50 protein-coding genes (2 of these 50 cut by a window edge) are annotated in these 57,084 nt (G+C 67.4%); 30 read left to right on the plus strand and 20 right to left on the minus strand.

Translation table 11 applies throughout. The features are described 5' to 3' along the window. Positions 1-499 carry the 5' portion of a hypothetical protein gene (locus HWX00_RS19930; RefSeq protein ID WP_226193936.1) on the minus strand. The gene continues 209 nt to the left of window position 1, outside the view, so the window shows 499 of its 708 coding nt (coding positions 1-499); it begins with the start codon at positions 497-499; its stop codon lies off the left edge, out of view. A gap of 248 nt (positions 500-747) precedes the next feature. Between HWX00_RS19930 and HWX00_RS19935 the strand changes: the two genes are divergently transcribed. The 6 genes from HWX00_RS19935 to pal all read left to right on the plus strand — a co-directional run bounded on the left by HWX00_RS19935 (position 748) and on the right by pal (position 5,235). Next, on the plus strand, positions 748-1,818 hold the full coding sequence (locus tag HWX00_RS19935; RefSeq protein WP_226193938.1) for an AraC family transcriptional regulator: 1,071 nt from the start codon (positions 748-750) through the stop codon (positions 1,816-1,818). A 97-nt stretch (positions 1,819-1,915) separates the two neighbouring features. Beyond that, positions 1,916-2,362, plus strand: coding sequence for a VOC family protein (locus tag HWX00_RS19940; protein WP_124669305.1), 447 nt, complete (start codon positions 1,916-1,918; stop codon positions 2,360-2,362). Positions 2,363-2,394: 32 nt separating this feature from the next. Further along, positions 2,395-2,721: a hypothetical protein gene (locus tag HWX00_RS36860; RefSeq protein ID WP_226193939.1), complete on the plus strand. Its 327-nt coding sequence runs from the start codon at positions 2,395-2,397 to the stop codon at positions 2,719-2,721. Positions 2,722-2,815: 94 nt separating this feature from the next. Next, positions 2,816-2,971 carry a hypothetical protein gene (locus HWX00_RS36865; RefSeq protein ID WP_226193941.1) on the plus strand — a complete coding sequence of 52 codons (156 nt, stop codon included), beginning with the start codon at positions 2,816-2,818 and terminating at the stop codon, positions 2,969-2,971. A 254-nt stretch (positions 2,972-3,225) separates the two neighbouring features. Beyond that, positions 3,226-4,422, plus strand: coding sequence for a porin (locus HWX00_RS19950; RefSeq protein ID WP_124609831.1), 1,197 nt, complete (start codon positions 3,226-3,228; stop codon positions 4,420-4,422). 321 nt (positions 4,423-4,743) lie between these two features. Beyond that, positions 4,744-5,235, plus strand: a complete 492-nt coding sequence (gene pal / locus HWX00_RS19955; RefSeq protein ID WP_034191351.1) for a peptidoglycan-associated lipoprotein Pal — start codon at positions 4,744-4,746, stop codon at positions 5,233-5,235. 147 nt (positions 5,236-5,382) lie between these two features. Here the strand turns inward: pal and HWX00_RS19960 are convergent, their stop codons facing one another. Next, a complete protein-coding gene (locus tag HWX00_RS19960; protein WP_226193947.1) occupies positions 5,383-5,994 on the minus strand; it encodes a hypothetical protein in 612 nt (203 codons plus the stop codon). A 65-nt stretch (positions 5,995-6,059) separates the two neighbouring features. Here HWX00_RS19960 and HWX00_RS19965 point away from each other — a divergent pair, with 65 nt between their 5' ends. Beyond that, positions 6,060-6,218: a hypothetical protein gene (locus tag HWX00_RS19965; protein WP_167361899.1), complete on the plus strand. Its 159-nt coding sequence runs from the start codon at positions 6,060-6,062 to the stop codon at positions 6,216-6,218. 85 nt (positions 6,219-6,303) lie between these two features. Here HWX00_RS19965 and HWX00_RS19970 read toward each other — a convergent pair whose 3' ends face one another. Genes HWX00_RS19970 through HWX00_RS19980 form a run of 3 tightly spaced genes read right to left on the minus strand, consistent with a single transcriptional unit; the run spans position 6,304 to position 11,140 of the window. Then, the gene (locus HWX00_RS19970) at positions 6,304-7,563 is read right to left on the minus strand and encodes a cytochrome c (protein WP_175868132.1); all 1,260 of its coding nucleotides are present in this window, start codon (positions 7,561-7,563) and stop codon (positions 6,304-6,306) included. Continuing rightward, a complete protein-coding gene (locus tag HWX00_RS19975; RefSeq protein WP_175027794.1) occupies positions 7,560-8,264 on the minus strand; it encodes a (2Fe-2S)-binding protein in 705 nt (234 codons plus the stop codon). Before HWX00_RS19975 ends, HWX00_RS19970 begins: the two co-directional genes overlap by 4 nt. Beyond that, positions 8,261-11,140: a xanthine dehydrogenase family protein molybdopterin-binding subunit gene (locus HWX00_RS19980; RefSeq protein ID WP_175027795.1), complete on the minus strand. Its 2,880-nt coding sequence runs from the start codon at positions 11,138-11,140 to the stop codon at positions 8,261-8,263. Before HWX00_RS19980 ends, HWX00_RS19975 begins: the two co-directional genes overlap by 4 nt. A gap of 470 nt (positions 11,141-11,610) precedes the next feature. Here HWX00_RS19980 and HWX00_RS19985 point away from each other — a divergent pair, with 470 nt between their 5' ends. Beyond that, complete coding sequence (locus tag HWX00_RS19985) at positions 11,611-13,158, plus strand: sensor domain-containing diguanylate cyclase (protein ID WP_175027796.1); 1,548 nt, start codon at positions 11,611-11,613, stop codon at positions 13,156-13,158. 247 nt (positions 13,159-13,405) lie between these two features. After that, positions 13,406-13,681 carry a hypothetical protein gene (locus HWX00_RS19990; RefSeq protein WP_034191344.1) on the plus strand — a complete coding sequence of 92 codons (276 nt, stop codon included), beginning with the start codon at positions 13,406-13,408 and terminating at the stop codon, positions 13,679-13,681. Between the two features lie 208 nt (positions 13,682-13,889). Here the strand turns inward: HWX00_RS19990 and HWX00_RS19995 are convergent, their stop codons facing one another. Together HWX00_RS19995 and HWX00_RS20000 are read right to left on the minus strand one after the other, a co-directional pair. Beyond that, on the minus strand, positions 13,890-14,945 hold the full coding sequence (locus tag HWX00_RS19995) for an aldo/keto reductase (protein ID WP_034191343.1): 1,056 nt from the start codon (positions 14,943-14,945) through the stop codon (positions 13,890-13,892). A gap of 80 nt (positions 14,946-15,025) precedes the next feature. Beyond that, the gene (locus HWX00_RS20000) at positions 15,026-15,607 is read right to left on the minus strand and encodes a flavodoxin family protein (RefSeq protein ID WP_034191342.1); all 582 of its coding nucleotides are present in this window, start codon (positions 15,605-15,607) and stop codon (positions 15,026-15,028) included. 118 nt (positions 15,608-15,725) lie between these two features. Here HWX00_RS20000 and HWX00_RS20005 point away from each other — a divergent pair, with 118 nt between their 5' ends. Continuing rightward, a complete protein-coding gene (locus HWX00_RS20005; RefSeq protein WP_034191341.1) occupies positions 15,726-16,631 on the plus strand; it encodes a LysR family transcriptional regulator in 906 nt (301 codons plus the stop codon). Between the two features lie 77 nt (positions 16,632-16,708). Next, positions 16,709-17,743, plus strand: a complete 1,035-nt coding sequence (locus tag HWX00_RS20010; protein ID WP_034191340.1) for a succinylglutamate desuccinylase/aspartoacylase family protein — start codon at positions 16,709-16,711, stop codon at positions 17,741-17,743. A gap of 117 nt (positions 17,744-17,860) precedes the next feature. Here the strand turns inward: HWX00_RS20010 and HWX00_RS20015 are convergent, their stop codons facing one another. The 3 genes from HWX00_RS20015 to HWX00_RS20025 form a co-directional block, all read right to left on the minus strand. After that, entirely contained in the window at positions 17,861-18,799 is a 939-nt protein-coding gene (locus HWX00_RS20015) for a PLP-dependent cysteine synthase family protein (protein WP_069704744.1), read from the minus strand. Positions 18,800-18,846: 47 nt separating this feature from the next. Continuing rightward, positions 18,847-19,254, minus strand: a complete 408-nt coding sequence (locus HWX00_RS20020; protein WP_175027797.1) for an MAPEG family protein — start codon at positions 19,252-19,254, stop codon at positions 18,847-18,849. Between the two features lie 333 nt (positions 19,255-19,587). Further along, on the minus strand, positions 19,588-20,559 hold the full coding sequence (locus tag HWX00_RS20025; protein WP_059556559.1) for a GlxA family transcriptional regulator: 972 nt from the start codon (positions 20,557-20,559) through the stop codon (positions 19,588-19,590). Between the two features lie 112 nt (positions 20,560-20,671). Here HWX00_RS20025 and HWX00_RS20030 point away from each other — a divergent pair, with 112 nt between their 5' ends. From HWX00_RS20030 to HWX00_RS20040, 3 genes are all read left to right on the plus strand, one after another. After that, on the plus strand, positions 20,672-21,388 hold the full coding sequence (locus HWX00_RS20030) for a GNAT family N-acetyltransferase (protein WP_175027798.1): 717 nt from the start codon (positions 20,672-20,674) through the stop codon (positions 21,386-21,388). A 25-nt stretch (positions 21,389-21,413) separates the two neighbouring features. Continuing rightward, positions 21,414-22,292, plus strand: a complete 879-nt coding sequence (locus HWX00_RS20035) for an SDR family oxidoreductase (RefSeq protein WP_124669972.1) — start codon at positions 21,414-21,416, stop codon at positions 22,290-22,292. 156 nt (positions 22,293-22,448) lie between these two features. Beyond that, positions 22,449-23,372, plus strand: coding sequence for a recombination-associated protein RdgC (locus HWX00_RS20040; protein WP_175027799.1), 924 nt, complete (start codon positions 22,449-22,451; stop codon positions 23,370-23,372). 96 nt (positions 23,373-23,468) lie between these two features. On the opposite strand, the gene HWX00_RS20045 is transcribed toward HWX00_RS20040, so the two are convergent. Continuing rightward, on the minus strand, positions 23,469-24,539 hold the full coding sequence (locus HWX00_RS20045) for a hypothetical protein (protein WP_175027800.1): 1,071 nt from the start codon (positions 24,537-24,539) through the stop codon (positions 23,469-23,471). Positions 24,540-24,795: 256 nt separating this feature from the next. Continuing rightward, positions 24,796-25,197: a hypothetical protein gene (locus HWX00_RS20050; RefSeq protein WP_049030614.1), complete on the minus strand. Its 402-nt coding sequence runs from the start codon at positions 25,195-25,197 to the stop codon at positions 24,796-24,798. 527 nt (positions 25,198-25,724) lie between these two features. Here HWX00_RS20050 and HWX00_RS20055 point away from each other — a divergent pair. The 6 genes from HWX00_RS20055 to HWX00_RS20080 are packed head-to-tail and all read left to right on the plus strand — an operon-like array spanning position 25,725 to position 32,578. After that, a complete protein-coding gene (locus tag HWX00_RS20055) occupies positions 25,725-26,285 on the plus strand; it encodes a GNAT family N-acetyltransferase (protein ID WP_175027801.1) in 561 nt (186 codons plus the stop codon). 58 nt (positions 26,286-26,343) lie between these two features. Next, positions 26,344-27,291 carry an ABC transporter substrate-binding protein gene (locus tag HWX00_RS20060; RefSeq protein ID WP_175027802.1) on the plus strand — a complete coding sequence of 316 codons (948 nt, stop codon included), beginning with the start codon at positions 26,344-26,346 and terminating at the stop codon, positions 27,289-27,291. A gap of 52 nt (positions 27,292-27,343) precedes the next feature. Next, entirely contained in the window at positions 27,344-28,393 is a 1,050-nt protein-coding gene (locus HWX00_RS20065) for an LLM class flavin-dependent oxidoreductase (RefSeq protein WP_034191330.1), read from the plus strand. 7 nt (positions 28,394-28,400) lie between these two features. Continuing rightward, positions 28,401-29,753, plus strand: coding sequence for an LLM class flavin-dependent oxidoreductase (locus HWX00_RS20070; RefSeq protein ID WP_034191329.1), 1,353 nt, complete (start codon positions 28,401-28,403; stop codon positions 29,751-29,753). Between the two features lie 59 nt (positions 29,754-29,812). Further along, positions 29,813-31,609, plus strand: coding sequence for an amino acid ABC transporter permease/ATP-binding protein (locus tag HWX00_RS37185; RefSeq protein ID WP_124609821.1), 1,797 nt, complete (start codon positions 29,813-29,815; stop codon positions 31,607-31,609). A gap of 36 nt (positions 31,610-31,645) precedes the next feature. After that, the gene (locus tag HWX00_RS20080; RefSeq protein WP_175027803.1) at positions 31,646-32,578 is read left to right on the plus strand and encodes an ABC transporter substrate-binding protein; all 933 of its coding nucleotides are present in this window, start codon (positions 31,646-31,648) and stop codon (positions 32,576-32,578) included. Positions 32,579-32,648: 70 nt separating this feature from the next. Here HWX00_RS20080 and HWX00_RS20085 read toward each other — a convergent pair whose 3' ends face one another. Both HWX00_RS20085 and HWX00_RS20090 read right to left on the minus strand, forming a co-directional pair. Then, entirely contained in the window at positions 32,649-33,743 is a 1,095-nt protein-coding gene (locus HWX00_RS20085) for an LLM class flavin-dependent oxidoreductase (RefSeq protein WP_059556562.1), read from the minus strand. 61 nt (positions 33,744-33,804) lie between these two features. Further along, a complete protein-coding gene (locus HWX00_RS20090) occupies positions 33,805-34,752 on the minus strand; it encodes an ABC transporter substrate-binding protein (protein ID WP_049035346.1) in 948 nt (315 codons plus the stop codon). A 354-nt stretch (positions 34,753-35,106) separates the two neighbouring features. On the opposite strand from HWX00_RS20090, the gene HWX00_RS20095 reads away from it, so the two are divergent. From HWX00_RS20095 to HWX00_RS20105, 3 genes are all read left to right on the plus strand, one after another. Beyond that, positions 35,107-36,024: an alpha/beta hydrolase family protein gene (locus tag HWX00_RS20095; protein WP_175027805.1), complete on the plus strand. Its 918-nt coding sequence runs from the start codon at positions 35,107-35,109 to the stop codon at positions 36,022-36,024. After that, complete coding sequence (locus HWX00_RS20100) at positions 36,021-36,452, plus strand: MarR family winged helix-turn-helix transcriptional regulator (RefSeq protein ID WP_034191324.1); 432 nt, start codon at positions 36,021-36,023, stop codon at positions 36,450-36,452. Before HWX00_RS20095 ends, HWX00_RS20100 begins: the two co-directional genes overlap by 4 nt. Before the next feature lie 455 nt (positions 36,453-36,907). Then, on the plus strand, positions 36,908-38,353 hold the full coding sequence (locus HWX00_RS20105; RefSeq protein ID WP_034191323.1) for a sialidase family protein: 1,446 nt from the start codon (positions 36,908-36,910) through the stop codon (positions 38,351-38,353). 69 nt (positions 38,354-38,422) lie between these two features. Here the strand turns inward: HWX00_RS20105 and adhP are convergent, their stop codons facing one another. Further along, positions 38,423-39,451 (minus strand): alcohol dehydrogenase AdhP, encoded by a 1,029-nt coding sequence (gene adhP / locus HWX00_RS20110; protein ID WP_059556564.1) that lies wholly within the window; start codon positions 39,449-39,451, stop codon positions 38,423-38,425. A gap of 401 nt (positions 39,452-39,852) precedes the next feature. Here adhP and HWX00_RS20115 point away from each other — a divergent pair, with 401 nt between their 5' ends. The 3 genes from HWX00_RS20115 (at position 39,853) to otsA (ending at position 45,836) form a co-directional block, all read left to right on the plus strand. Continuing rightward, on the plus strand, positions 39,853-41,931 hold the full coding sequence (locus tag HWX00_RS20115) for a TonB-dependent receptor (protein WP_226193952.1): 2,079 nt from the start codon (positions 39,853-39,855) through the stop codon (positions 41,929-41,931). 458 nt (positions 41,932-42,389) lie between these two features. Further along, positions 42,390-44,009, plus strand: coding sequence for a methyl-accepting chemotaxis protein (locus tag HWX00_RS20120; protein ID WP_082744613.1), 1,620 nt, complete (start codon positions 42,390-42,392; stop codon positions 44,007-44,009). A gap of 420 nt (positions 44,010-44,429) precedes the next feature. Beyond that, a complete protein-coding gene (gene otsA, locus HWX00_RS20125) occupies positions 44,430-45,836 on the plus strand; it encodes an alpha,alpha-trehalose-phosphate synthase (UDP-forming) (protein WP_034191319.1) in 1,407 nt (468 codons plus the stop codon). 104 nt (positions 45,837-45,940) lie between these two features. Here the strand turns inward: otsA and HWX00_RS20130 are convergent, their stop codons facing one another. Both HWX00_RS20130 and ftsH read right to left on the minus strand, forming a co-directional pair. Next, positions 45,941-46,318, minus strand: a complete 378-nt coding sequence (locus HWX00_RS20130; RefSeq protein ID WP_226193954.1) for an OsmC family protein — start codon at positions 46,316-46,318, stop codon at positions 45,941-45,943. Between the two features lie 85 nt (positions 46,319-46,403). Then, positions 46,404-48,377, minus strand: coding sequence for an ATP-dependent zinc metalloprotease FtsH (ftsH, locus tag HWX00_RS20135; RefSeq protein ID WP_175027806.1), 1,974 nt, complete (start codon positions 48,375-48,377; stop codon positions 46,404-46,406). 479 nt (positions 48,378-48,856) lie between these two features. Here ftsH and HWX00_RS20140 point away from each other — a divergent pair, with 479 nt between their 5' ends. Then, positions 48,857-50,521, plus strand: a complete 1,665-nt coding sequence (locus HWX00_RS20140; RefSeq protein WP_175027807.1) for an acid phosphatase — start codon at positions 48,857-48,859, stop codon at positions 50,519-50,521. Positions 50,522-50,808: 287 nt separating this feature from the next. Here HWX00_RS20140 and HWX00_RS20145 read toward each other — a convergent pair whose 3' ends face one another. The 3 genes from HWX00_RS20145 to HWX00_RS20155 form a co-directional block, all read right to left on the minus strand. Further along, positions 50,809-52,674 carry a phosphoenolpyruvate carboxykinase (GTP) gene (locus HWX00_RS20145; protein ID WP_175027808.1) on the minus strand — a complete coding sequence of 622 codons (1,866 nt, stop codon included), beginning with the start codon at positions 52,672-52,674 and terminating at the stop codon, positions 50,809-50,811. Between the two features lie 620 nt (positions 52,675-53,294). Further along, on the minus strand, positions 53,295-53,462 hold the full coding sequence (locus HWX00_RS37385; RefSeq protein ID WP_226193956.1) for a hypothetical protein: 168 nt from the start codon (positions 53,460-53,462) through the stop codon (positions 53,295-53,297). A gap of 155 nt (positions 53,463-53,617) precedes the next feature. Continuing rightward, a complete protein-coding gene (locus HWX00_RS20155; protein WP_034191313.1) occupies positions 53,618-55,204 on the minus strand; it encodes an isocitrate lyase in 1,587 nt (528 codons plus the stop codon). A gap of 404 nt (positions 55,205-55,608) precedes the next feature. Between HWX00_RS20155 and HWX00_RS20160 the strand changes: the two genes are divergently transcribed. The 3 genes in view from HWX00_RS20160 to HWX00_RS20170 are tightly spaced (at most 50 nt apart) and all read left to right on the plus strand, a layout consistent with a single transcriptional unit that may run on beyond the window. Then, on the plus strand, positions 55,609-56,130 hold the full coding sequence (locus HWX00_RS20160; RefSeq protein ID WP_049034883.1) for a YbaK/prolyl-tRNA synthetase associated domain-containing protein: 522 nt from the start codon (positions 55,609-55,611) through the stop codon (positions 56,128-56,130). Beyond that, the gene (locus tag HWX00_RS20165) at positions 56,127-56,765 is read left to right on the plus strand and encodes a helix-turn-helix transcriptional regulator (RefSeq protein WP_049034881.1); all 639 of its coding nucleotides are present in this window, start codon (positions 56,127-56,129) and stop codon (positions 56,763-56,765) included. The genes HWX00_RS20160 and HWX00_RS20165 overlap by 4 nt, the downstream gene beginning before the upstream one ends. Positions 56,766-56,815: 50 nt before the next feature. Further along, positions 56,816-57,084, plus strand: partial view of a threo-3-hydroxy-L-aspartate ammonia-lyase gene (locus HWX00_RS20170; protein WP_059556573.1) — the 5' end (the start) only. 706 nt of this gene lie beyond the right edge of the window; 269 of the gene's 975 nt are visible here — the first part of the coding sequence; its start codon is at positions 56,816-56,818; its stop codon lies beyond the right edge, outside the window.

The raw sequence follows: 57,084 nt of genomic DNA on the forward strand, positions 1-57,084 counted from the left end.
GCTCGGCATCCACTTTCTTCGTCATGGTCACCAGCCGTGCGAACTGCGGATCGCGAACATCCTGAAGCGGCGGGAAAGGCGGCGCAACCGGCATGAAGAGCACCGGACCGTCATATCTCGGCACCGGCAGTTTCGACGGCTTGCCGAAATCCGCGGCCATGCTGATCTCCCACATGCCGACGTTCATGCCGAGCGCATGCTCGTAGTGCCGGTTCACGTCCGCGATACCGAGCGGCCCGGACGGCGCGGGCAACGGCTGAAGAGCGGGCGGCAGCGTTTGCCGGGCGGCAGGATACATCGCGCGCACCCAGCTCACCGCGGCGACCGAGTATTGATAGAGCATCGCGTCGTACTTTTCCAGCACTTGCGCGCGACTATAGCCGCCGGGATTCTCGAACAACGGCTTGTACGCCGCGAGGCTATCGAGGTACCGCATGTTGTCGTTTCGCTGCTGGGCAACGAACTGCTGCTGAGGATCGGCCGGAGCGGACGAAGTCACGGCAGCGCATCCGGTGAGCAGGCTGGCGACGAATGCGACGCTCGCCGTCGTTCGTGGTGCCGACCGGGGTCGACGCAAGATATTGGGCATCGGGAACGCAGTGAAGAGTAGCGGAATTGTCGTGAACCGGCGATCTGCCGACGCCGGCCGGCAGTCGCCACGCTCGCCCTATTCTGCCCCGCCCCCTCGCCGTTCCCGGTGGATTTGCGTCTCGTCCTGGTGGATTCCAGCCTCGGGATCGCGGGCGCATGGGCATCCGCCGTTCGTCGAGCGGCACTGTCATTCCCGCGAACGGTCTGGCATCGAGCCCGAACCCGCGGCTTCCTCCGTCCGCAGGCGCCGTCGCATCCGCGGCGCGCCTCCCGCCGATGGCGTCAATCCATGCCTCCCGGCAACGCCGACAACGTCGGCGTCCATCCGCCATCCGCAGTAGAATCCGCGTGATCAGCACCGAACGGCTTGGCCGCGCATCCCGCGCGCCGTGCCGCCGACGATCACGGGAACCCATGATCCTCAGCCGCCGCCCCGGCGGATATCTGCGGCTCTTCATCGACTCGGTGTGGGCCTCGTATCCGCCGTTTCCGATCCGAAACGAACATTGCCGCGAGCGCGTGCTGCCGACCGGCGCGGTCCACCTCGCGATCCGGCTCGACGCGGATCCGTTGCGCCTCTTCGATCACGCCGCCGACCAGACCGGCCGAACGATCGGCGTCGCCGTGATCGGCGGCCCACGGGCGGCCCCGTATATCAAGGACGTCGCCGTTCCGGTACCGACCGTCGGCGCGCTGATTCGGCCGGGCGCGGTCCGGCTCGTCACCGGTGTACCGGCATCGGCTCTCTACGGCCTGCACCTGTCGCTCGACGATTTGTGGGGCGCCGCCGCTTTCGGCCTACGCGACCGGCTCGGCGAAATCGATTCCGCCGCTGCGCGGCTGGATCTCTGGGAAACGCTGTTGACGGCGCGGCTGCCGCGTGTGGCCGGCATCGACCCGGCCATCGCCGAATCGATCGCGCAATTGAATCGCGGCACGGAGGTACGTGCAATCGTGCAGCAGATCGGCTGCAGTCACCGTCACTTCGTCGCACGATTTCGCGACGCGGTCGGCATGCCGCCGAAACGCTACGGCCGCGTGCGCCGCTTCGGGCAGATACTCGACGGGCTGTCGGCCGAACCGGCCGCCTCGTGGGCCGATACCGCCGCGCTCGCAGGCTATGCCGATCAACCGCATTTCAATCGCGAGTTCCTCGAATTCACCGGCTTGTCGCCGGAACAGTACCGGCAACGCGCGAGCACGAACGGCTTTCACGTACCGCTCTGACGCGCTGCCGCCACGGCGGCGGTCAATTTTGTTCAAGACCGGACGCGAAATGCCCGATAGGATCGGGCCACACTCTCGCCGTTGATCGGAGGGCACCATGGCGATTCACGAAGTCTTTCCGTATCTGCGCGCCAAACGCGCGGAGGACGCCATCGCGTTCTATGCGAAGGCATTCGGCGCGCGCGAAAAATTCCGTCTGGTCGAACCGTCGGGACGCATCGGTCACGCGGAGTTGCAGTTCGGGCCGTGCACGCTGATGATCTCGGACGAGTTCCCGGAATACGATCTCTTCGCCCTCGACCCGGCGGGCAACGCGCCGATGGCGCTCCATCTTCATGTCGACGACGCCGACGCGACGATCGCCGCCGCCATCGCGGCCGGCGCCAGCCTGACACGCGCGATCCAGGATCAGTTCTACGGCGAGCGTTCCGGCCGGATCCGCGACCCGTTCGGTTACGACTGGTTGATCGGACAGACGATCGAAGCGGTCGAACCCGATGAAATGCAGCGGCGTTACACCGCGCTGCTGTCGGGCGATCAGTAGCAGGTTTGCGCCGCCCCCGCCCGACATTCGCGATGCACTGCCACCCCGGCGACATCAGCCGGTTTTTCCTGTGCGTGCCGACGTTGCACTTGAACCGCCCTGCGCCGGCCGAATCGTTCCTGGCTGCTGCCGTCGATGCCGGCTACGAACTCGGGCATGTGCTGCGCGACTACCCGCGGGTTCGCTATCGGCCGCTCGACTTCCACTCCCTGTGCCGGCAAAGCCTGTCCGTGCTCGACGACACGCTGCTGGCCGACCTGACGGGCGACATGCCGCTCGGATGGCGCGGCGCGCACTGGGCAGCCCTGCTGATCGCTATCGGGCGACGCGCGCTATCTGCCGCATCTGGACGAAGCTAGGCGCCATCGCGGTGTCGAATGGGCAGCCGAGCTTGCCGAGGCCGCGTCGTGCCCCGATGCGCGATCGTCGGCCTTCCGTTGCTGCCGATCGATCGTGCAGTTGCGCAACCAGCTCGCCGCGTTGCCGCGCGTCACCGTCCGGCTGCGACGCGGACTCACGCCCGACGCGCTCGAAGCCCGGGCGAGCGCCGTGCGGGCCGCGTATCGGAATGGCGGCCTCGACACCGCGCTGGCGATGGCCCGCCGTTAAGCGTTCGACGAACGATCACGCGACCCCGGCTCGAACCGCCGGACGCCGCGACACACGTCCCGCTCCGGCCTGAATCCCCGCAGCCGCCCCCGAGATTCCATTCGATTTCGCAGAGGACCTTTCCTGTGCAACGCCTTAATCGACGGCCGCACGATCTCCAATAATGGCCGCTCGATCCGTCGGCCGGTACGCCGATGCGACCCGCCGGCCATCGCGCCGGATCAACGATAAAAACTCCTATGCACTCCTACCAGATGAAAAAGCATGCCGGCGCATGCGTCGCGGGGACCGTCATTGCCGCCTGCCTGACCGGCATCGCACCGGGCATCGCGCACGCCCAGAGCAGCGTGACGCTGTACGGCCTGATCGATACGTCGATCACCTACGCGACCAACCAGCGCACGCAGGGCGCGGGATCGCCCGGCAGCGGCACCGTCGCGCTGACGAGCGGCGCACTGAACGCATCGCGCTGGGGGCTGCGCGGCCGCGAGGACCTCGGCGGCGGGATGGCCGCGGTCTTCGCGCTCGAGAACGGCTTCTCGGGCACGAACGGCAAGCTGTCGCAGAAAGGCGTCGACCTGTTCGGCCGTCAGGCCTGGGTCGGCGTGAGTTCGAAGACGGCCGGCACGTTCACCTTCGGCCGCCAGTACGACCTGATTCTCGACTTCGTGACGCCGCTCGGCGCGTCCGGCCCCGGCTGGGGCGGCAACCTCGCGGTCCACCCGTACGACAACGACGATTCGAACCGCAACATCCGCATCAACAACGCGGTGAAGTACACGAGCCCGACGTACCGCGGGCTGACGTTCGGCGCGATGTTCGGCTTCTCGAACACGGCCGGCCAGTTCTCCAACAACGCGGCATGGAGCGCGGGGGTGTCGTATGCGAACGGGCCGTTGAAGCTCGGCGCCGGCTACCTGAAGATCAGCCGCGACCGCAATGCGCCGAACCCGGACGGCGCACTGAGCACGGCCGACGGCTCGGCGACGATCACGGGCGGCAACCAGCAGATCTGGGCGATGGCCGGACGTTATGCGTTCGGGCCGCACTCGGTCGGCGCCGCGTGGTCGCACTCGACCACCGACGGCGTGACGGGCGTGCTTCAGGGCAGCAACATCGCACCGCTGAAGGGAGAATCGCTGGTGTTCGACAACTTCACGGTCGACGGCCGCTACTTCGTCACGCGAGCGCTGAGCGTCGCCGCCGCATACACGTACACGATGGGCCGCTTCGACACACGCACGGGCCAGACGCGCCCGAAATGGAACCAGGTCGTCGCTCAGGCCGACTATGCGCTGTCGAAGCGCACGGACGCCTATCTCGAAGGCGTCTACCAGAGCGTGAGCGGCGGTAACGGCAATCCGGCGTTCAATGCGACCGTCTGGACGCTGACGCCGTCGGCGAACAGCAACCAGGTGGTCGTCGCGCTGGGGCTGCGGCACAAGTTCTGACGAGGCGGCGGCGGACGGTATCCCGCACGCCCGATCGCCGTGAGCCGCGCGCGGCGGGCGGGAACAGGAATGCCGCCCGACTGTCGCGTTTGCGCAAAAAATGCGAAGAAACTGGTCACGATGTGACATTTTTCCTAATCTGTTTGCAGCGACGCCGTATTTCGGCGTTCCGGCCGCAACACTCTTTCATCTGGCGCACCACCGGCTTACGAACCTGCATCACGTCGACGAAGCCGACCCTTTCGCGCCATGGCGGCCGGACAGCTGCGTGCAGCCCGCACGCGCCGCGCTTTCAACGCAGTCAACCGCTGGAGACGAACGATGAGCAAAATGAACCGATTTGCGGTCCTGTCAATTTTCGTACTGCTGGCGGGTTGCCACAACGCGGCGAAAACGCCCGAGAATGCCGGCGCGGCGCCCACGCCTTCGAGCGAAGCCGTCGCGACGGTGTCTGCCGACGAGCTCGACAATCCGAACGGCCCGCTTGCCAAGCGCAGCATCTACTTCGATTTCGACCAGTACACCGTGAAGCCCGAGTTCCAGTCGCTGCTGCAGGCGCACGCCGACTACCTGCGCAGCCATCCCGCGCGCCGCGTGCTGATCCAGGGCAACACCGACGAACGCGGCACGTCCGAATACAACCTCGCGCTCGGCCAGCGCCGGTCGCAGGCCGTGTTCAGCGCGCTCCAGACGCTCGGCGTCCCGGCCACGCAACTCGAGGCCGTCAGCCTCGGCAAGGAAAAGCCGGTCGCGCTCGGTCACGACGAGGATGCGTGGGCGCAGAACCGCCGCGCCGATCTCGTCTATCGTTGATCCGTTGATCCACCGCCGCGCGGGCGGCATTCGTGCCAAGGGAAGGCAACGCAGGCCGCCGGCCGCAGTCGCGGCCGCGCGGTGCCGTCCGGCTTGCCCGGCTCATGCGCGTCACCGCGCAGGCGCCCGTCGCGCGGCACGTCGCCTTCAACGCCGCCGTTCGAGCCGCCGGTGCAGCCAGTGCGACATCACCGCGGACGTCACGATCGCATCGAGCGTCGCGATCGCGTTGATGTCGCCCACCTTGTCGGCCTTGATCATCCAGGCCACGAGCAGGACATAACCGATCATCGCGCCGGCGCCCACGATCGTGCCCAGCAGCACGAACCAGCGCCGCCGGACCTGTGGGCCGATCGCGCCCATGATGCCGCCGGTCGCCATCGCCGGCAGGAAGTAGCCGAACACGAACGACGCGAAGAAAATCAGCGGCACCATGCCGGCGCTGATTGTCAGCACGTGCCATGACGGGCCGTCGATCAGCGACCATGCGATCAGCATCACCGCCGGCCAGACGAGCGACGCGACCAGCGGGCCGCCGATGGCAAACGACAGACAGCCGAGTACGGCACGGCGGGACAGGCGCGAGGAATGGCGCGGCGGGCGCTCGACGGTAGCACTCATGGTTCTTGTAGTCGGAATCGGAATGGCGGCGTGCCGGAGTGTACCAAGGCGACGCCCGCCGCCGTCGATCCGGCCGCTTCGCGCACGGCGATAGGCAAAAACCATGGAATAAACGCCCCGCCCGACGCGTTTCGTCATCGCGCAGACGCGCGGTTCATGCGAACCGGCCTGTCCGGAGGCCTGCGCGCTGCAAGGAGATCGCGATGAAATCGGCAACCTTGGCCGCGATGCTGATCGCGGCGCTGATGCTTGTCCTGTCGGCGGGATGTACGTCGTCGGGCAGCGGCGTGTCGCAAGGACCCGGCATGAGCCGCTATGGCGGCTCGGGAGGAAGCGGAGGCGGCGGCGGCGGCGGTTACTGAAACGCCGCCGGAAAAGGGGCGGGGCATCGCGCGCGAGCGCCGGAAACCGGCTGCCTCGCGCACGATGCCCCGCCCCGGGCACGACTTAACGCATCGCCTTCACGTCGGCCGGCGTGACGCTCGCGGGCTGGCCGCCCCACGTCGCGCGCAGGTAGTTCGCGAGCTGCGCGAGCTCGTCGTCGCTGAGCGTACGCGCGAAGCCCGGCATCGCCTGCAGGTTTTCGAAGCCGGCGAACTTCTGCTCGTCGATGCCGTCGAGCATCGCGACCAGCAGGTTGCGCGGATCGCCCTGGCGCACCGTCGAGTTGCCGTTCATCGGCACCGCGACGTGCGGCTTGCCTTCGCCGTTGAAGCCGTGGCACCCCGCGCAGACCGCCAGATACACCGAGCGGCCCGCCGCAAGCTGCACGGCATCGGCGGACACCGGCTTCACCGGTTGCGGCGCAGGCGGCGTATCGCCGAGCAGGTACACCGACAGCGCGCGCAGGTCGTCCTTCGTCATGTATTGCGTGCTCAGGTGCACGACCGGATACATCTCGCCGAACGCCGAGCCTTGCGGCGCGATGCCGACGCCGAAGAACGTCTGCAGGTCGGTGCCCGTCCAGCCGCGCGCGGCGAGGCCGGCCGGCGTGATGTCGGGCGCGGCCACGCGGCCGAGCGCCGCGCCGGCGAACGGCTTCGCACCGTCGAGCTGGCCCGTGAACGCACGCGGCGTATGGCATTCCGCGCAGTGGCCGAGCGCGCCCGCGAGATAGCGGCCGCGCTGCCAGTCGGCGGATTGCCCGACCGACGCGTCCGGCAGGCTGTCCTTCAGGAACACCATGTCCCAGAAGACCATGCCGAAGCGCAGGTTGTACGGGAACTTCAGGTCGTGCGCGCGATTTTCCTGCGCGACGGGCTTGACCGTCATCAGGTACGCGTACATCGCATCGGCGTCGGCGCGCGTGAGCTGCCGGTACGACGTGTACGGCATCGACGGATACAGGCGCTTGCCGGGCGCCTTGCCGTCGTGCAGCGCGGCGTAGAAATCGTCCGCGCTCCAGCTGCCGATCCCGTGATCCTTGTCGGGCGTGATGTTCGAGCCGTAGAACGTGCCGAACGGCGATTCGAGCGCCGCGCCGCCGGCGAACGGCGCGCCGTCCTTCGCGGTGTGGCACGCCGCGCAGTCGGCGGCCTTGACGAGATAGCGGCCGCGCGCGACCTGGTCGGCGCCGGGCGCGCCGGTAGCCGCGCTCGGGACCGGCGTGTCGTGGCCGCCGCACGCCGCGAGCAGCAGCGCGCAGGCCGCCGCGAGCGCGGGCAGGCCCGCGGCCCGCGCGACACGAAAAGCGAATGTGCGTTTCATGCGGCGTCCTTCACGAGTCCCGGCGTCGTCAGCACCACGTCCTTGACGGCTTCGTAGTAACGGACATAGCCCGTGCAGCGGCAGATGTGCGCGTCGAGCGCCTCGGTGATCGTGCGCTCGACGTCGGCCTTCGCGATCGGCTCGCGCTTCAGGCGTTCGATCAGCACGGTCGCCGCGTTGACGAAGCCCGGCGTGCAGTAGCCGCACTGGAAGCTGAAGTGCTCCAGGAATTTCTGCTGGATCGGCGACAGCTCGACCACTTCGCCGGCTTCGTTGCGCTTCGCGTGGCCTTCGATCGTGCGGATCGAACGGCCGTGGAAGAAGTGCGCGCCGGTGATGCAGGTGCGCATCTCCTCGCTGCTGCCGTCCGGCTTGTCGACGATCACGACGCATGCGTGGCAAATGCCCTGCCCGCAGCCGAGCCGCGAACCGGTCAGACCCGCGTACTCGTGCAGGAACTCGATCATCATCAGCCCTTCCGGCACCTGCATCGGGCCGACGGACTTGCCGTTGATATTGACCGACAGCGGCTTCTGCTGGAACCGGACGAGCGGCCGCTCGACGGCGGCCGGTGCCGAGGCCGGCACAGCCGGCGCGGCGGTAACGGATGCCGGTGCGACCGAAGCCGCGGCCGGTGCGGAAGCGCCGGTCGCAGCCGCGCCGGCGCTCGCGGCCGAAGCCGCGGTTTGGGCGGTCGTCATGCGAGCACCTCCTGAATCTTTTGCGGGGTCACCGGCAGGTCGGTGAAACGATGGCCGATCGCGTGCGCGATGCCGTTCACGATCGCGCCGACGACGGGAATCATCACCACTTCCGCGACGCCCTTCGGCGGATCGGTCTCGGACAGCGGCGGCAGCACGTCGCCCGTTTGCGTCCACACGGCGACGTCCGACGCGCGCGGCAACCGATAGCGGTTGAAGTTCCACGTGCCGTTGCCGGGACCGTCCTCGTAGAGCGGCAGGTACTCGTGCAGCGCATGGCCGATGCCCATCGCGAGGCCGCCCTGCAACTGGCCCGACACGAGCTGCGGCGAGATCTGGTTGCCGCATTCCATGATCGAGTGGTGCGTGAGCAGCTCGACCTTGCCGGTCGCTTCATGCACGGCCAGCTCGACGAGCGTGCCGACCGCCGTGTAGTGCGTGACGGCCGCGTTGTTGCGGCTCGTCGGCGGGATGAACACGCGCTTGCGGTCCAGCACGCGATAACCGTTCGCCGTCGGCGCCAGCGTGCCGTGCATCGCGGTCGCGCCGGCCGGCGCGGCGGTACCCGGCACCGGGCCGCTGTCGGCGCCCGTCTTCGGCGCGCCGACACGCAGCGACAGCCCGTCGATCGGCAGACGTTCAACCGTGCCGCCCACTTCGAACTCGGCATCGGTCCACTGCCAGCGGTTGAACACGTGCACGACGGCGCCGGTCGGCAGGCCGAGCGCATGCGCCTGCTTCGCGAGCTGTTCGAACGTCAGCGGCTCGAGGCCGTCGGCGGTCAGCTTGCCGTCGACCCAGCGCGCGTCCTCGATACGAATCGTGTACGGCGCGGCCTGGCCGCCGCCGAGGCCGCGCGTCCAGATCGACATCGCGGCCGGCCACAGGCCGTAGCGGAACACCGCACGTGCGGCTTCGCGCGTGCTGTGCGTGAAGTAGTAGGCCGAGTTCGTCGCGCTCGATGGCGACGCGTAGCCCGGCGACCAGCGCGGGTTCGCGCTCAGGCGATCCTGGTCGGCCTGCGACATCAGGTACGGATCGCCGCTCGTCTCGACCGGCAGGTCCGGCCATTCGATCACGGCCACACGCACGTCCGTCGCCGGACGACCGAGCCATTTCGCGACCGCGACGGCCTGCGACGTCGACATCCCGGTGCCGATCTCGGCCGCCGTGTGCTGCAGCGACACCTTGCCGTTCTCGTCGAACTCGACCTTCGCGAACGACGCTTCCGCGCCCGTGCCGAAATCCTTCTGCACGCATGCGAAGCCGACGCCGTAGCGCTGGCCCGGGTGCGCCGCCTCGAATTCGGCCTTGCGCGCGACGCGACGCGTCCACAGCGGATGCTGCCTCGCGCGCTCCAGCACCTCGTCGACGCGCAGCGCGCCGGCGGGAATCGCCCCCTGCGTGTTCTTCATCCCCGAACGCAGCGCGTTGCGCAGACGAAAATCGATCGGATCGATGTTCAGCTGCGCGGCGATCTCGTCGACGGCCATCTCGGTCGCGGCCATGCTCTGCAGCGTGCCGTAGCCGCGTGCGGAGCCGGCGTCGATCGCGCGCGACGCGATCGCGACGGCGGCGAGGTCGCTCTTCGGGAAGTAGTAGATCGATTGCGCGGCCGTGGCGCCGACCATCGCGACCGACGGCGAGAAGTTCGAGCGCCCGCCGCCGTTCGCCTCGAAGTCGCCCTTGAACGACTGCAGCAGGCCCGTGTTGCGGTCGACCGCGATCCGGTAGCGCATCTTGAACGCGTGACGCTTCAGCGACGTCTGGAACTGCTCGTAGCGATCGTTCGCGAAACGCACCGGACGCCCGTCCGCGTACAGCGCGCAGACAAGGCCGTAGAACGGCACGTTGAAGTGATCCTTCGAGCCGTAGCCGACCGTGTAGCACGGATGCACGAACAGCTTCTTCACCGGGAAGCGGCATTTCGCGACCATCGCGGCCGCGTTCTCCGACACTTCGAGCGGCGACTGCGTCGGCACGACGAGGTGCAGCGCCTGCGTCGCGGCGTCGTACCAGCAGTTCGCGTTGTCGGGTTCGAGCGCGGCCGTGTCGACCGACTGCGTGTTGTATTCGCGCTCGAACACGAGCCAGTCGGCCGACGGATGGTCGAGCTCGCCGGCGATCTGCCCGGCCAGGAACATGCCCTGCTCGTCGAGCTTGCCGTGCTCCTTGCCGTCCGGCCACACCGGCAGGTGCTTGCGCATCATGCTCGGGAAGATCGGCGCGTCCTTCAGGCTCGAATAGACATCGTCGTCATAGGCCGTCTTGCCGCCCACGCGCACGTAGCGGAAGGTCCCCCACGGGTCGCGCTCGAGCGGGCCCGTGACCGCGCCGTAGCGGATCACGTCGTCGCGGAACTTGAGCGCGTTCTTCGCGAAACGGAAGCGCGCGAAGTCGTGATAGATGAGGATCGCGACCGCATGACCGAGGTACGCGGGCGTCTTGCCGGCCGGCAACAGCATGTCGTCGCCGTAGAACGCCGGGAACGCGACGCCGTCGCGCGCGAGATCGTCGGCCGTGACCACGCGGTCCGGCTTCAGGTCGTCGCCGAGCAGCGACAGGTCGAAACCTTCGTACGTGCGGTCGGCCTGCGTGACGCGCAGGATCAGCGCATGCGACTGCTGCTGCGGCCAGTGCGGCATGTCGGCGGCGCGCACGTCGCGGGCGAACACTTTCGCGCCCGTGACCTTCGCGATGCCGTCGATGCGGAATTGGGGGATGCCGGTGACGCTATCCCATTTGACAGGGGTGAGGAGTTTTTCTTCGAAGAGCGCCGCGAATGCGCGGCTGCCGAGGGGCGCGACATACACCGCGACGCCCGCCAGCACGCTGGCTTTCAGAAAACCCCGCCGTGACAGGCCGTGGTTTTTCATTGGGGGGAACCTCCTGATGCGGCTCGGACGGCGATCGGGTGTCGCGACGTTCGGAGCGGCGCGCATTCTGGCATTGTTTTAGATATATCGCCTATAGTATTTCCCGCATGAAATACTTATTGAATTTCTTATAACGGGATTCAGCCGGGCTGTGGCGGGCGGTCGCGGCGCACATTCGTCCGCGTCGACCGCGGGTTCGCTCCGGCCCCGGCCATCCTGACGGCATGCGGCATGCATGCGCGATGCATCGTTCCGCTCGCAGTGATGCGGCCCGCGCGCCGGCGAATGCGCAAGACTTTCGCAGGCAGCGCTGACGCCCCACCTCCGACGCGGTGCGCGGTGCTGCCGGCCGGCCCGCATCGCGCATTTTTCATGGTAATGTCGTGCGCATCCGGCACCGGCCGGTGCTTCCGCCACGTGCCGTGCGGGCACCGCCAGCCATCGCGACATCGTGTCGAGGTAAAAAGACCATGGCAGTCAGGACATCCCTCCTGAACTCCGTTCTCGCCACTCCTCCCTCCGGCAACCACCGCGTGACGGCCGCGCTGCGCCCGTCGATGCTCGTGACGTTGTTCGAGGACGTGCGCCCGATGGCGCTGTCCGGGCTCGCGAGCAGCTTCGTCGCGGCCGTCGCCCTGCTTCGGCTGCAGCAGCTCTGGTGCGTCGCCTGGCTCGTCGCCGACTTCGGCCTGCTCATCGCGCGGCTCGCGATCGCACGCGCGTACGCCGTGCGGCGCGATGCCGGCGACGACCGCGCCGAATACTGGGCGATGCGCTACGCGCCCGTCTCGCTCGTCGCGTGCTTCGTGCTCGGCCTCGGCGTGATGGGCTGCGTGCAGGCCGTCGACGTCGAGCTCGGCACGCTGTCGGTGATGGTCGCCGGCGGCGTGTTCGGCGGGATCGCGTCGCGCAATTCGGCGCTGCCGCGGCTCGCGATGACGCAGGTCACGCTCGGCGTGCTGCCGATCGGCGTCGGCGCCCTGCTCGCCCACCGGTCGGGCGCCTGGCTGCTGGTGCCGCCGCTCGTGATCTACCTCGCCGCGATGCGCACGGTCGTCCAGCGACACTACCGCGTGCTCGTCGCGCTGATCGCCGCACGCCAGCGCAACGCCGAACTCGTCGCGCGCTTCGACGCCGCGCTCACCTATATGCCGCACGGCCTGTGCATGATCGACGGCGACAGCCGCGTGATCGTCGCGAACCGGCGCACCGCGCAGCTGTTCGGATCGCCGCGCGAGATCATGCTCGATGCGCCGTTGCCCGACGTCGTTGCCGCGCTCGGCGCGAACGCCGTGGCCGATTCCGGCGCCGGCCTCGCCGCGCAGTGCAACGCGTGGCTGCGCCGCGCCGAACCGGAGCCGTTCGACATCGCGCTGGCCGATGGCCGCCAGCTCGAACTGACGCGCCATCGCGTGCCGGACGGCAATGCGGTGATCATCGTGGAGGATGTCACCGCGCGCCGCCGGACCGAACAACATATCCGCCACCTCGCGCGGCACGATGCGCTGACGGGTTTGCCGAACCGCCACGAACTGCATGCGGAGCTCACGCGGCGGCTCGCACGCCGGCCGCGCCTGCCGGGCCCTGCCTTCGCCGTCATGTATCTCGATCTCGACGGCTTCAAGGCGATCAACGACCGCTTCGGCCACCAGGCCGGCGACGAAGTGCTCACGCAGGTCGCCGAGCGGCTCGGCAAGACGCTGCCGCCCGGCGAGCTCGCGGCGCGCATCGGCGGCGACGAGTTCATCGTCGCGATCGACGACACGACGATGCAGGCGTGCTCGGTCCTCGCCGCGCGCATCATCCGGCAGGTCTCGGCGCCGTACGCGCTGTCGATCGGCGAGACCGTCTGCATCGGCATCAGCATCGGCATCGCGCTCGACGACGGGCACGGCTCGCCCGACGAACTGATCCGGCAGGCCGACAGCGCGCTGTACGACGCGAAGTCCGCCGGCAAGGGCATCTACTGCTTCTACTCGAGCGGCAGCCGCCGCGTGGTGCCGGCCGCCGCGAGCTGACCGGGCAGCGCCTCACCGTTCTTTCCCTGCCCGTCGTATCGTCCCGATGAGTCAATTCCGAAACGCATGACGGGTTCGCGCGTGACATCGCGCATTCGCGTGTCACGTGACATGTTCCGTAACATCGCCGCTTGCCGCGCATCACGTTGACGGCAGAAGCCGGCACGTTCGACGCAGTGCAAGGCTTTTCATGGTTGGCACCCTTATTGCTCCCTGTCAGGGAAACAGGTTGTCAGGGAGACCCAACATGAATACCGTCGAAGTCCTCAGCCGCAGCGAAACCATCGACGAACTGGATGTGATCGACGGCGCATCGCTGATCCGCCGACTCGTGTCCGAGCGCCGCATGCCGGCCGCGCGCGAAGCCGCCTGCGTCGACAATCCGCCGCTGACGCTGTACGGCGCGTTTCGCCAGGGCATCGCCGATCACGGCACGCGACGCGCGAATCCGTATCGCGCCGGCAGCCGTTTCTGGGCACTGTGGGAAGAAGGACGTCTCGAAGCTGAAACATCGGGCCGGTAAGCCGGTCGCCCGCGCCGGCCCCTGTCGCGACAAGGGACCGGCGCGAAATTCGATGCCCGGATGCAGCCCGCCACGCGCCGCATGCGTTCAACGCTGCAACATCCGCGCGATCTCGCGTTGCCGTTCTCGTCGATCGAAATGAACCTGTCGCGGTTGACGAAGCAACGAGGTCGCTTCGCCCGCTCGAACGCCCGCGAGGCGTGCCGGCTTATTTCGACGCGACGCCCGTAAAAGGCCGCGGCACCCTGCCCGCGTCCTGACGATCGATCATCCAGCCCGGATAGGCGGGCGGCAACGCACTCACGGCGTCCAGGCCGGCCAGTTCATCCTCGGTCAGGACGACGTCGACCGCGCCGAGATTGTCTTCGAGCTGCTCGATCCGTTTGGCGCCGACGATGACGCTCGTGACATGCGGCTTCGCCAGCAACCAGGCCAGCGCGATCCGCGCGACCGAGACCCCGTGCGCGTCGGCGATCGAGCGCATCGCGGCGACGCACGGCCACGCGCGCTCGAGGTCGACCGGCGGAAAGTCGAAATGACTGCGTCGCGAGCCGTCCTCGGCGGACGCACCGGGACCGAACTTCCCCGACAGCAATCCACCGGCAAGCGGCGACCAGACCAGCAACCCCATCTGCTCGTCGATCGCGAGCGGCACCAGTTCGCGCTCCACGTCGCGTCCGGCGATGGAATAGTAGGCCTGCAGCGTCTCGAAGCGCGTCGCATGGAGCCCCTGGCTCAGGCCGAGCGCCTTGCCGATTTTTCCCGCGCGCCAGTTGGAGACACCGACATGGCGAACCAGTCCCTGGCGCGTCAGATCGTCGAGCGCGCGCAACGTCTCCTCGACCGGCGTGACGGAATCGCTGGCGTGTATCTGGTAAAGATCGATGTGGTCGACCTGGAGGCGTTCCAGGCTGCGCTGCACGGCGTCCATGATGTGGCCGCGCGACGCGCCCTGGTCGTTGGGCTTCGGGCTCATCGCGCCGGCCGTCTTGGTCGCCAGCACGATCTCGTTGCGCGGGACGCCGATGTCCCGCAGCGCCTGTCCGACGAGGCGTTCGGACTGGCCGAACGAGTAGACGTCGGCGGTATCGATGAAGTTGATTCCCGCGTCCAGCCCGCGGGCAATCAGCCGGGTCGCGTCGCGTTGATCCAGTGCGCCGATCGCCGCCCACATGCCGGCATCCGCATTGCCGCCCAGCGTCATCGTGCCGAGACACAGCTCCGAGACATACAGGCCGGTGCGGCCCAGTCGCTTGTATTTCATGGTTGTTTTCCTTCAGGATCGGCTGAAAAACGCGGTGGCGTCCTGCCGGACGCACCGCGCATGCAAGGACTTCGGATGACTCAGCGCTGCCCGGTCCGAAACCGTCCGGCGATCGTCGCGACGCGCGCGCCGTAGCGGCGGGCGGTCTCGAGATCCCCCGGCGACATCTCGTCGGGCGACGCGTCGGCCGGCGTCTGCGCCATCGGCGCGATATAGGAGCCCATGCGGTTCAGGTCGTCACGTGCCGATGCCTTCAGGTTCGCCGGCTTGATGTCCATGCTCACCCAGATGCCGCCGTGCTGCCCGGCCAGCAGAACGAAGTATTCGAGCGTATTGAGCTTGTCGCCGTTGATGCTCGCGCTGTTGGTGAAGCCGCCGAAAATCTTGTCGCGCCACGCGCCGTCGAACCAGGCCTTCGACGACGCATCGGCGAACTTCTTGAACTGCCAGCTGGGGCCGCCCATGTAGGTCGGCGAGCCGAACAGGATCGCGTCGGCACCGGCCAGCGTGTCCCACGCGTCCTCCGCGATGTTGCCGTCGGCGTCGATCGCGACGAGTACGGCGCCGGCGCCCTCGGCGACCGCCGCGGCCAGCCGTCGAGTATGGCCATAGCCGGAGTGGTAGACCACGGCCGTCCTGGCCGGAGAAACGTGTTGCGTCATGGTGGTGCCCTTCCATCGAGGTCGTCGTCGGGTGACGACGTCGGAAAGCACTCTACTGAGTCGCAACTGAGTTATAAATGATGGCCGATTGAACGTTCTGTTACTCCGTGAGTGAACAATGCAAAACCTCGATGCGCTGTTGATCTTTGCGCGTGTCGCCGAAATGACGAGCTTCACGCGGGCGGCCGAAAGTCTCGGCATCCAGAAAGGCCGTGTCTCGATGGTGATCCGTCAACTCGAGCGCGACGTCGGCGTGGCGCTGCTGCATCGAACCACGCGCAGCGTGCAGCTGACCGACGACGGCCGCGCGTTCTATTCGCGCGCACGGGACCTGCTGGCCGACGTCCAGGAGCTGCAATCGATGTTCGCCGCCGACGGCGCCCGCCTGCGGGGAAGGTTGCGCGTCGACATGCCGACCGAGCTGGCGCGCAGCGTCGTGGTTCCCGCGCTCCCGCAACTGATGGCGGCACACCCGGAGCTGGAACTGGAGCTGTCGAGCACCGATCGGCGCGTCGATCTCGTGCAGGAAGGATTCGATTGCGTGATCCGCCTGGGTCCGATCGTCGACGAAACGCTGATCGCCCGTCCGTTGGGCCGGCTGCGCATGATCAATGCGGCAAGTCCCGGTTATCTGGCGCGGTATGGCGTACCGCATACGCTCGACGACCTGCTCCGCGACGGCCACCGGATGGTCCAGTACTCGCTGACGCTCGGCGCCCGGCATGCCGGCTGGGAATATCCGAGCGGCGACGGTTATGCGACGCTTGCGCTGCCGAGCGCGATGCAGGTCAACAACGTGCAGACCTATCATGCGGCCGGGCTTGCCGGCATCGGGTTGATCCAGGCCGGTTATTCAGGGGTCGCGACTCACGTCGCCAGCGGCGCGCTGGTGGAAGTGCTGCCCGACCTGCGGCCGGAACCGCTCGCCGCGTCGCTCGTCGTGGCCCATCGGCGCAATCTGTCGCCGCGCGTCCGGGCGTTCATGGATTGGATCGAACGGGTACTGGCGCCGTATTTCGATTGAGGGCACGTGGAGGTTCGGCGCGGCACACCGCCGTTTCCCGATAAGATGGCAGATTCCGTTCATCGAACGAAGCTGCCATGACCGCCTCCTCTTCACACCGCAATCCCATTCACTGCGAAATCGATCTCGACGCGCAAGGCAAGCACGCGGGCTACCTGCGGCTGCCGCATTCCGTGCACCGCTCGGCATACGGCTGGCTGCCGATCCCGATCGCGTCGATCCGCAACGGCGACGGCCCGGTCGCGCTCGTGATGGCCGGCAACCACGGCGATGAATACGAAGGCCAGATCATCGTGTCGCAACTGATGCGCGAGATCGAACCCGAGATGGTGAGCGGGCAACTGATCCTGCTGCCGATGGCGAATTTCCCGGCGGCCGATGCCGGCCTGCGCGTGTCGCCGCTCGACGAAGGCAACCTGAACCGCAGCTTCCCCGGCGACCCGACCGGCACGCCGACGCAGATGATCGCCCATTACATCGAGCATGCGCTGCTGTCGCGCGCGCAGTACCTGGTCGACCTGCATTCGGGCGGCAGCTCGCTGCTGTACCAGGGCGGCAACATGCTCGCGATCGATCCGCTCGACGCCGACGAGGCCGCGAAGCTCAACGGGCTGCTGGTCGCGTTCGGGTTGCAGAATGCGCTGCTGCATGCGCCGAATCCCGTGCATTCGGCGTCGGCCGCGCGCCGGCAAGGCGCGATCTCGATCGTGACCGAACTCGGCGGCGCCGGCATGGCCGATCCGTCGCTGATCCGGCTCGGCCGCCACGGGCTGCTGCATTACCTCGGTTATATCGGCCTGCTGCACGGCGCGCTCGTGCCCGACGCGCCGCCGACCGTCACGCGCTTCATGCGTGTCGACGGCGATCGTCATTTCGTCTATGCGTACGAGCGCGGGCTGTATGAGCCGCTCGTCGAACTCGGCGACCAGGTGAAGGCCGGGCAGCCGGCGGCATGGGTGCATTTCCCCGATACGCCGTTGCGCGAACCCGTGCTGCACCGGTTCAAGGGCGATGGCGAGGTGGTGTGCAAGCGCGTGCCCGCGCAGGTGCAGCGGGGGGATTGCATGTTTCAGCTGGCGGAGTTGTCGACGCCGCCGCGTGTCGTCGAGTGATCGACGCGACGGGCGCACGGGGAAGTCGCGGATACCGGATGGCCTGCCCGCGACCCGCGCCGCGAATGCGGGCGGTTGCCGCCCGGTGCAAAACGATGCGGCGCCGATGCATGGCCGTCAGGCGAGCGTTTGCGCGAACGACTTCAGGTACTTCATGCCCGTGTCGCACATGATCGTCACGATCGTGGCGTCCGGGCCGAGCCGTTCGGCAACGCGCAATGCGCCGGTTACGTTGGCGCCGGTCGACGTACCGCAGAACAGCCCCTCCTCGGCCGCCAGCCGGAACGCCATCGCTTTCGCGTCCTCCGTGGACACCCGCTCGAGTTCGTCGGCGATGCCGTCGCGCCAAAGCGGCACGACATAACCCGCGCCGATCCCGTCGATCTTGTGCGCCCCGGTCGCCCCGCCCGACAGCACCGCGGATTCGGCCGGCTCCACGCCGGCGATCCGAATGCGTGCATCGTGTTCGCGCAAGCGCCGCGAAATCCCGCGCAGCGACGCAGCCGTACCGACACTCTGGACGAAGCCGTCGAGACGCCCGCCGGTCTGTTCCCAGATCTCGTCGGCCATCTTCGTATAGGCATTGAGCTGATCGGTATTTTCCATCTGCGCAGTGATGTATGCGCCCGTCTCGCCGGCAATTCGATGCGCTTCGCGAATCATGTCCTTCGTCAACTTCTCGGTTTGCCTGCCGTTGTCGCTGGGAACGAGCGTCAGCTTCGCGCCGAGCAGACGCATGTGATCCAGTTTCTCCCTCGAGAACGCGTCCGATGACACCAGATGGAGCGGATGCCGCTTGACGGCGCACACCAGCGCAAGCGATACGCCCGTGCTGCCGCCGGTGTATTCGACCACCGCACCGCCGGGCTTCAAGCGCCCATCGCGTTCGGGCGCTTCGATCATCTCGAGCGCGATCCGGTCCTTCATGCTGCCGGTCGGATTCTGACTTTCCAGCTTGACGAAAAGGCGCGCGCCGTTCTTTGGAACAACGTTGCGCAACGGGACGAGTGACGTGTTGCCAATCGTGTCGAGGAGATTGCTCGGCGTCGATTTCATGGTGACCTCTGAAAGAAGCGAACGGGTAAAACGCAAACAGGCGGCGGTTAGCTCGCGTGTCCGAGCAACACCACGGCGAACGTGAGCGTCGCCGCGAAGCCGGCAAGGAAAGCGATCGTGCGCACGACAGGAATGCCTGCGGCGTAGACAACGTAATGAATCAGCCGAGCGCCCAGATAGAGCCTGGCCGAGAACACCGTCGCCGGGCTGCTCGCCCCCGTCATCGCGCACATCAGCACGAGCGGGGCGAACACGGCGAGATTCTCGATCGCGTTCGCATGCGCGCGCCGTGCACGTTCTGCCCATAGCGGACCGGGCGGAGCGGACGGGTCGGGATTGTTCAAGGCCGCCATCAGGCCATGCGTCGTGATTCTGGCCAGCATGTAGGGGATCCACATCAGCAGCGTCGCGATCGCAGTAAGCGTCAGCAGGTGGAGTTCGGGCGAGTGTGTCATCGGATGGGCCCTGTCGGACTGAAGGTGCAGGACAGATCTGCGGTTGCCGGAAATGCTTCGCAGTCTAGACGCGCGACGAGGCCCTCGCCATAGTCATAAATGACATTAATAGCGACAATCGCGACATCCCATCGATATGGAATTCACCCGTCTTTTTGATCGGGACGATGCATCGGCGAAACGTCGCGCAAACGGCCACGCGTCGCCCATCGGATTCATTCAGGCCGTACGCGACACCAGCTTGCCCGGGACCGGGCCCAGTGCGACATGACCGCGCAGGATGTATTCAGGATTGCTTTCGAGATTGATCCAGCCTTCGTCGACGCCTCACGGTCAACGACCCAGCCGGCTGTTGGCCCGGAGCTCCCGCACCCCACGGCCGAGCCTGCGGCGCAACAAAGCCCGCAACGTCGCCGCATCCGCATAGCCGACCTCGCTTGCGATCCTTTCCAGGTCGTACCCCATCGACACGAGATTCTGCGCCCGTTCGATCCGGAGATCCTGGAAAAACGCCAAGGGCGACTTCCCGAGTACCGCCTCGGTACGGCGCTGCAACGTGCGCGGCCCGACGGCCAGGGCGGCGGCGGCCGTCTGAAGCGAAAAACCCACGGAAAGATTCTCGCGAGCCCATCGCTCGAATCGAGCGACCAGCGGATCCGCGTGCGCAAGGTAATCCGGAATGACGTATTCGGCCTGTGACGAACGCTTGTCGATCAGCATGAAACGCGCAACGAGCGTGGCCAGTTCGGGACTCGCTTGACGCAGCAACCAGAGCGCAAGGTCGAGATGCCCCATTGCCGATCCTGCCGTCACCAGACGATCCGCAGCGACGACCATGCGCGAATCGTTCAGGTCCACGGCCGGATAACGTTGACGAAAGAACGGCGAGAGCGACCAGGTGGTCGTCGCCTCGCGATGATCCAGAAGCCCGGCTTCCGCCAGCACGAACGTACCGATGCAAGCGGCGGCGACGCCGACGCCATCGGCATGCCACGCCCGAAGGTGCGCCATTGCATCGCGCACATCCGGACGCTCCAGTGCCTCGATCAGGCGCTCCGGCTGTCTGATGCCAGGCGCGGGCACGACCACCCAGTCGACGTGGCGTACGCTGCTTGCCGGCTCCGCCAGCATGGACAGTCCGTGCGCGGTCCGGACGCGTCTGCGTACGCCCACTACCCCGACGTCGAAGGGCGGCACGGCAAAGCCCCGCGCAGCAGCCAGTTCATTGGCCATCGCGAAGGTATCCAGCAGCACCGTAAGGCCGGTGTCGAATAGCCCTTCAAGGGCCAGAATGGATAATCTCATGTCGTAAACACATCCATTAATGTCATTTACGACTATAGCCCGCTTTCCGGGGAAAACCTAGACTGCACAGCATTGCAGCGAAGATTCCAGCTGCCTGGCAAAGGGGAAAAGCATGAGCGGTTCGGAACCTGTCGGCCTCGACCATCCCGTCTGGTTGGCCCTCACGACGAAGCAGGCGCACCTCGGACAAGGTGACGCGCTCGCGCGTCGATACCATCCCGATGTGGCGCCTTTTGCCGCGCTGGCCGCCGAAACGCCCGCCGCATACCGGGCGCTCCAAGCCCTCTTACGGCCTCGCGAGCAACTCGCCTTGCTATCCGTCGAACCGATTGGCCCGGTCGACGGACTTCAAACAGAGCATGCGGGCGTGATCCATCAAATGGTCGCCTCGCCTCTCGATGCGGGAATGAGCGATAACGAGGCAATCGTTCGGTTAGGCGCCGCCGACGCGAACGATATGCTCGAACTGGCCCGGAGAACCAAGCCGGGACCTTTCGGCAAGCGGACCGTCGCAACGGGCAATTACATCGGCATTCGCGAACGGGGACGTCTTGTTGCAATGGCCGGCGAACGCATGCGCATCGACGGATACGTCGAGATCAGCGCCGTTTGCGTGGATGACGCGCATCGCGGCAACGGACATGCCTGGCGGCTCGTGAACGTCTTGCGGCGGGAAATCGGGCAGCGCGGCGAAACACCGTTTCTGCACGTATTCAGCGACAACGTTTCCGCGATTCGGCTGTATGAGGGCCTGGGGTTCCAATTACGTCGCACGTTTCATCTCAACCGCATCGGACAGGCTCACGCCGATTCGGTTGCGGCTCTCTAACCTTGCTTGCTGGAAAACACTCGACATGTCCAAAACCATTCTGATCACCGGCGCCAGCAGCGGCTTCGGTCGCGATACGGCGGAGACGCTCTCGGCGGCCGGGCACCGCGTATTCGCGTCGATGCGCGACATCGCCGGCCGCAATCGGCCGCATGCCGACGCCCTTCGGGCAACAGGCGTGCACGTCGTCGAACTCGACGTGACGGACGACGCGTCCGTCGAGCGCGCCGTCGCTTCCGTGCTGGACGATGCCGGGCATCTCGACGTCCTGGTCAACAACGCCGGTATCGGATCGGCGGGTATTTCCGAGGCGTTCACGGCGAAGCAGGTACAGGCACTCTTCGACGTGAATGTATTCGGCATCCAGCGAACGTCGAGGGCAGTACTTCCGACTTTCAGGAAACAGGGCGAAGGCCTGATCGTGAACATCGGCTCGATACTCGGCCGCGTGACGTTTCCGTTCTTCGGTCTCTATGGCGCATCGAAGTTCGCGCTTGAAGCGCTGACCGACAGCTATCGCTACGAGTTGTCGACGTTGGGCATCGACGTCGTTCTCGTTCAACCCAGCAACTATCCGACGAATATCTTCGCGAGCGCGCAACGGCCCTCCGACGCCGCGCGCGCCCCCGGCTACGGTGAAGTCGGTGCGATTCCGGACAAGATGGTGGAGACCCTGATGACGCTGTTCGCGAGCGACGACGCGCCGAATCCGCACGACGTCGCCGAAGCGATCGTGCAGTTGGTCGAACAAGCAAACGGTACGCGCCCACCGCGTTGGGTCGTCGGACAGTCATTCGGTACGGACGCCCTCAATGCCCAATCGGCCTCGATTCAGGCGCAGGTGCTCGACGGCCTCGGACTGGCGCACCTCGCCGAGCCGAAAAGACGATCCGCGGCGGCTTGAGGGTGCGGCCGACGCAGAAGCCCATATCGCCCAGCGGCACTGCCCCCGTCAGCTTCGCGCCGGCCGACGGCCGTCATTTCCGTCGAGGGCGATGACGGCTACTCACTGCTGAAGCCGTCCCTGTCATATAGAATGACGCGCTTTGCCCGTACACCTATGTGGTTCAAGAACCTTCAGCTTCATCGTCTTCCGGCGCCCTGGGCCGTTACCCCCGATCAGATGGAAAAATGGCTGGCGCCCCACGCGTTCCAGCCGGCCAACAGCCTCGAGATGCAGCGCCACGGCTGGGCGTCGCCGCGTGACGACGGCGCGCTCGTGTATTCGATCAACCGGCAGATGCTGCTGGTGTTTCGCGCCGAAAAGAAGCTGCTCCCGGCATCCGTCGTCAACCAGGTGACCAAGGCGCGGGCGCTTGAAGTCGAGGAACAGCAGGGCTTCAAGGTCGGGCGAAAGCAGATGCGCGAACTCAAGGAGCAGGTCACCGACGAGCTGCTGCCGCGCGCGTTCACCATTCGCCGCGACACCCGCGTGTGGATCGATACGGCGAACGGCTGGCTCGTCATCGATGCGGCAGCACAGGCGCTCGCCGACGACGTGCTCGGCCTGCTCGTCAAATCGATCGATCAGTTGCCGCTCGCCGGCGTTCAGGTGGCGCTGTCGCCGGTCGCCGCGATGACGGATTGGCTGCTGTCGGGGGACGCGCCGGGCGGATTCACCGTGGACCAGGACGCCGAGCTGCGCTCGACCGGCGAAGGCGGCGCCACCGTGCGATACGTCGGCCACGCGCTGGAAACGAACGACATGCGCCGGCACATCGAGGCCGGCAAGCAGTGCATGCGCCTCGCGATGACCTGGAACGACAGGATCTCGTTCGTGCTGACACCGTCGCTGACGATCAAGCGTGTCACGCCGCTCGACGTGATCAAGGAAGCCGCGGATCCCACTGCCCAGAACGACGACGAACGCTTCGACTCGGACGTCGCGCTGATGACCGGTGAACTCGCGCGGATGTTGACCGATCTCGTCGATATCCTGGGTGGCGATCAGCAGGACGCGATTCAACGGGCGGCCGCGGCCTGAACGCCGTCGCGGGGCGACGCTCGTCGGCCGCGCGCCGAAGCAGCCGCCGGCCGGCGTCGGCGCCGCTGCGATTGCGGGTTGCCCGCACGCCGGCCGTCAATCGGACGACGCCGGCGACGTGTTTCCCTGCGGCGCACCGCACTGATGACAATGCGGGAAGAAATAGAAATTCCGGCCGCCGCATCCGCATACGTTGAAGAGCCGCAATCCGCAATGCACGCAGAACGTGACATCGTCGCCGCCGAGATTCCATTGCTTGTCGCATGACGGGCAGCGCTTTTTCTCGAGCGAGCGAACGGCCTTTTCGTATCCGATCGTCCGTGCACGTTCCCCCTGGTCCTGCTGCAGTTCGAGCCGCTTGCGTTCGGCATAACGCTGAAAGGCCTTCATCATGTAGAGACCGGCGAATACCGTGAGCACAATGCCGACCAGGACCCGGACGTAGCCACCGAAATTCGGCAGGTACGGGACCAGTTCGATGAAAAACGCGCTCAGCGCGAACAGGCCGAAACCATAGACGAAAGGCCAATAGCGCGCGTTGCGGTAGCGGATGAACAACCCGATCGCGATCAGCAGGATCGGCAGCGTCAGCGCCAGCCGCAGTCCGAACACCTGCAACTCGTAATGCCGGGTCGCCGCGTCGAAGCGCTTTTCGGCGGCGGCGTCCGCGTCGGCGATCTGCGTGTCGACTTCAGTCTGCCGCGATGCCAGTGCCCGTTGCTGGTCGCCGATCGCGTCGATCTGATGCTGCCAGTTGGTCACCACCGCCTGGAGCGTATCGAGCTTGCGGGTTCTCGCCAGAATGTCCGGGTCCCTCGCACTGTCTCCCGTCGCCGAGCGGGTTGCCAGCCAGTTGCGGAAGCTTTCCTTCTCGGCCGCGTACGCCTTCGCGGCGCGGCCGCGCGCCACTTCCATCGTGCTCGCCTGCTCGGCGAGCGCGTCGCGCCGGGCCTGCAGATCGCGCCGCGCCGCGTCCAGTCGCGCTTTCGTCGGCGCATCGGCGAATTGCTCGATGACGGGCGGCCCGCCGCTCGGGGCGAACGCCATGTCGCGAATCACGAGACTGCCGAGCATGTTCAGAAAAACGGCGAAGACGATTGCAATCACCCATGAAGCGAGTCGCAGCAGCCGCGCTGGACGGGTCAGGCCATCGCTCGAAATCCTCATTGTTTTGCCCTTGTTGGAATGGTCATGACCGGATTTGAGTCAGCCCTTTCGGCTGCGCCGGTATTGCCGCCACGTCTTGACAGGGACGGACGGCACGCGCGCTGGCCGATCATCCGCGCGCGACGGCCATTGAAGAATATCGCATGTTCAAGCGGCCCCTGAACGCCGTTCGGACCGGCACGGCAGCCAGGTACCCGTGTCGTCAGGTCGGCGCCGCTCCGCTCGACCGGGCAGGTTCGGCATGCCGGCGCGCAAGCTATCCGAAAACGCGCGCCCAAATCGCACGAAGGCGTCGCGCGCGGTCTTCGAGGAGATAGGAGGCTGCCAGCGCCAAGAGCCCTGAAATGACGCCCGTCAGGATGTGCTCGACATAGGGGATGCGGTAGTGACTCGTGTGCGAATACGCGTCGCCCAGCGTCGTCAGGATGCCGACGACCAGCGCGTTGCCGAATCGGTGCGCGTAGAGTTTCGCCGCGGGCGTGAAAGTCAGGAGGACGGCCAGGAGTCCGGTAAGCAGGCCGGTATGAAAGGCAATGGTCCAGTGGGCAACGCTCATGATATTGCCCCAGCTTCCCGGCATGCAGGTCATGCATGCGCTGGTCGGCTGCCAGAAACGCTGCGCAAACAGTCTGACGCGGTGCTTCCACTCGGATGCCATGATGCATTCCCGTCAATGCCGTTGTCCCGGCCCCCGCCGCCGCCCGTCTCGTCGAAACGGTTACCTGACCTCCAACGAGCCTGCCGCCGTCGTCCCGGATGGGTTGGCCGTGCGCCGTCGACGCCGGGCAATAACGGGGCATGGGGCAATACTACCGGCAAGATCGACGCCCGGATAGCCGGGCGCGGCGCCACGCCGCCTGCTTCTGTCGGCCAATCCCCCGCCTTCCTCTTCGTCGATCACCCGCCAAACGGACCCGGCTTCGCGCAGCACCCGGTTGCCCCACCCCACGCCGGTTGCGAGCCTTCTGACGCCGCCTGCGAAATCCTTATCGAAATTGCTTCGTTCGCCTTTGCCCGTCCCGCCGCTAACGTGTTCGAAACGGCGGCGGCGCGCCCCCGGCATCGCAGGATGCGCAGCAACCGCCGCCATCACGACAACCGCGCCGCGATAACGGAACAGACCGGACGGGCCGCGTGCCCGCACCCCGCCAGGAACGTCCGCATCGCGCGCCCTTCGCGATGCCCATGGCCACGAACGACCGCATCATCGACACGACGCCGCTCGACGTCCGCGCGCAACCGCTGATCGACGCGCTGATCGACGAGTATTCGACCCGTTACGACGCATACCGCCCGGACAGCCGCGCGTCCGCGCGCGACGAACTCGCGCGCTACCCGGCCGACCTGTTCGCGCCGCCCGAAGGCGCATTCGTCCTGCTGCTGCGCGACGGCGAGACGATCGGCGGCGGCGCGTTCAAGCGCTACGACGCGCAGACCGCCGAACTCAAACGCATCTGGACGCGCACCGACCTGCGCCGCCAAGGCCTCGCGCGACGCATCGTCGAAGCGCTCGAACTGCGCGCCTCGCGGCAGGGCTACCGCCGCCTCTACCTGACCACCGGCTTTCGCCAGCCCGAAGCGTGGGCGCTGTACGACCGCACCGGCTATACGCGGCTGTTCGATGCGTCGTTCGACCCGGAAGCGTATTTCCACCTGCGCTTCGGCAAGGATCTCGTCGATCCGTCGCGCACCTCGACGCTCGCCGACCTGTGGGCGCCCGTGCCCGAACCGGTGCTGCCGCGCTGACGGCGCCGCGCCGGACACCTCATTTCTCGCCTTCCGCCTTCCACCACAGGACGTTTTCATGCACCGAGCCGTACCGCTTTCTTCCCGCACCGTGCGCACGCTGGCCGCCGCGCTGATCGGCCTCACCGCCCTCGCTGCCGCGGCAGCCGCCGCGACGTTCGACCTGAGCCCCGAGCAGCGCGGCCGTCCGCGCGGCACGGCGGACGCGGCGGTCGAGCGCGCGGTGCCCGCGTCGTTCAAGTTCGCGGAGCCCGGCACGCTGACGATCGGCATCGCGCCGAGCCTGCCGCCGATCAGCTCGTATGCGACCGACGCGCGCACGGTGATCGGCTTCGACGCCGACATCGGCCAGCTCGTGTCCGACAGCCTCGGCCGCAAGCTGAAGATCGTCGCGCTCGCGTGGGCCGACTGGCCGCTCGCGCTCGAATCGGGGAAAGTCGACGCGGTGATCTCGAACGTGACCGTCACCGAGGAACGCAAGCAGAAGCTCGATTTCTCGACGTATCGCAAGGATCAGGTCGGCTTCTACGTGCGCAACGACAGCAAGATCCAGGCGATCCGCGAGCCGAAGGACGTCGCCGGCCTGCGCATCGTGACCGACGCCGGCACCAACCAGGAAAAGATCCTGCTCGCCTGGGATCGCGAGAACGTCGCGCACGGGCTGAAACCGGTGCAGATCCAGTACTACGACGACCAGGCGATGCGCATCGTCGCCGTGCAGTCGGGCCGGGCCGATGCGGTGTTCAGCGTGAACTCGGTGCTCGCGTACCAGAGCGCGCAGCAAGGCAAGACGCGGCTCGTCGGCGCGATCAGCGGCGGCTGGCCGCGTACGGCCGACATCGCGATCGCGACGCGTCGCGGCAGCGGCCTCGCCGATCCGCTGACCGTCGCGCTGAACGGGCTGATCAAGAACGGCCGCTACCAGCAGGTGCTCGACCGCTGGAACCTCGCGTCCGAAGCGATCGACCAGTCACGCACGAATCCGCCGGGGCTGCCGAAGAGCTGAACACCGCGCGCCACCACCGCCCATCCACGCTCACGCAGGAACGCCGCCCATCATGTCTTATTCGCTTTCGCTGCTGGACAAGAGTCCGATCGCCGACGGCGCGACCGCCGCCGACGCGCTGCGCTTCACCACCACACTCGCGCGGCGCGCCGAACAGCTCGGCTACGCGCGTTTCTGGGTCGCCGAGCATCACGGCACACCGGGCTTCGCGAGTTCTGCGCCGGAAATCGTCGTCGCGCACCTGCTCGCGCATACGTCCCGGATCCGGATCGGCTCGGGCGGCGTGATGCTGCAGCACTACAGCCCGTTCAAGGTCGCCGAGACGTTCAAGCTGCTGGCCGCGCTCGCGCCCGGCCGCGTCGATCTCGGCATCGGCAAGGCGCCTGGTGGCCTGCCGCTGACCACACGCGCGCTGCAGTGGTTTCACGACAAGGCGCGCAAGCCCGACTTCGCGGGCCAGCTCGCGGAGCTCGACGCGTTTCTCGGCTGGGGCGTCGCCGAAGATCATCCGCTCGCCGGCGCGGTCGCGATGCCGGTGGCGCCGCAACCGCCCGAGCGCATCCTGCTCGGCGGCTCGCCGGAAAGCGGTGCGCTCGCCGCGCGCAACGGCTGGCGCTTCTGCTACGCGGGCCATTTCAACGGCGACGATGCGAATCTCGAACGCTCGCTCGATGCATACCGCGGCGCGGGCGGCACGAAGCCGCTCGTCGCGCTGTATGCGGTCGCCGCGCCGACGCGCGACGAAGCCGAGCAATTGATCGGGCCGCTGAAGATCTTCAAGCTGCAGTTCGCGGGCGGGCAGAGCTTCAACCTCGCCAGCGCGCAGGCGGCCGCCGAATTCGCGCGGCAAAGCGGCGCGTCCGACTACCGGATCGACGAACTGCGCCCGACCGTGCTGGCCGATACGCCCGAGCGCATCCACCGCGCGCTCGACGCGTTGAGCCGGCGGCTCGACGTCGATGCATTCGTGATCGATTCGCCGGTGACCGACTACGCGGCGCGGCTCGCGTCGGCCGAATGGCTCGGCGGCGCGCTGTCGGCCACCCCGTTGCAGGCGGCCCTCGCGGCCGACCGCGCCCTCTCCCCTGACCAGAACGCGTGACGCTCCCATGACGACCCGACGATCGATCCCCTTCGGCCTGATGCTGCAAGGCGCAGGCAGCCACATGAACGCATGGCGGCATCCGAGCAACCCGCCGGACGCGAGCATCAACCTCGACTTCGCGATCGGCGTCGCGCGCAAGGCGGAAGCCGCCGGCATCGCGTTCGCGTTCGTCGCGGACGGCCTCTACATCAACGAGAAGTCGATCCCGCACTTCCTGAACCGCTTCGAGCCACTGACCGTGTTGTCGGCGCTGGCGGTCGCGACGAAGAAGATCGGGCTCGCGGGCACGATCTCGACGTCGTACAGCGAGCCGTTCACGGTCGCGCGCCAGCTCGCGTCGCTCGATGCGATCAGCGGCGGCCGCGCGGGCTGGAACGTCGTGACGACGCCGCTCGAAGGCACCGCGAGGAATTTCGGCAAGGCGCATCCCGATCACGAACTGCGCTACGAGATCGCCGACGAATACCTCGACGTCGTGCAAGGCCTGTGGGACAGCTGGGACGACGACGCATTCGTGCGCGACCGCGCGACCGGCCGTTTCTTCGATCGCGACAAGCTCCACACGCTCAACCACCACGGCCGCTTCTTCCAGGTCGCGGGGCCGCTGAACATCCAGCGCTCGCCACAGGGGCAGCCGGTGATCTTCCAGGCCGGCTCGTCCGACACCGGGATCGGACTCGCGGGCAAGTATGCGGACGCGGTGTTCACGCATTCGCCGTCGATCGAGGAAACGGCCGCGTTCACGCGGCGCGTGAAGCAGAGCGCGATCGAGCACGGGCGGCAAGCCGGCGACGTGAAGATCTTCCCCGGCGTCGGGCCGATCGTCGGCCGCACGGCCGCCGAGGCGGAAGACAAATACCAGGCGATCCGCGACCTGCTGACGATCGACGAGGCGCTCGCGTACCTCGGCCGCTATTTCGATCACCACGACTTCACGCAGTACGCGCTCGACGCGCCGTTCCCGGAACTCGGCGACCTCGGCCGCAACAGCTTCCGCTCGACCACCGACCGGATCAAGGCCGACGCGAAGCGGAAAGGCCTGTCGCTGCGCGAAACCGCGCTCGCGGTCGCCACGCCGCGCCCGAACTTCATCGGCACGGCCGAGCATGTCGCCGACGAACTGATCCGCTGGCACGACGCAGGCGCCGGCGACGGCTTCATCCTCGGTTTTCCGGTGCAGGCGCAGGGCGTCGACGATTTCGTCGAACTCGTGATTCCGGTGCTCGAGGCGCGCGGCCGCTACAGCCGCGACCTGCCCGGCGCAACGCTGCGCGACCACCTCGGCCTGCCGCGCAAGGCAAGCCGCCATGCGGCGCCCGGCGCGCCGCACGAAACGGCGGCCGAAGCGCACGCCTGACGCCGCCGCGCCGCCCGTGCGCGGCGCGCCTGCCCGACGACTCGAGGATTTCCAACGACATGAGCGACACGACCCATCTCGGCGGCGCACTGCCGCCGCTCTCTTCCCCCGGCGCGCGCGACGCCGGCACGCGTTTGCGGATCGTGCCCGCGCGCCACCGGTCGCGCACGGCCGGCACCGTGCTCGCGCTGGTGCTGATCGCGATCGCGCTGCATTCGATCCTCGGCAATCCGCAATGGGGCTGGCCGGTGTTCGCCGAATGGTTCCTGTCGCCGCCGGTGCTGTCGGGGCTCGCGCGCACGCTGCTGCTGACGCTGCTGGGTGCGGTGTTCGGCTTCGCGCTCGGCGCGTTCGTCGCACTGGCCCGGCTGTCGCGTTCGCGCTTGCTGTCCGCCAGCGCCTGGACCTTCGTGTGGCTGTTCCGCTCGATTCCGCTGATCGTGCTGCTGCTGATCCTGAACAACCTCGGCTACCTGTACGAACACGTGCGGCTCGGCGTGCCGTTCACCGACATCGTGTGGTTCGAGGCGCCGACCACCGACCTGATCAGCCCGTTCCTCGCGGCCGTGCTCGGCCTCACGCTGAACCACGCGGCCTTTTCCGCGGAAGTGATACGCGGCGGCATTCTCGCGGTCGACCAGGGGCAGCTCGAGGCAGCGGCCGCGCTCGGGCTGCCGCGCGGCCGCCAGACCACGCGGATCGTGCTGCCGCAGGCGATGCGCGCGATCCTGCCGACCGCGTTCAACGACCTGATCTCGCTCGCGAAAGGCACGTCGATGGTGTACGTGCTCGCGATGCCCGAGCTGTTCTACACGGTGCAGGTGATCTACCGCCGCAATCTCGAAGTGATTCCGCTGCTGATGGTCGCGACCGTCTGGTACCTGATCATCCTGACCGTGCTGTCGGCGATCCAGGTGCAGGTCGAGCGGCACTATGCGCGCGGTGCGCTGCGCAATCCGCCGCCGTCCGTGCTCACGTTCGCGCTCGCGCGCATCGGCGTGCTGTGGCGGCGTGCCGCGGCGCGCCGCGCGGCGGCGATCGCGCCGGCCGCAAGTGTTATCCGCGAAGATGTCGCTGCCGACGCCGCGCCGCGCACCGGCGGCGAAGTGGCCGTGCACGGTGTATCGAAGCAGTTCGGCATGCAGCGCGTGCTCGACAACGTGTCGTTCGTCGCGCCGCGCGGCAGCGTGACCGCGATCGTCGGGCCGTCGGGCTCCGGCAAGTCGACGCTGCTGCGCACGATCAACCATCTCGAACGCGTCGACGACGGCTACATCGACATCGACGGCGAACTGATCGGCTATCGCCGCGACGGCGACGTGCTCCACGAGCTGAAGGAGCGCGACGTGCTGAAGCGGCGCACGGCCGTCGGCATGGTGTTCCAGAACTTCAACCTGTTCCCGCACCTGACGGTGCTCGAGAACCTGATCGAAGCGCCGGTTGCCGTCGGCGGCGTCACGCGCGACGATGCCGAACGCACCGCGCGCACGCTGCTCGCGCGCGTCGGCCTCGCCGACAAGGCCGATGCGTACCCGCGCCAGTTGTCGGGCGGCCAGCAGCAGCGCGTCGCGATCGCGCGGGCGCTCGCGTTGCGTCCGAAGGTGCTGCTGTTCGACGAACCGACGTCGGCGCTCGATCCCGAACTCGTCAACGAAGTGCTCGACGTGATCAAGGAACTCGCACGCTCGGGCACGACGCTCGTGATCGTCACGCACGAGATCGGCTTCGCGCGCGAAGTCGCCGACAACGTGCTGTTCATGGAGCGCGGGCGCATCGTCGAGGCCGGACCGCCGGCCGCCGTGCTCGATGCGCCGGCCCATCCGCGCACACGCGCGTTCCTGTCGCGGGTGCTGTGATGCGCGCCGCGCCCCCCCCCTGCAAGGAGCCGCACGATGACCGACCGGCGCCAGTTCATCACCGCCGCGCTGGCCGCGGCGACCGTCCTGCCGTGGCAGGCCGCGCACGCGGCGGCGGCCACCGCCGATCTCGACCCGCGCCAGGCCGGCCGCCTGCGCGCGGACCGCGACGACGCGGCGATCCGCGCGGCGGCCGCCTACCGCTGGGTGCGCGACAGCGCATTCACGGTCGCGATTTCGCCGCACGCGCCGCCCGTGTCGACCTACGCGACCGACGCGCGCACCGTGGTCGGCGCCGATCCCGATTACGCGCAGCTCGTCGCCGACGCGCTCGGCCGCACGCTCGTGCTGGTGCCGATCGCCTGGGCCGACTGGCCGCTCGGGCTGACGTCCGGCAAGTACGACGCGGTGATCTCGAACGTGGGCGTGACCGAGAAGCGCAAGGAGAAATACGACTTCACGACCTACCGGCTCGGGCTGCACGGCTTCTACGTGCGCACCGGCAGCCCGATCGCGAAGATCGCCGAGCCGAAGGACGTCGCGGGCCTGCGGATCATCACCGGCGCCGGCACGAGCCAGGAGCGCATCCTGCTCGAATGGAGCAAGCGCAACGTCGCGCAGGGGCTGAAGCCGGCCGAACTGCTCTACTTCGACGACGATGCGACGGCGCGCATCGCGCTGCTGTCGGGCCGTGCCGATGCGGAGCTGAACCCGAACGCGTCGCTCGCGTACGAGGCCGCGCGCAGCGGCAAGATCCGCCGCGTCGGCGTCGTCAATGCGGGCTGGCCGGCCAATGCCGATGTCGCGATCGCGACGCGTCGCGGCAGCGGGCTCGCACCGGCGCTGACGCTCGCGACGAATGCGCTGATCGGCAGCGGTCGTTACGGGCAGGCGCTCGCGCGTTGGGGGTTGCAGAGCGAGGCGATCGCGCGCGCGGAAACCAATCCGCCGGGGTTGCCGTCGTTCTGAACCGCCCATGCAATCGCCCCGGCATGCCGCGAGGGACCTGCCGGGGCGATTCGACGTGCGGGCTGTTCGTCTATGCCGGCACGGCTGCCTGATGCCGGTCGAGTTCCGCAACATGCGCGTGAATCGCCGGGATCAGGTCGCGCCCGTAGGCCAGCGCATCGTCGAGCGGATCGAACCCGCGAATCAGGAACGTCGACACGCCGAGCCGGTAATACGCGCCCAGCGCCCGCGCGACCTGTTCCGGCGTGCCGACCAGCGCGGTCGAATTCCAGCGCGCGCCGGTCAGGTTCGCGACCCCCATCCACAACCGCTCGTCGAGCACGTCGCCCTGTGCGGCCGCTGCCATCAGCCGCTGCGAGCCCGCATTCTGCGGCGCATGCCCGGCAATCGGCTGGCCGTTCGCGACCCGCGCCGCGCGCACGCGCGCGCGGATCGCCTCGGCCTTCTCCCAGGCGGCCGCCTCGGTATCGGCAACGATCGGCCGGAACGACACGCTGATACGCGGCGCACGCCCGAACGGCGCGGCGGCGGCCCGCACGCGCGCGATCTGCTCGCGCACCGCTTCGAGCGGCTCGCCCCAGGTCATGTAGACGTCCGCATGCTCGCCCGCGACCGCCAGCGCGGCCGGCGACGACCCACCGAAATAGATCGGCACATGCGGCCGCTGCGTGCCCTTCACGAGCGGCGACGCGCCGCGCAGCCGGTAGAACGTGCCGTCGTGATCGACCGGCGCGTCGGCCAGCCAGATCCGCTTCAGCACGTCGAGATATTCGCCGGTGCGGCGGTAGCGCGCATCGTGCGGCACGAAATCGCCGTCGCGCTGCAGGTCCGCGTCGTCGCCGCCCGACACGACATTCAGCGCGAGCCGGCCGCCGCTGAACACGTCGAGCGTCGCGATCTGCCGCGCGGCGGCCGACGGCACGATCACGCCCGGCCGATGCGCGAGCAGGATGCGGATGCGCTCGGTCGCGGCGGCCGCGAACGACGCGACGATGAAGCCGTCCGCCGCGTTGCTGAAATGGCCGACCAGGATCTGGTCGAAGCCGGCCGCCTCGTGCGCCTGCGCGAAGCGGCGCACGTAATCGGGCTGGACGGCCGCGCCGCCCGGTACGTCGACCTCCGCGCCGGGCGTCGCGGTGATCATGCCGATGATGTCGACTGGCATGTCGGAATGTCCTTGGGTGGATCGATCGGGAATCGGGAAAATCGCCGGAATGGCCGGACGGTCACTGCGCGGCGGCCGTCTTCTGCGCGGGCACCGCGAATGCGCCCGCATACGAGCGGTCGAGCAGTTTCGACGTGTCGTATGCGACCGGAATCACGCCGGCCTTGTGCAGGAAGTCGGCGGTATTCTGCGCGTCCTTCGCGGCCGTTTCGTCGACCGGGCCGACGCGCTGCTTCGCGTTGTTCAGCCAGCGGTACGCGACGTCCGGTTCGAGCTTCGCGCGCTTCGCCCATAGGTCCGCGTACTCGCGCGGATGGCTGTCGACCCACTGACGCGCGGCCACCACGCGCCGCAGGAAGTCGGTGATCTCGGCGCGCTTGCCCGATGCGGCCTGCTCGTTCGCGGCGACGAAACTCAGCGCGGGCATCAACCCCTGCGCGGTCGTCACCGTCCGCGCGCCTTGCCGCAGCGCGAGGGTGCTGACGAACGGCTCCCACAGCGACACGGCGTCGACCGAGCCGTTCGCGAGCGCGTTGGTCGCATCGATCGGCATCAGGTACGCGTACTTGACCGAATCGGCGCGCAGGCCCGCGTGTTCGAGCGCGCGCAGCACGAGCTGCTGGCTCCACGCGCCGCGCCAGACGGCGATGGTCTTGCCCTGCAGGTCGGCCACGGTGCGCACGGGCGAATCCTTCGGCACGAGGATCGCGACGCCGTCGAGGCTTTGCCGCGATACCGCGACGACCTTGACCGGCGCGCCGCGCGCGGCCAGCGTCAGCAGCGCGGAATCGCCGAGGAAGCCGACGTCGATCGCATTGCCGTTCAGGCTTTCGGCGACGGGAGCGGCGGCCTGGAAGTGCTTCCACTCGATCGTGTAAGGCAGGTCCTTCAGCGCGCCGGACGCCTCCATCGACGCCTGGATGTTGAAGTAGTTCTGTTCACCGACGCGCAGCGTGACGGTGTCCTTGGCAAAGCCCGGCTGGGCGGCAAGCGCCAGCAAGAGCGCCATGACGATTCGGCTCGACAACGTGATCTCCCGGAAGGTTGGCAGGCGGCCCCGCGAAGGCGGCGCCGCGTCGTCCGCCGAGTGCTACGAAAGGCGGACCGGATGAAACCGGTGACGATACGTCGATCTGCTTTATGAGACAAACGCAATATTCTTCTTTGTAAAGATGCAAATATTTTATGAAGCGAGTGCAATCGCACCGGACTCGCCCCGGACCGCCGCCGTTCGCCGTTCGCCGTTCGCCGTTCGCCGTTCGCCGTTCGCCGTTCGAATGATTACTCGATAGATATTTCGTGCGCGAAATAAATCCGGGACTATATTTCGTATGCGAAACAACTACCCGGAACGAGCACGGCCATGACCTCCCAACCCATCGAGTTTTCCGCCGCCGACGGCTACACGCTGCGCGGCACGCTGTGGTCGCCGGACGCCGCGCCGCGCGCGCTGGTGCTGATCCATCCGGCAACGGCCGTGCCCGAACGGCTGTATGCGGGCTTCGCGCGCTTCCTGACCGAACGCGGCTTCGCGGCGCTGACCTACAACTACCGCGGCATCGGCGCGTCGCGGCCCGCGCTCCTGGCCGCGCTGCGCTCGCGCATGCGCGACTGGATGGAGCTCGACGTCGGCGCCGCGACCGCATGGGCGCGGCAGGCGTACGAAGGTCTGCCGCTGCTGGCGGTCGGCCACAGTGTCGGCGGGCATGCGATCGGACTGTCCGCCGCGACGCCGCACCTGCGCGCGGCGGTGCTCGTCGCCGCGCATGCGGGCAGCACGCGGCTGATCGCGCGGGCGGCCGAACGCGTGAAGGTGCGGCTGATCCTGCGCGTGCTCGGCCCGCTGACGTCCATGTTGCTCGGCTACGTACCCGGCAAGCGGCTCGGGCTCGGCGAGGATCTGCCGGCCGGCGTGTTCCGCGAATGGAGCCGCTGGACGACGCTGCCGCATTATTTCTTCGACGATCCGACGCTCGGCGCGGCCGAGCGCTTCGCGAAGCAACGGTTGCCGATTCTCGCGCTCGGCTTCGACGACGATCCGTGGGCGAACCCGGCCGCGATCGGCCTGCTGGTAAGCTATCTGACCCGCGCACAGGTCGAACGCCGCCAGATCGATCCGCACGCGGCGGGCAGCGGCCCGGTCGGGCACATGGGCTTCTTTCGCAGCCGGCCCGGCACCGTGCTGTGGCCCGACGTGGCCGACTGGCTCGCGCGGGCACTCGACACGCCGCGCACCGCGGGCCGTCCCTCCCTTTCCATTGCAGCCGGGAACCCAGCTTGAGCGAAGACCGACGACTCTTTTTCATGTTGAACATCGGCCAGCGGCGCGTGCAGCGCTGGATCGACCGCAAGGCCGAAACCGAGACGCGCGCGAGCGCCGCGCAGGCCGGCGCGCTGTTCTGTCTCGCGAAGCAGGACGGCGCGCTGATCGGCGAAGTCGGCGCCGCGCTGCAACTCGCGCCGTCCGCGATGACGGGCCTCGCCGACCGCATGGCGAAGGCCGGCCTCATCGCGCGTCACGCCGATTCGGACGACGGCCGCGCAACGCGGCTGTACCTGACCGACGACGGCCACGCGGCGCTCAAGCGCGCGCGCGTGCTGCTGCGCGAACTGAACGGCAAGCTGTGCGACGGGTTTTCCGACGACGAACTCGATGTCGTCGCCCGCTGGCTGCACGCGTTGCAGGACCGGTTTCCGGCCGAGCGCTGAACGGCGCGCTCCCCGTCCGTCACCGGGCCGCACCGGCATCAATCGAAGCAATTGCGATTCGCGTTATCGATTCGATTTCCATGCCGTCGCGACGGCAAATTTTGCGTGGCCGGCACACACCGCCGGCAACGCTTTCCGGCTACTTACTGTTACAAAAAACTGCCTGTCGGGCAGCATTCGAATCACCTACATTGCAATCCACCTCGACACATTCGTCGCATGCCCGGACCGGCCTTCCCGCCGAGTCGACCTCCCAGGCACACCCGACAAGCAATGAAAATGAAGAGGAGTCTTAACCGATGTGCTGGCGGATTCCAGCGCACGCGGATCGCGATGACTGAAGCGGCATCCTGAACGGCACGCAGCGGCGGGCGCGGCACGATTCGCCGCGCCCCGGCTCGCGTGGCCGTGCGCGCGCCATCTCGTCGCCACCGCCCGTCAACGAGGAGCAGTCCATGCGACGCACGATCGTGTCCCCTTCGCTTGTCACCCGCCTGTCCGCCGCGATGGCGATGGCCGCCGCTGCCGCGGCGCACGCCGAGCCTGTCGTCGTGTCCGGCCCGAGCCCGTTCGTCGCGTGCACCATCGGCGGCCCCGGCACCAACTACGTGAATGCCGAAGTCGAGCCGTGGCTCGCGGTCAACCCCGCGAACCCGACGAACATGATCGGCGTGTGGCAGCAGGACCGCTGGTCGAACGGCGGCGCCCACGGGCTCGTCGCCGGCTACACGTTCGACGCGGGCGCGACCTGGGCCCGCACGCCGCAGCCGTTCAGCGCATGCGCGCCGGGCGGGCTGAAGTACGAGCGCGCGTCCGATCCGTGGGTATCGTTCGGGCCGGACGGCACCGCGTATTCGGTATCGATCTCGTTCAACCAGTCGAACAACGCCAACGCGGTGGCCGCGTCGGTATCGACCGACGGCGGACAGACGTGGAGCAGCCCGGCCGTGCTGATCGCGAACGACGAGCCGACGACGCAGTTCTTCAACGACAAGGAATCGGTGACGGCGAACCCCGTGAAGGCCGGCACCGCCTATGCGGTATGGGACCGCCTCGAGCTGCCGAACGGCAACCCGTACGCGAACCTGCATACGCAGGCGTTCCGCGGACCGACGCTGTTCTCGAAGACGACCGACGGCGGCAAGACATGGAGCGCCGCGAAAGTCATCGTCAACGTGCCGTCGCGTCAGCAGACGATCGGCAACCAGATCGTCGTCGATCCGAAGAGCGGCACGCTCTACGACTTCTTCGACCTGATCCAGCCGCCGTTCAGCAAGGCCGCCGGCAAGGTCGCGTTCATCCAGTCGAGCGACGACGGCGCGACGTGGACGAAGCCACGGGTGATCGCGGGGCTGCAGACGGTCGGCGTCACCGACCCGAACACCGGCGAGCCCGTGCGCACCGGCGACATCATTCCGGAACCCGCGATCGATCCGGCCTCGGGGCAGCTCTACGTGGTGTGGCAGGACAGCCGCTTCAACGGCGGCAAGTACGACGAGATCGCCGTCTCGACGTCGAAGGACGGCGGCGCGACGTGGAGCACGCCGCAGCAGTTGAACACGCCGACCGGGCGCCCCGCGTTCAATCCGTCGGTGCGCGTCGACAACACGGGCGCCGTGATGGTCACCTACTACGACTTCCGCGATCTGCAGGCCGGCAACACGACGACGCTGCCGACCGGCTTCTGGCGCAAGATCTCGCATGACGGCGGCACGACGTTCGCCGACGAGCGGCGCGTCGGCGGCCCGTTCGACATGAAGCTCGCCCCCAACGCCGAAGGATTCTTCATCGGCGACTACCAGGGGCTCGACGTGCTCCCGTCATCGTCGTTCCACCCGTTCTTCGTGCAGACCAACGCGGGCAACCTGACGAACCGCACCGACGTGTTCTTCGCACCGTGATGCGAGGCTGACCGCCGCGCCGCCGCACGATGCCGGTCGGCGCGCGGCGGCACGCGCAGGGTCACGGCCTCACTGCATGTCGGTCAGCACGATGCGTCCGTCGACCTTTCCTTCCCGCAGCTTCGCGAATACGTCGTTGATGTTGGCGAGCCGGTCGCGGTGGATGTGCGCGCGCACCAGGCCGTCCGCCGCGAAATCGAGCGACTCCTGCAGATCGCGCCGCGTGCCGACGATCGACCCGCGCACGGTGATGCCGTTCAGCACGGTCGAGAAGATCGGCAACGGGAAATCGCCCGGCGGCAACCCGTTGAGCGCCACCGTGCCGCCGCGCCGGACCATCCCGAGCGCCTGCGCGAACGCGCTGCGCGACACGGCCGTGACGAGCACGCCGTGCGCGCCGCCGATTTCCTTCTGGATCACTTTCGCGGGGTCGTCGACCGACGCATCGATCGTCAGCTGCGCGCCCAGTTGCCGTGCCAGCGCGAGCTTGTCGGGCGAGATGTCGACGGCCGCGACGTGCAGGCCCATCGCACGCGCGTATTGCACGGCCACGTGCCCGAGACCGCCGATGCCGGAGATCGCCAGCCACTGGCCCGGGCGCGTATCGGTGACGCGAATGCCCTTGTAGACCGTGACGCCTGCACACAGGATCGGCGCGATCTCGTCGAATGCCACCTGCGCGGGCAACTGGCCGACGTAATCGGGATCGGCCAGCACGTATTCCGCGTAGCTGCCGTTCACCGAATAACCGGTGTTCTGCTGGCCGTGGCACAGCGTTTCCCAGCCCGTGCAGCAGTACTCGCAATGGCCGCATGCCGTGTAGAGCCACGGTACGCCGACGCGGTCGCCCTCGCGCACGTGCGTGACGCCCGCGCCGACCGCGGCAACGATGCCCACGCCTTCATGGCCCGGAATGAACGGCAGCGACGGCTTGACCGGCCAGTCGCCGTCCGCCGCGTGCAGATCGGTATGGCAGACACCCGACGCCTTGATGTTGACGAGAATCCGGCCGGGCCCCGGCGCAGGGATCGGGACTTCCTCGATGCGCAACGGCTCGCCGAACGCGTGTACCACGGCCGCTTTCATGGTCTGGGTCATGCGTTGCTCCTGTCTGGTCGATGAGCGACCCAGTATCCGGTTTCGGCGTCGGAGCACGTTGATACGGGTCAACGCATCGGGACGGATGCGTCGACCGGCGCGGATTCGCCACGGTCGCAGCGGGGACGAAGCTCGCAGCGGCGGACACCGCCCGCTCGCCGCCGCCCTCCCGGCGATCGGGCTGAAGCCCCGCGCCGACAGCCGTTCAGCTTGGATTTTGTAATGATATAACATATCATTTCGCGAACTCGTCCGCCCGACGCCATCCCGCGTTGAGCGACCGGGCCTCGTCGAGCCATGTTTCAACGGGTCACTGCGCGTCATTGACGCAACAATATATCGTATCCAGCCGTGATCCGCATCGCTCGTTATCCGATCCGATTCCAACCGATTCACCGACCATGCGCGACCTCCCTCGCTTACCGCTTCGCCCGCTCTCGTCCCTGTCGCTGATGGTGTTCGCCGCCGTCGCCCACGCGCAGACCGATGCGCCCGCCTCGTCCGGCACGCCCGCCGCCGCCCCGCTCGCGCCGATCTTCGTGACCGCGAACCCGCTCGGCGACACCGAGCTGATCGCGCCCACCGTCCAGCTTTCCGGCGATGCTCTGACGCGCCGCCAGGCCGATTCGCTCGGCGAAACGCTCAACGGGCTGCCCGGCGTGTCGACCACGACTTACGGCCCGATGGTCGGCCGCCCGATCATCCGCGGGATGGACGGCGACCGGATCCGGCTGCTGCAGAACGGCGTCGCGGCCTACGATGCGTCGTCGCTGTCGTACGACCATGCGGTGCCGCAGGATCCGCTGTCGATCGAACGCGTCGAGATCGTGCGCGGCCCGGCCGCGCTCCTGTACGGCGGCAACGCGGTGGGCGGCGTCGTCAACACGATCGACAACCGCATTCCGCGCGAAGCGATCCAGGGCGTGGCGGGTGCGCTCGACGCGCGCTACGGCGGCGCGAATTCCGTGCGCGCGGGCGCCGCGCAAGTCGAAGGCGGCAACGGCCGCTTCGCGTTCCACGTCGACGCGTTCGACCGAGAAACCAGCAAGCTGCGGATTCCCGGCTACGCGCGCAGCAGCCAGCAACGCGCGATCGACGGCCCCGACACGCCGCAACCGGAAGGCAGCGTGCCGAACAGCGACGGACGCGTGCACGGCGGCGCGGTCGGCGCGTCGTACACGTGGGCCGACGGCTTCGCGGGCCTGTCCTATAGCGGCTACGAATCGAACTACGGTTCCGTCGCGGAAAGCGACGTGCGGCTGCGCATGCGCCAGGAACGCCTGGCGCTCGCATCCGAGGTGCGCAACCTGAGCGGGCCGTTTACGAAGCTGAAGTTCGATTTCGCGTACACCGACTATCGCCACAAGGAAGTCGACAACGGCGAGACGGCGACCACCTTCCGCAATCGCGGCTACGAGGCGCGCATCGAGGCGCGGCATCGCAAGATCGGCCCGTTCGAAGGCGCGATCGGCGTGCAGTTCGGCCAGAACACGTTCTCCGCGCTCGGCGACGAAATGCTCGTGCCGTCCACGCGCACCAACAGCGTCGCGCTGTTCGGCCTCGAGGAATGGCAGGTCGTCCCCGCGCTGAAGCTGAGCCTCGGCGGGCGCTTCGAGCACGTGAAGGTCGATCCCGATCCGGCCGGCGTCGAGAAATTCGCGGGCGCGCAACCGCGCGACTTCAACGCGGGCAGCCTGTCCGCCGGCGCGCTGTTCTCGCTGACGCCGGTATGGTCGGTCGCGGCCAACGTCGCGTACACCGAACGCGCGCCGACCTTCTACGAGCTGTATTCGAACGGCCCGCACGATGCGACCGGCCAGTTCCTGATCGGCAACCCGAATGCGTCGAAGGAAAAAGCCGTGTCGACCGACCTGTCGCTGCGCTACGCGAGCGGCCCGAACCGCGGCAGTGTCGGCGTGTTCTACAACCGCTTCTCGAACTACCTGACCGAGTACAACACCGGCCGCGTCGTGGACGACGACGGCGACCCCGTCGCGCCCGGCACCGACGGCTCGCTCAACGAGGCGATCTATCGCGGCGTGCGCGCCGAGTTCTACGGCGTCGAACTGGACGGCAAGTGGCGCGCGTTCTCGCGGCGCGGCCACACGGTCGACCTCGAACTGACGGCCGACTACACCCACGCGCGCAACGTCGACACGGGCCGGCCGCTGCCGCGCATCGCGCCGCTGCGCGCGACGCTCGCGGCCGACTACGGCTACGGGCCGTTCGGCGCGCGCGCGCAGGTCACGCACGCGTGGTCGCAGCATCGCGTGCCGGACAACGATTTTTCGACGGACGGCTATACCTCGCTCGGCGTGATGCTGACCTACAAGTTCCGCGTCGGCCCGACGCACTGGCTCGCGTACCTGCGCGGCGACAACCTGACGAACCAGGACATCCGCTATTCGACGTCGGTCGTGCGCGGCTTCGCGCCCGAAGGCGGGCGCAGCGTGATGGCCGGATTGCGCACCACGTTCTGACCCTCCCAAGGCTCGCGGCGTCCGCCGCGGGCCGCTCCGGCGCGCCTGCAGGGCGCGCCCGTTTCCGTTCACCCGCCCATTGCGCCAATCAAGCGACGCACACCCGGACCGGCGCTCTCCCCGATTTTCCGAAAACGAAATTCCGTTATTCACCCGTAAATCGAATCAAAATCGTCAGACGATTGCAAATAAAATAGAAGTTTCTTGTTTCACCAATAAAACCGGTTTCAAATTCCATGTATAAACCCTTGAATCAAGGGCGATCCGCGTTTTTTGATCTGGATCAAGAATCCCCTCCGGACAACGCTTCCAGCGCTAAAAAAACGAATATCAGGGTTTTCGAAGGGTAAAGAATCATCCGGTATACCCGTTAATGCCGGCACGAGCCCGTATCTGGTCGAACAATAAATTCCATTTGCCAACTACTCACGCAGGGGCACAACGTGAAAATCGCCAGAATGAGCATCAAGACAAAACTCCTTGGCGGCTTCGGCCTGCTCGCCGCGGTCGTCGTGATCGTGTCCGGCATGGCCCTCAAGGCACTGTCCGATACGAACGCCGAGTTCTCCCGCTACATGAACGGCATCAGCGCGCGGGCGAACCTGTCCGCGCAAATCCGCACCGCGGTCGACCGTCGCGCGATCGCCGCGCGCAACCTCGTGCTCGTGACCAAGCCGTCCGACGTCGAAGCCGAACTCGCCGAAGTGAACCAGGCGCACAAGGACGTCCAGGAACGTCTCGCGAAGCTCAAGGACATGATGGCGAACGCAACCGATACCTCCGATCGCGCACGCGAACTGGTGGGCGACATCGTGCGCATCGAGGGCAATTACGGGCCCGTCGCGCTGCGCATCGTCGGGCTCGCGCAGGCCGGCAAGAAGGACGAGGCGACCGCCGACATCGACGACAACTGCCGCCCGCTGCTCGCGCAGCTGGTGCGCGCGACCGATGCGTATGCAACCTATACGCATGAACGCGAACTCGCGCTCGCGCAGCAGTTCGCGGACCGCTACGCGATGGAGCGCAACCTGCTGGCCGGCATCTGCCTGATCGCGGTTGCGGTCGCCGTGGCCGGCGGTCTGTGGCTTACGCGCAAGATCACGGTGCCGATCGGCTCGGCGGTGGACGTCGCACGCACGGTCGCGAACGGCGATCTCGGCAGCCGCATCGAGGTCAGCGGCAACGACGAAACGCGCGACCTGCTCGACGCGCTGCGAACGATGAACGAGCGGCTGATCGGCATCGTCGGGCGCGTGCGCGATTCGTCGAACAGCATCGCGCACGCGGTGAGCGAGATCGCGTCGGGCAACCTCGACCTGAGCCAGCGCACCGAGGAACAGGCCGCGTCGCTGCAGGAAACCGCCGCGACGATGGAGGAATTCACGTCGACGGTGCGGCTGAACGCGGAGAATGCGCAACAGGCAAGCACGCTCGCCGCGAATGCATCGGACGTCGCGCAGCGCGGCAGTTCGGTGGTCGGCCGCGTGGTCGACACGATGACGGAAATCGGCCAAAGCTCGTCGAAGATCGCCGACATCACGGGCATCATCGAGGGCATCGCCTTCCAGACCAACATCCTTGCGCTGAACGCGGCTGTCGAAGCCGCACGCGCGGGCGAACAGGGTCGCGGCTTCGCGGTCGTCGCGAGCGAGGTGCGCAGTCTCGCGCAACGCTCGTCGACGGCAGCGAAGGAAATCAAGGAGCTGATCTCCGCGTCGGTGCAGACGATCCAGGACGGCTCGGCGCTCGCGGGGGAAGCCGGCAAGACGATGTCCGACGTCACGCAGGCCGTCGCGCGCGTGACGGACATCATGGGCGAGATCGCGGCCGCCTCGGCCGAGCAGAGCCGCGGCATCGACCAGGTGAACCTGACGATCACGCAAATGGACGAGACGACGCAGCAGAACGCGGCGCTCGTCGAGCAGGCCGCGGCCGCATCGAAGTCGCTCGAGGCGCAGGGCCGCGAACTGTCCGAAACGGTCGCCGCATTCCGGATGCCGTCCGGTGCGCATGTGACGTCGCACGGCGTACATGCGCACGAGGCCGACATGCGTCACTGGCAACCGGCCGCCGTGTAACCCGCCGTATAGCCGATACGTCCGGGAGACGACGACGCGCACGCCGTTTCGCGCGTCGTCGGTCCGCGCCGCGCGTTCACGGCACGCATGCGGACGGACGCTCCGCATGGCATGACGCGCGCCGCATGGGCCGTGTCGCGCAAGTTTCGATCCCGCCCGCCTGGTGCGCATGGCCATTCCGCCATCATGGAAATCGCGCTGCATTGCCTCCCGCGCCGCTCGTCGATGGAGACTTTTAAAACGAGCGAATGACGAGTATCCTAAAAAAAGCACCCTCGACCGGACGGCGAATCGCATGCCCTGACTCCCGCCCGATCGCACTGCGGCCCCATCGCATCGCGCACGGCGCGTCGATGGCGGCGTCAGCTTCTCGCGCCTCGGCCGCACGAACCTTTCCCCCAACAATCGTCAGGAGAGCTGGTGAGCCGACTCGTCGTCGTATCCAATCGCATCGCAGATCCCCGTAAAGCCGCGGCCGGCGGCCTCGCCGTCGCCGTGAAAGACAGCCTGCAGGAAACCGGCGGCGTATGGTTCGGCTGGAGCGGCAGGCTACGCGGCGACGAGGATCAGCCGGCGCACGGCGACGACGTGCAGATCCAGAACGTCGGCGGCATCCAGCTCGCGACGATCGATCTCGATCCGCAGGATTACGACGCTTACTACCTCGGCTACTCGAACAACGTGCTGTGGCCGGTGTTTCACTACCGGCTCGATCTCGCGCAGTTCGACCGGCGCTTCGCCGACGGTTACCGGCGCGTGAACCAGTTGTTCGCGCGCAAGCTGCGCACGCTGCTGCGGCCCGACGACACCATCTGGGTCCACGACTACCAGCTGATTCCGCTCGCGGCCGAGCTGCGCGCGATGGGCTGCACGAACCCGATCGGCTTCTTCCTGCACATCCCGATGCCGCCGCCGCCGATCATGGCCGCGATCCCGGAACACGAATGGCTGATGCGCTCGCTGTTCGCGTACGACCTCGTCGGCTTCCAGACCGAATCGGATCTGCTGCACTTCGAGCATTACGTCGAAGCGGAAGCCGGTGCCGCGCGACTGCCGGACGGCCGCCTGCGCGCGTTCGGCCGCACGTTGTCGGCCGGGGCATTCCCGATCGGCATCAACGTCGACGAATTCGAATCGCTCGCACGCGATCGCGACGGCCTCGACATGTTCGACCGGATGCGCGACGAATATTCGCGCCGCCAGTTGCTCGTCGGCGTCGACCGGCTCGATTACACGAAGGGATTGCCGCAGCGCGTGCATGCGTTCCGCCAGTTGCTCGAACGATATCCGGAGAACCGCGATCGCGCGACGCTGATCCAGATCGCCGCGCCGAGCCGCGAGAATCTCGGCGCCTACGACGACCTGCGGCGCGAAATGGACAGCCTGTGCGGCGCGATCAACGGCGACTACGGCGAACTCGAATGGATGCCGATGCGCTACATTCACCGCACGGTTGCGCGCAAGCGCCTGCCGGGCCTCTATCGCGCGAGCCGCGTCGCGCTCGTCACGCCGCTGCGCGACGGCATGAACCTCGTCGCGAAGGAGTTCCTCGCCGCACAGGACGCAACCGATCCGGGCGTGCTCGTGCTGTCGCGCTTCGCCGGCGCGGCCGAGCAGCTGAAGCCGGCGCTGCTCGTCAATCCGTACGACACGCAAGGCACCGCGCAGGCGATCCAGCGCGCGCTCACGATGCCGCTCGAAGAGCGCCGCCAGCGTCACTCGGCGCTGATGGCGATCGTGCGCCAGACCGACGTGCACTGGTGGCGCACCCGCTTTCTCGACGCGCTCGCCGAAGCGGCCGAAGTCGCGGCCGCGACCGAATCGTGACGCACTGACACACCGTCACGCCTTGGTCGCCGCGCATTCCAGCGTCGTACCGTTCGCGTCGCACACGTCGACCGAAATCGGAATGCCCGCGCGCATGCGCTCGGTCACCACGCAATACGCATCGAACTGATCGAGCTCGCGCGTCGCCGCCCGAGATCGGCCCATGTCCTGCCGATCGACAACCGCACGTTCATCGCGCCTACGCGCACGCGCCCTGCTTCGTTCCGCACCATGGCGACGTCGATATGCGCGGCAATCGGCTGCGGATCGACGTGCTGCTTGTTCAGCGCGAACAGCAGGCTCGCCGCGAGACAGCTCGCGACCGCCGTGGCCAGCAGCCGGACCGGGTTCGGCCCGCGCCCGTCGCCGAGCGGGGGCCGCTCGTCGGTGAGCACCGGCGACAGCGTCGTGCCGGCAAACCTGACTTCGAAGCAAAAGCGCGCCTGCTGCGCGACATCGACGGATACGTGCGCCTCGCTCATGGCGGCTCCGTGTCTGGAAAGGGGAACAGGAAGGCCGGCGCATCGCCGCAGCGGCATGCACCGTTCGCGGGCCCGCGACGCGCATTCAGCGTTCGGGTTCGCGCGGCGGCCCGCACGCGACGAAATCGCGCTCGACCGCCGACGCCTGCTCCGGCGCGAGCGCATCGCCGCGCGGTCCGGCGGTGCCGTCGGGCGCCGCTGCCGGCGGCGGCGGTTCGCTGCGCCCGTCGATCAGTGCCTGCAGCGCCTCGCGCTCGAGCACCTCGCATTGCAGCAGCCGTCGCGCGATACGCTCGAGCGCGTCGCGGCGCTCGCCGAGCGTCGCGACCACCCGCGCATGTGCGTCGGCCAGCAACATGCGCACCTCGTCGTCGATCATCCGTGCCGTATGCTCGCTGCAGCGACCCGCGCCTGTCTGCCACGCACCGGGCATGCCCTGGCGCGCCTCGCCGTCGTCGAACGTCGCGAGCCCGATCTTCTCGCTCATCCCGTACTGCATGACCATGTGGCGTGCCATCGCGGTCGCGCGTTCGAGATCGTTCTGCGCGCCGGTCGAGACATCGCCGAACACGAGCTCTTCCGCGACACGCCCGCCGAGCAGCGCGTCGATCCGGTCGAGCAGCTCGCTCCGACGCAGCACGTAGCGATCCTCGGTCGGCACTTGCTGCGTGTAGCCCAGCGCGGCGACACCGCGCGGAATGATCGACACCTTCTTCACCGGGTCGCAATGCGCGCGGCTTTCCGCGACGAGCGCATGACCGGCTTCGTGATACGCGATGGTCAGCTTCTCCTGCGCGTTCATCACGCGGCTCTTGCGCTCGAGTCCGGTCAGCGCGCGGTCGATCGCCTCGTCGAAATCGGCCATGCCGATCGCCGGCTTGCCGAGTTCGGCCGCGTGCAGCGCGGCCTCGTTGACGACGTTCGCGAGATCGGCGCCGACGAAGCCCGGCGTGCGCGACGCGAGTTCGCCGAGGTCGACGTCGGCCGCGAGCTTCACGCGCTTCACGTGCACGCCGAGAATCTGCCGGCGGCCGTTCACGTCGGGCCGGTCGATCGCGATGTGGCGATCGAAGCGGCCCGGCCGCAGCAGCGCGGGATCGAGGATCTCGGGGCGGTTCGTCGCGGCCATGATGATCACGCCCGAGCCTGCCTGGAAGCCGTCCATCTCGACGAGCAGCTGGTTGAGCGTCTGCTCGCGCTCGTCGTTGCCCGACATCGGGCCGACGCCGCGCACCTTGCCGAGCGCATCGAGCTCGTCGACGAATACGATGCACGGCGCCTTCTGCTGCGCCTGCTCGAACAGGTCTCGCACGCGCGCCGCGCCCACGCCGACGAACATCTCGACGAATGCCGACCCGCTGATCGAGAAGAACGGCACGGCCGCCTCGCCGGCCACCGCGCGCGCAAGCAGCGTCTTGCCCGTGCCCGGCGCGCCGACGATCAGCACGCCCTTCGGGATCTTGCCGCCGAGCCGCTGGTAGCGATCGGGATTGCGCAGGAACGCGACGAGCTGCTGCAGCTCGGCCTTCGCCTCGTCGATGCCCGCGATATCGTCGAACGTGATGCCGGTTTCCTGCTGCACGTACGCGCGCGCGCGGCTCTTGCCCATCCCCGTGAAGTCCTGCAGCCCGCCGCGTCTGCGCAACATCATGTTCCACGCGAACACGAGCAGCACGAGCGGCAGCAGCCAAGACGCGAGCGCGGCGATCCAGCCCGTGTCGGGCGTGCCGTGATAGCGGATGCCGGCGGCGGTCAGCGTGTCGGTCAGGTGCTCGTCGGTCACGCGGTTGGTCGTGAAGCGCCACGGCGCGCCGGCCTGCTGCACGGCCGCGGCTTCGGATGCCGGCAGCATCGTGCCGGCCCGCGGCATCTTCAGCGTGCCCGAGATCGACGCGGGGCCGACCTCGAGATCGTCGACAAGCCGCGCGGCGACGAGCTTGTGGAAATCGCTGTATGCAATCGGCGCCGACGCCGGATGCAGCATCAGCAACTGCGCAGCGAACAGCACGAAGAAGCCCGCCGCGATCAGCAATCCCGGATAGTCGAATTTCCTGTCCATGACATCGGGCCGGCCTCGTGCGTTGCGCGGCGTGCGCTCACGCGGACACGCGCGCGCAACCGGCACGCGGCATCGGCAGCCGTGCGAACACGACGGCCATTCGCACCATCATCGCCTCGCTGGGTCGCCTCGCTGCATCGGATCGACGACGCCGCGACGACGCCGTCGGCCGGCGCCGCCGGGCGATCGTCACCCGGGCGGCACGCCGCGCCACGACGCGCCGCCCCTGAATCCAGTCTAGCTCGCGCGCGGGCGTCCCGCATCGCCTGCCGCGCGCGTCGACGCGTCCGACAAACGGCTTTCATTCGCGGCACTCGGCGCGGTATAGTCGCATTCGTGACATTTTTATGACAATTCGGTCACCTGCGCTTTCCGCGCCACGACCGGCAATTGCCTCCCGTCACGCATCGCGGCAGCCCGAGCGACGCCGCCGCGCATAGAACGACACCGCCCACCCGCCCAATCGAGGAGCCCACGACGTGACCGATACCCCCGATCGCCCCGACGACCTTCCCGCCGACCCCGACCGCCGCCGCTTGCTCGGCGGCCTCGCCGCGCTCGGCGCCGGTGTCGCGCTCGGCGGCTGCGAAACCACCGCGGGCACCGCGCCGCGTTCGGCCGCCGACCTGCGCATCGACGAGGTGTTGCGTCAGCGCGTGCGCCACATCGTCGTGATCTACGCGGAAAACCGCAGCTTCGCGAACCTGTACGGCGATTTCCCCGGCGTCCAGTACCCGCTCGGCGACGTGCGGCCCGAACACGCGCAGCAGCTCGATCGCGACGGCAAGACGCCGCTGCCGGTGCTGCCGAAGATCTGGGGCGGGCTCGTGCCGCAGGCGCAGGAAGTGGACGGCAAGCGCTATGCGATCGCCGAGCGCGACATCGACCGGCTGCCGAACGCGCCGTTCCGGATCGCCGACGCGCAGGGCCGGCCGCTGCCGAACGGCGTGATCACGCGCGACCTGTGGCACCGTTTCTACCAGAACCAGATGCAGATCGCGGCCGGCCGCAACAACCAGTTCGCCGCGTGGGCCGATTCGGGCGGCCTCGTGATGGGTCATTACCGCAACTCGGCCGATTCGTTGCGGCTGTGGAATCTGGCGCGGCAATACACGCTGTGCGACAACTTCTTCATGGCGGCCTTCGGCGGTTCGTGGATGAACCACATGTTCCTGATCTCCGCGCAGCCGCCGCTGTATCCGGACGCGCACAAGCACCCGCATGCGGCAAAACTGCTGTCGAAGGTCGAAGGCGACGATCCGGCCGGCACGCGCCTGAAGCTCGCCGACGATTCGCCCGCGTCCGCGCTCGACGGCCCGCCGAAGTTCGCGGCCGACGGCCCGCTGACGCCGGACGGCTACGGCGTGAACACGATGGCGCCGCCGTACCAGCCGAGCTACGTGCCGCCGCCCGACCCGGGCAACGCCGCGTATGCGGACCCGGCCGACCATCGCGTGATGCCGCCGCAGGGCTATGCGACGATCGGCGACCGCCTGTCGGAGAAGAACGTCGACTGGGCGTGGTACAGCGGCGCGTGGCAGTACGCGCTCGAGCATCGCGACACGGGCACCGTGCCCGATTTCCAGTACCACCACCAGCCGTTCAACTACTTCGCGAACTATGCGCCGGGCACCGAAGCCCGCCGCCGGCATCTGCGCGACGCGGGGCTCGGCGACGATCCGTCGACCAATCACTTCATCGCCGACATCGACGCGGGCCGCCTGCCGGCCGTCACGTTCTACAAGCCGCAAGGCAACCTGAACATGCATGCGGGTTACGCGGACATCGAATCGGGCGACCGTCACATCGCGACCGTGATCGACCATATCCGGCGCGGTCCGCAATGGGAAAACACGGTGATCGTGATGACGCACGACGAGAACGGCGGCTGGTGGGATCACGTCGCGCCGCCGGTCGGCGACCGCTGGGGCCCCGGTTCGCGGATTCCGGCGCTCGTGATCTCGCCGTTCGCGAAGCAGGGCTTCGTCGATCACACGCTGTACGACACGAACTCGATCCTGCGTTTCATCAGCCGCGTGCACGGGCTCGCACCGCTCGACGGCGTGGTCCTGCGCAACAACGCGTTCGCCGCACGCGGCGCGACGCCGCCGGGCGACCTGACGAACGCGCTCGATCTCGGCTGAAGGCTGGCGATAGTCTGCGACGAGAACGTGGGCGTCGCCGACTGTTTCGCGGCGATCGCTCACAGAGCCGGCAACCCGCGGGACGTACCCCGCTCGACCGCGAGCATCCGCGGTTGCCCGATGTCGCGATCTACACGGGGCGCGGCGACGTGCAACGCGCGGTCGACGAAGTCGTCGCGCATTGCAGCGCGCAGCAAGCGAGGCGGATGCAAAAACGTCCCGCCGCCGGCGAGGCATGCCGGCGGCGGGACGTCAGCGCTGGTACGTCGATACGACGATCCGGATCGTTACACGCCGAGGCGCGCCTCGATCTTCTTCATCGTGTCGGTCATTTCAGCGGGCAAACGCAGCTTCAGCGTGTCGAACAGCGCCGCATGCAGCTTCAGTTCCTCGCGCCATTCGTCCGCGTTCATCGACGTCACCGCGTCGAACTGTTCGCGCGTGAAATCGAGGCCGTCCCAATGCAGGTCTTCATACGCCGGCGAGACGCCGAACGCGTGCTCGCCGCCGCCGCCCGTGCCTTCGAGACGATCGAGCATCCACTTCAGCACGCGCATGTTTTCGCCGAAGCCCGGCCACACGAACTTGCCGTTCGCGTCCTTGCGGAACCAGTTCACGCAGTAGATCTTCGGCAACGTGGCGCCCGCGGCTTCGAGCTGCTTGCCGAGCTTGAGCCAGTGCGCGAAATAATCGCTGACGTTGTAGCCGCAGAACGGCAGCATCGCGAACGGATCGCGACGCACGATGCCCTGCTGGCCGACCGCGGCGGCGGTCGTCTCCGAGCCCATCGTCGCGGCCATGTACACGCCTTCGATCCAGTCGCGCGCCTCGGTCACGAGGGGCACCGTGGTCGAGCGTCGACCACCGAAGATGAACGCGTCGATCGGTACGCCGGCCGGGTTCTCCCAGTCGTCGTCGATCGACGGGCACTGCGCGGCCGGCGCCGTGAAGCGCGAATTCGGATGCGCGGCCTTGCGGCCCGTCTCCTTGCCGATCTCCGGCGTCCACGGATTGCCCTGCCAGTCGGTCAGCTTCGCGGGCGGCGTATCGGTCAGCCCTTCCCACCACACATCGCCGTCCTCCGTCAGCGCGACGTTCGTGAAGATCACGTTCTTCGTCAGCGTCGCGATCGCGTTCGGGTTCGCCTTCACGCCGGTGCCCGGCGCGACGCCGAAGAAGCCGGCTTCCGGATTGATCGCATACAGGCGGCCGTCGCGGCCGGGCTTCAGCCACGCGATGTCGTCGCCGATCGTCGTGACCTTCCAGCCGTTGAAGCCCTGCGGCGGAATCAGCATCGCGAAGTTGGTCTTGCCGCACGCGGACGGGAATGCGGCCGCGACGTGATACTTCCTGCCGGCCGGCGACGTCACGCCGAGGATCAGCATGTGTTCCGCGAGCCAGCCCTGGTCGCGGCCCATCGTCGACGCGATGCGCAGTGCGAAGCATTTCTTGCCGAGCAGCGCGTTGCCGCCGTAGCCCGAGCCGAAGCTCCAGATTTCGCGCGTTTCCGGGAAATGCACGATGTACTTGACCGGGTTGCACGGCCACGGCACATCCTGCTGGCCCGCTTCGAGCGGATGACCGACGCTGTGCACGCACGGCACGAATTCGCCGTCCTCGCCGAGCACGTCGTATACGTCGCGGCCCATGCGCGTCATGATCCGCATGTTCACCGCCACGTACGGGCTGTCGGACAGTTCGACGCCGACGTGCGCGATCGGCGAGCCGAGCGGGCCCATCGAGAACGGCACGACGTACAGCGTGCGGCCGCGCATCGAGCCGCGGAACAGCCCGTTGAGCGTCTCGCGCATTTCGGCCGGCTCGATCCAGTTGTTGGTCGGGCCGACGTCGTCGCGCGAGGCCGCGCAGATGAACGTGCGATCCTCGACGCGCGCAACGTCCGACGGATCCGACTGCGCGAGATACGAGTTCGGGCGCTTCGCCGGGTTCAGGCGCGTGAGCGTGCCCTGGTCGACCATCGCCTGGCACAGCGCGTCGTATTCTTCCTGCGAACCGTCACACCACACGACGCGTTCGGGCTCCGTGAGCGCCGCGATGCGCGACACCCAGTCGATCAGCTTGCGATGTTTGACGAAAGCCGGTGGAGCGATCAGCGGGCCGTGCGTCGCTTCGGCCATGGTGTTTTGCGACATGGAAATGTCTCCGGATTATTGGGCGAGGATGGGGGATGCGGGCGAGCCCGCGAGATGGGGGATGCGATCGGCGCGCAGGTCGCAGCAACGCGCGACGCGGAGCACGCGCGCGGGGCGCGTGTCGATGCCGCGAGGCGGGCGAGAGGATGTGATGTCTCGTTAGAAGATGCGAACGCGAGTTTCGCCATGCATGCAACCTGCCTTACAACTTCCATGCCGGTCAGCATACCATCGCCGATATTGGGCGGGCGTTGCGTTGCAACAAGAAACAATTGTGACGATGCGCGGGTACATGCGTTGCCGGCAGGTCATGCCGGCTGCGCCGGTCCGAGCGCGGCCGGGGACGAATCGCACGAAACGTCCGTCGGGCAAGGGTTTGGTGAAAACGGAACAAATGGCCCGCTGGCCGCGCACATGAAAAACGCGCATGCAGGCCCGGCGAATTCGCGTTTTCGCTACTCAGGCAAACCCTGAATTAGGTTGCGCACACAAACATCCCGGTCGAATGCCCGGCGCACGCCCCTGCTCAAAACGGCGCGCCCGGCAATCCGGGGTAATACGCGCCCGCCGCCATCCCGTCGTCGACGGCCAGTCCGGCGCCGTTGCGATACGACACGTCATCACGCGCGAGGAACAGCGTCGCGCGCGATTTCGTCCGGCAGGCCGACACGCTGCAGCGGCACGTTCGCGACGTGTGGCACGGTCATCACGCGCGCGTCGCGATCGATACGCCGGACAATTTCCGCTACGTGCGGAACGTCGCCGTTCCAGCGCAACGTGGCTGACATGATGGACAGCTGCGGACGCTTCGTCGATTTCGACCAGATCGATGTAGTGGACGAGCCAGTACGTCTTGAAGGCCGTGCGCGGCCAAGGCGCGGGAATCGAGCGAATAAAAAAAAGCCAGCCCCGAAGGGCTGGCGTCGTGCTGCGGGACCGGCGATTACGAGAACTGGTTCATCGTGTTGTCCTTGCCTGCCGCCTTCAGCGCCGCTTCGCCGCTGAAGTATTCCTTGTGGTCGTCGCCGATGTCCGAACCGGACATGTTCTGATGCTTCACGCAGGCGATGCCCTGGCGGATTTCCTTGCGCTGCACGCCCGCCACGTAGCCGAGCATGCCCTGGTCGCCGAAGTATTCCTTGGCCAGGTTGTCGGTCGACAGTGCGGCCGTGTGGTATGTCGGCAGCGTGATCAGGTGATGGAAGATGCCGGCTTCACGCGACGCGTCGGCCTGGAACGTGCGGATCTTCTCGTCGGCGAGCTTGGCCAGTTCGGTCTCGTCGTACTCGACGCTCATCAGCTGCGCACGGTCGTAGGCCGACACGTCCTTGCCTTCGGCCTTCATCGCGTCGTACGCCTGCTGACGGAAGTTCAGCGTCCAGTTGAACGACGGGCTGTTGTTGTACACCAGCTTCGCGTTCGGGATCACCTTGCGGATCTCGCTGACCATGCCGCCGATCTGCGCGATATGCGGTTTTTCGGTTTCGATCCACAGCAGGTCGGCGCCGTTCTGCAGCGACGTGATGCAATCGAGCACGCAACGCGCTTCGCCCGTGCCGGCGCGGAACTGGAACAGGTTGCTCGGCAGGCGCTTCGGACGCAGCAGCTTGCCGTCGCGCTTGATGACGACGTCGCCGTTACCCAGCTGATCCGCCGACAGCTCTTCGCAATCGAGGAACGCATTGTATTGGTCGCCCAGGTCGCCCGGCGTGGTCGTCACGGCGATCTGCTTGGTCAGGCCGGCGCCCAGCGAGTCGGTACGCGCGACGATGACGCCGTCGTCCACGCCCAGTTCCAGGAACGCGTAGCGGATCGCGCGGATCTTCGCGAGGAAATCCTCGTGCGGCACCGTGACCTTGCCGTCCTGGTGGCCGCACTGCTTCTCGTCGGACACCTGGTTTTCGATCTGGATGCAGCAGGCGCCGGCTTCGATGAACTGCTTGGCCAGCAGGTAGGTCGCTTCCGCGTTGCCGAAGCCCGCGTCGATGTCGGCGATGATCGGCACGACGTGCGTCACGTGGTTGTCGATCTTTTCCTGGATCGCGGCCTTGGCAGTCGCGTCCTTCGCCGCATCCAGCTCGCGGAACAGGCCGCCCAGCTCACGGGCGTCGGCCTGGCGCAGGAACGTGTACAGCTCGCGGATCAGCGCGCTGACCGAGGTCTTTTCGTGCATCGACTGGTCCGGCAGCGGGCCGAACTCCGAGCGCAGCGCGGCGACCATCCAGCCCGACAGATACAGGTAGCGGCGTTCGGTGCTGTTGAAGTGCTTCTTGATGGAGATCATCTTCTGCTGGCCGATGAAACCGTGCCAGCAGCCCAGCGACTGCGTGTACTTGGCCGGGTCGGCATCGTACGCGGCCATGTCGGCGCGCATGATCTTCGCGGTGTACTTCGCGATGTCCAGGCCGGTCTTGAACTTGTTCTGGGCACGCATGCGGGCGGCATACTCGGGACTGATGGCGTTCCACGCGCTGCCGTGGTTCTCCTTCAAGCCAGCCACTGCCTTGATGTCGTCTTGATATTGGGACATGTCTATCTCCTGGGAACGAAGCGCATTTGAGTAAAGGGTTCAGCGTGCCCGCTTCGTGTGACGAAGCGAACTGCATGGACTCAATATTAATCCTGTCCGGCGCGCTTTCGACCAACTCTTATATAAGACATAAGATATAAATTTTCCTTGTTTTTCAATGAGATAGCAGATCGATTTTGCGATGCAAAACAAGTTTTCAAGCGGCGGAAAGGCGGCGCGACGGGAACTTCGCGGAGATTTCGCAATACGAAACGGCCTTTCGCAGTTGGAGAAAGACCCCGCACGGGCGCACCCGCTGTTGCCCTATCTCATGACAAAACGTCTATACTTGGACAATCCATCGATAGCGAGCGGCACGCTCGCTCCCCGCGCGCCGCGATGCGCGCCTTCCCGCCCGGAGCGACATGAACGACTCTCCCGTTTTCGACACGCTGTGCGATCTGCTGAATACGTCCGGTGCACGTTTCCGCGTGCTCGAACATCCGGCGGAAGGTAAATCCGACGTGATCGCCGCGATCCGCGGCACGCGCCCCGAACAGGGGGCGAAGGCCATGCTCTGCACGTTCAAGGACGGCGGCGACGCGACCGCGCTCGCCGTGATCCCAGGCCACCTGAAGATCGACTTCCGCAAGGTTGCCGAGGCAGTTGGCCGCCGCAAGGCGACGCTCGCGTCGCCCGATGTCGCGGCCGCCGTCACGCGCTGCGTGATGGGCGCCGTGCCGCCGTTCGTATTCGACGCGAACGTCACGCTCGTCGTCGATCCCGCGCTGGTCGAACGCAACGCGGAGATCGCCTTCAACGCGGGCCGCCTCGACCGCTCGGTCGTGCTCGACTCGGCCGACTACGTGCGCATCGCCCGGCCGCTGCTGGCCGACATCACGCGGCCGGAAACGGCCGACGCCCCGTCGCCCCGGGAAAACGCATGAGCACGCGCCGCACGCCACCGTCGTCCGAACAGGCGTCGCTGATCGAACAGGTGCAGCGCATCGCCGAAGGGCTCGGCGAGATGTTCGCGCCGTTCACCGAGGTCGTCGTGCACGACCTGCGCACGCCGGAACACGCGATCCTCGCGATCCACAACAACCTGTCCGGGCGCGCGGTCGGCGATCCGGCGACCGAACTCGGCCTCGCCCGCATCGCCGACGACGATTTCCCGCAGGTGCTCGCGAACTACCCGAACCGCTTCGCGGACGGCCGCACCGCGAAAAGCACGTCGATCGGCATCAAGGATTCAACCGGGCGCTACGTGGCCGCGCTGTGCCTGAATGCGGACGTCACGCTGTTCCGCGGCTTCCAGGGCATGCTGAACCAGTTCTGCCGCACGGACGGCGAGGCCGTCGTCGACACGCTCGATCCGGCCGGGGCGGACGCGATCCGGCAGCGCATCGACGCGTTCGCGACGCGCCTCGCGACGACGCCCCGCGAGTTGAAGACCGACCAGCGCCGCGAGCTGCTGCAGACGCTGAAGGCCGACGGCTTCCTCGAGGTGCGCCGCGCGATGGAGATCGTGTCGCAGCATCTCGGCGTCTCGCGCGCGACCGTCTACAACGACGCGAAGTGACGCGGGGCCCTGCTTTCCAGTTGACTGACCTTTCCGACTCTCGAGCAACCATGAACTCTCCGACCCTCCCCACGTACGACGACGTCGCCGCGGCCGCGGCCCGGCTCGAAGGCCATGCGCACCGCACGCCGGTGATGACGTCGCGAACGATCGACGAAGCGCTCGGCGCGCAGGTGTTCTTCAAGTGCGAGAACCTGCAGCGCATGGGCGCCTTCAAGTTCCGCGGCGCGTTCAATGCGTTGTCGCGTTTCAACGCCGAACAGCGCCGCCACGGCGTCGTCGCGTTCTCGTCCGGCAACCATGCCCAGGCGATCGCGCT

This window comes from Burkholderia seminalis DSM 23518, from assembly GCF_902832885.1.
GTDB classification, from domain to species: domain Bacteria; phylum Pseudomonadota; class Gammaproteobacteria; order Burkholderiales; family Burkholderiaceae; genus Burkholderia; species Burkholderia seminalis.

Excerpts from the sequence above, each read along its gene's own strand:
- HWX00_RS19935 (WP_226193938.1), top strand. The coding sequence starts at position 748 with ATGGGCATCCGCCGTTCGTCGAGCGGCACTGTCATTCCCGCGAACGGT.
- HWX00_RS19940 (WP_124669305.1), top strand. The coding sequence starts at position 1,916 with ATGGCGATTCACGAAGTCTTTCCGTATCTGCGCGCCAAACGCGCGGAG.
- HWX00_RS36860 (WP_226193939.1), top strand. The coding sequence starts at position 2,395 with ATGCACTGCCACCCCGGCGACATCAGCCGGTTTTTCCTGTGCGTGCCG.
- HWX00_RS19950 (WP_124609831.1), top strand. The coding sequence starts at position 3,226 with ATGAAAAAGCATGCCGGCGCATGCGTCGCGGGGACCGTCATTGCCGCC.
- pal (WP_034191351.1), top strand. The coding sequence starts at position 4,744 with ATGAGCAAAATGAACCGATTTGCGGTCCTGTCAATTTTCGTACTGCTG.
- HWX00_RS19960 (WP_226193947.1), bottom strand. The coding sequence starts at position 5,994 with ATGACGAAACGCGTCGGGCGGGGCGTTTATTCCATGGTTTTTGCCTAT.
- HWX00_RS19965 (WP_167361899.1), top strand. The coding sequence starts at position 6,060 with ATGAAATCGGCAACCTTGGCCGCGATGCTGATCGCGGCGCTGATGCTT.
- HWX00_RS19970 (WP_175868132.1), bottom strand. The coding sequence starts at position 7,563 with ATGAAACGCACATTCGCTTTTCGTGTCGCGCGGGCCGCGGGCCTGCCC.
- HWX00_RS19975 (WP_175027794.1), bottom strand. The coding sequence starts at position 8,264 with ATGACGACCGCCCAAACCGCGGCTTCGGCCGCGAGCGCCGGCGCGGCT.
- HWX00_RS19980 (WP_175027795.1), bottom strand. The coding sequence starts at position 11,140 with ATGAAAAACCACGGCCTGTCACGGCGGGGTTTTCTGAAAGCCAGCGTG.
- HWX00_RS19985 (WP_175027796.1), top strand. The coding sequence starts at position 11,611 with ATGGCAGTCAGGACATCCCTCCTGAACTCCGTTCTCGCCACTCCTCCC.
- HWX00_RS19990 (WP_034191344.1), top strand. The coding sequence starts at position 13,406 with ATGAATACCGTCGAAGTCCTCAGCCGCAGCGAAACCATCGACGAACTG.
- HWX00_RS19995 (WP_034191343.1), bottom strand. The coding sequence starts at position 14,945 with ATGAAATACAAGCGACTGGGCCGCACCGGCCTGTATGTCTCGGAGCTG.
- HWX00_RS20000 (WP_034191342.1), bottom strand. The coding sequence starts at position 15,607 with ATGACGCAACACGTTTCTCCGGCCAGGACGGCCGTGGTCTACCACTCC.
- HWX00_RS20005 (WP_034191341.1), top strand. The coding sequence starts at position 15,726 with ATGCAAAACCTCGATGCGCTGTTGATCTTTGCGCGTGTCGCCGAAATG.
- HWX00_RS20010 (WP_034191340.1), top strand. The coding sequence starts at position 16,709 with ATGACCGCCTCCTCTTCACACCGCAATCCCATTCACTGCGAAATCGAT.
- HWX00_RS20015 (WP_069704744.1), bottom strand. The coding sequence starts at position 18,799 with ATGAAATCGACGCCGAGCAATCTCCTCGACACGATTGGCAACACGTCA.
- HWX00_RS20020 (WP_175027797.1), bottom strand. The coding sequence starts at position 19,254 with ATGACACACTCGCCCGAACTCCACCTGCTGACGCTTACTGCGATCGCG.
- HWX00_RS20025 (WP_059556559.1), bottom strand. The coding sequence starts at position 20,559 with ATGAGATTATCCATTCTGGCCCTTGAAGGGCTATTCGACACCGGCCTT.
- HWX00_RS20030 (WP_175027798.1), top strand. The coding sequence starts at position 20,672 with ATGAGCGGTTCGGAACCTGTCGGCCTCGACCATCCCGTCTGGTTGGCC.
- HWX00_RS20035 (WP_124669972.1), top strand. The coding sequence starts at position 21,414 with ATGTCCAAAACCATTCTGATCACCGGCGCCAGCAGCGGCTTCGGTCGC.
- HWX00_RS20040 (WP_175027799.1), top strand. The coding sequence starts at position 22,449 with ATGTGGTTCAAGAACCTTCAGCTTCATCGTCTTCCGGCGCCCTGGGCC.
- HWX00_RS20045 (WP_175027800.1), bottom strand. The coding sequence starts at position 24,539 with ATGAGGATTTCGAGCGATGGCCTGACCCGTCCAGCGCGGCTGCTGCGA.
- HWX00_RS20050 (WP_049030614.1), bottom strand. The coding sequence starts at position 25,197 with ATGGCATCCGAGTGGAAGCACCGCGTCAGACTGTTTGCGCAGCGTTTC.
- HWX00_RS20055 (WP_175027801.1), top strand. The coding sequence starts at position 25,725 with ATGGCCACGAACGACCGCATCATCGACACGACGCCGCTCGACGTCCGC.
- HWX00_RS20060 (WP_175027802.1), top strand. The coding sequence starts at position 26,344 with ATGCACCGAGCCGTACCGCTTTCTTCCCGCACCGTGCGCACGCTGGCC.
- HWX00_RS20065 (WP_034191330.1), top strand. The coding sequence starts at position 27,344 with ATGTCTTATTCGCTTTCGCTGCTGGACAAGAGTCCGATCGCCGACGGC.
- HWX00_RS20070 (WP_034191329.1), top strand. The coding sequence starts at position 28,401 with ATGACGACCCGACGATCGATCCCCTTCGGCCTGATGCTGCAAGGCGCA.
- HWX00_RS37185 (WP_124609821.1), top strand. The coding sequence starts at position 29,813 with ATGAGCGACACGACCCATCTCGGCGGCGCACTGCCGCCGCTCTCTTCC.
- HWX00_RS20080 (WP_175027803.1), top strand. The coding sequence starts at position 31,646 with ATGACCGACCGGCGCCAGTTCATCACCGCCGCGCTGGCCGCGGCGACC.
- HWX00_RS20085 (WP_059556562.1), bottom strand. The coding sequence starts at position 33,743 with ATGCCAGTCGACATCATCGGCATGATCACCGCGACGCCCGGCGCGGAG.
- HWX00_RS20090 (WP_049035346.1), bottom strand. The coding sequence starts at position 34,752 with ATGGCGCTCTTGCTGGCGCTTGCCGCCCAGCCGGGCTTTGCCAAGGAC.
- HWX00_RS20095 (WP_175027805.1), top strand. The coding sequence starts at position 35,107 with ATGACCTCCCAACCCATCGAGTTTTCCGCCGCCGACGGCTACACGCTG.
- HWX00_RS20105 (WP_034191323.1), top strand. The coding sequence starts at position 36,908 with ATGCGACGCACGATCGTGTCCCCTTCGCTTGTCACCCGCCTGTCCGCC.
- adhP (WP_059556564.1), bottom strand. The coding sequence starts at position 39,451 with ATGACCCAGACCATGAAAGCGGCCGTGGTACACGCGTTCGGCGAGCCG.
- HWX00_RS20115 (WP_226193952.1), top strand. The coding sequence starts at position 39,853 with ATGCGCGACCTCCCTCGCTTACCGCTTCGCCCGCTCTCGTCCCTGTCG.
- HWX00_RS20120 (WP_082744613.1), top strand. The coding sequence starts at position 42,390 with ATGAGCATCAAGACAAAACTCCTTGGCGGCTTCGGCCTGCTCGCCGCG.
- HWX00_RS20130 (WP_226193954.1), bottom strand. The coding sequence starts at position 46,318 with ATGAGCGAGGCGCACGTATCCGTCGATGTCGCGCAGCAGGCGCGCTTT.
- ftsH (WP_175027806.1), bottom strand. The coding sequence starts at position 48,377 with ATGGACAGGAAATTCGACTATCCGGGATTGCTGATCGCGGCGGGCTTC.
- HWX00_RS20145 (WP_175027808.1), bottom strand. The coding sequence starts at position 52,674 with ATGTCGCAAAACACCATGGCCGAAGCGACGCACGGCCCGCTGATCGCT.
- HWX00_RS37385 (WP_226193956.1), bottom strand. The coding sequence starts at position 53,462 with ATGTCAGCCACGTTGCGCTGGAACGGCGACGTTCCGCACGTAGCGGAA.
- HWX00_RS20155 (WP_034191313.1), bottom strand. The coding sequence starts at position 55,204 with ATGTCCCAATATCAAGACGACATCAAGGCAGTGGCTGGCTTGAAGGAG.
- HWX00_RS20160 (WP_049034883.1), top strand. The coding sequence starts at position 55,609 with ATGAACGACTCTCCCGTTTTCGACACGCTGTGCGATCTGCTGAATACG.
- HWX00_RS20165 (WP_049034881.1), top strand. The coding sequence starts at position 56,127 with ATGAGCACGCGCCGCACGCCACCGTCGTCCGAACAGGCGTCGCTGATC.